We start from the raw sequence: 57,671 nt of genomic DNA, 5'->3' as shown, positions 1-57,671 counted from the left end.
ACCGGCCTGGTGATCGTGGCCCTGTCGACCGCGGCCTGCGCGGCGGCGTCCTCGTTCCCGATGCTGCTCATCGTCCGCGGGCTCGGCGGCATCGGCTCGACGATGTTCACGATCTCGGCGATGGGGCTCATCGTCCGGACCGCCCCCGCCCATCTCCGCGGCCGCGTCTCGGCCCTATACGGCACCGCGTTCCTCGTCGGCAACATCGCCGGACCCGCCCTAGGGACGCTCGCGTCCGGGCTGGGCTTCCGAATCCCGTTCCTGATCTATGCGGGCGCGCTGCTCGCCGCCGCGACGGTCGCCGGGGTGTTCTTGTCGCGCACGTCGCTGGCCGACGTCCGCGCTGACGCCCGCCCCAAGCTCACCTTCGCCGAGGCCGTCCGCTATCCCGCCTATCGCGCGCTGCTCGCGGGCAGCTTCGCCAACGGCTGGACCAACTTCGGCGTCCGGATTTCGCTGGTGCCCCTGTTCGCGGCGCTCGTCCCGACGCTCGGACCGGCCATGGCCGGCCTCGGCCTGTCGGCGTACGCGGTGGGCAACTTCGCGGTCCTGCAGGTCTCGGGACGCCTCGTCGACCGCCGCGGGAGGCGTCCGGTCGCCATCGCCGGACTCGTCATGAGCGGCCTGGTCGGCCTCGTGTTCGGCTTCGCCGAGTCCATCCCGCTCTACCTGGCGCTGTCGGCGCTCGCCGGCGCGGGCGCCTCCCTCATCGCCCCTAGTCAGCAGGCCGCGCTGGCCGATGTGGTCGGGCAGGAACGCTCGGGCGGTCCGGCGTTGGCGGCCTTCCAGATGATGGGGGACCTCGGCGGCTTCGCGGGTCCGATCGTGGCGGGCCTGATCGCCGACCGGTTCGGCTTCGGGGCCGCGTTCGCGGTGAGCGGCGTGCTCACGCTGGCCGCGGTCATCCCGTGGCTGCTGGCCCCCGAGACCCTCGTTCGCTCCTAGCCGCGGCCCACGCCGCGGCGCCGCTCCACGCCATGAAGACGAGCAGTCCGACGTTTCGGACCGCCAACACCTCCGTCGGACGCCCCGCCCCGGCCAGCAGGTCGTCGTAGTGCAGCGGGTAGAGGTACGCCGTGAGCGTCACCAGCACCCCCACCAGGACAAACGACACCACCGCCCGGACGCCGTCGGCGCTGATCCGTCGACGGTCGGTGAGGCTGTGGGCCAGCACCACGACGACCGGCGCCGCGAGCCACAGCAGGTACTGCGGCGACAGCGCCTTTGACGTCACCATGAACGCCGACGTCGCGAACAGCGCGAGGTGCGCGGCGGCGTCCGGCCTGGAGCCCTGCGTCAGCCAGCGGATGCCGAGCCCGACGAACGCCACGAGCGCGAGCCCGGCGGCCAGGTTGGCGTTCGCCAGCGACTGCTGGACGCCGGGGCCGGCGAGCTCGTAGGCGTTCCACGTGGTCCAGACGACCTGCGGGCCGGACCCGTCCAGGCGCGCCAGCATGCCGGTCGTCGCGGCGACGGCCTCGATCTGCAGCCCGCGATCGCGCTGGTAGAACAAGGGCGACAGCAGCCGGTCCCAGCCGGCGGCGGCGATGGACGCCCCCGCCACGACTGCGGCCGAGATCGCCGAGGTGGCCAGGGCCCGGACGCGCGTCCGGCGATCACCCAGGGTCAGCGGCGCCAAGATCGCCGGCCAGGCCTTCACGGCCGCCCCGGCCACGACGAACACGGACGCCTCGGCGTCCCGTCGACGCAGCAGCGACGCGACGGCCAGCGCCCCGAGCACGGCGGGCAGGACGTCGAAGCGCAACAGAGCGAGGCGTCCGGACAGGGTTTCGAGGACGGTCCAGGCGACGACGGCACCCGTCCAGCCGCGGGCCAGCAGGACCGCGACGAAGAGGGCATCAACGGCGACGACTCCGACGAGGAAGGTCCAGCGGTAGGCGTCGTGGTCGACGCCGCCGAGGGCGTAGGGCAGGTAGAGCAGCGCCGCCGCGGGCGTGGGGTACTCGGGCAGCAGGCCCGCCAGCCCCCCGCCGGACGCCGCCTTCTGGCATTGCAGGAAGTAGTAGTAGGCGTCGGAGTACTCGTTCGGACGCCACACCTGCGTCACCAGCGACCAGTACTTGGCGATCGCCCACAGGGCCAGCGCGCCCGCCGCGAGGGCGAGTGGGCGGGCCTGGGTACGCACGCGCCCATCGAACCACACGGCTCTGCTCGGGCGTTCTGATGGGGTGCTCGCTCATCGCGTTCCATCGGTAGGGGTCGCATGCCTCAATGGCCATATCGCGTCCTGCTGCTCGGCCCCCATGGCAGACGAACCTGGTCGCAGGCTCGCCCGTGGGAGAAGAATGGATCCAGGTTCTCAACGAGGAGGAGCCATGCCCGAATCCGTGCACCTCGACGACCTCAAGGCGATGGGCGACGCGTGGCGTCGCTTCGGCTCGACCGCCGACCTCGTCCCCCACCTGCAATCGCTTCCCACCGTCGTCGCCTGCGGGGCGAGCGGACCACTGGTCGTAGCCGACTGTGGACCCCACGGCTGGGTCGTCTTCGACGACGACCGGACGCCGCCGGCGTCGGCCCCCCTGCCGGACGCACCAGGTTCGGCAAGGCCGACGGCGGGTCCGGACCCGGGCGTCCTGGCGAAGATCGAGCAGATCAAGGCGTTGGCGCACGACGAGTCCGTGCCTCCCGAGGAGCGGTTCAAGAGGCTGAAGGCGATGACCCAGGCGTTGGCGGCCCAGGGGGCCGCGCGGCCGGGCGCGGGACGGGGGGCCCTCGGCGCTCCGACCCGGAACGCGACCGGCGGCGGGGGCGGGGGCGGCGGGTCGGCGTCCAAGAAGAGGTGCAGCGTCCCGGACTCGGACGACGGCGTCCTGGTGTCGAGCGGAAACGAGCCGTGGCTGCGCCACCTGCAGGACCGGCTGGAGGCGTCCGGGTATCGGGTGACGACGCTCGTGGGGGCGGGCGTGGAGACGTACCGGACGCTGCCGTCGGGCGGCGTCCTGCTGATCAACGCGCACTCCGCGCCGGCCTGGAGCCTGTTCAACCGCGGACGCGAGTTCGCGATCTGGACGGCCGACCAGGTGAACCTGGACCTGGAGCGGCGGTGGGCGCGGGAGATCGCCGACGGCGACATCATCAAGTACTTCCGCGGTGATCCACTCGACTTCGCGCATTACGCGATCACGGACGCTTTCGTAGCCAAACACTTCCCGGCCATGCCTGCGAACTCGCTGGTGGTCTTGGAGTCGTGCCACGGGGGCGCGGCGGGCGCGGCTCCGCTGCGGAAGGCGCTGCATGCGAAGGGCGCGGACGTGGTTGCCGGGTGGTCGTGGAAGGTGCCTGATCAGCTCGGGGGGGGCACGCAATGGTTCCTGTTCGACCGGCTGACGGGCGGTGGGGACGCCGTCGACGTCGACCTCACCGGATATGGGGGCACGTGGCTGCACGTGCCCTCGGAGCGGGACGCAACAGGGTTCGAGCAGCGGGCCTTCGACTGGCCGCACGTCGAAACGGACATGCTCAGCAAAGGGCTAGGGGTCTTCCACTCCCCCGACCTGTCGTACCTGACCCGGCTGATCTTCGAGCCCGGAGCGGGCAGTCTGGGGCCACTGCGTCCGAGCATCGCGACGATGACGGTCGACGAGTCGACGTCGCTGCTCACGATCACGGGGCTGTTCGGCAAGGGTCCGTACACGGGCGCGCGGCGCGTCACCGTCGACGGCATCGACGTCGGCTGGAGCCGCTGGGACGATGACGAGATCGAGTGCGGCCCGCTGCCGCGGTCGGGCGCGGGCAGTTGCGGCGACGTCGTGGTCCACATCGGACGCCGAACGTCCAATGCGGCGCCCCTCACATCGTGGACCTCGACGTTCACCCTGTCGTGTCGGCAGCCCGGAAAGAAGAGGCCGTTCGCGGTCCTGACCGGGCCGATTACGTTGCGCGGTGACGTCCACGCGTCCAGGGACCTGCCGGGACGGCGTCCGAGCTCACGGACCATGGTCGTCCAACTCGTGCTCGACGACGCGGCGACCGCGTCGTTCACCCTCGGCGGGACGCACCAGGCCGGGCAGTTCTCGTACGCCTGGTCGTTCGAGGGCACCGTGAAACCAGGCGCATCCCCGGACGGGTCGATCGTGGCCTGGCTGAAGGCGGTCGGGGCGGACGTGACGCGTCCGGCGATGTGGCTCGAGGCGTCCGGCTTCGCGGCTCCGCTGGGGTCGCTGGTGCTCAAAGACCTGGCCGCGGGGAAGCGGTACGACCTGCAGGCGGTGATGATGTCGGTGGACATCACCGGCGACGCCGACCTGCTGAAGGGCTCGGTGACGTGGGCGCCTGGCTCGTTTGGGGTGCCCGGCGGCAAGCGGCAGGGGACGATGTCGTGGGGCGTCGAGCCGCCGGTCGACTTCCCCGCGACCTTCGAGTGGACGGACTTCGTCGTCACGCACGCGCCCACGGCGGACACGCCGGCCTGAGGCGAGTTGGGCGGCCTGAGCGGAGAGATGGCCGGACTGGGATAGCGGTTTTGTCGGAGGCGGCTGGCACCATGGGGCGCACGATGGACGCCGACGTGCTGAGCCGCTTCTCCCCCGCGACGCGGGAGTGGTTTGCCACGTCGTTCGAGGCCCCGACGGCGGCGCAGGCCGGGGCGTGGGCGTCCATCTCGACGGGTGCTCACACGCTGGTCGTCGCGCCGACGGGCTCGGGCAAGACGCTGGCGGCGTTCCTGTGGTCGATCGACCGGCTGGCGTCCGAGCCGGTGCCTGAGGACGCGTTGGCGCGCTGCCGCGTCCTGTACGTCTCGCCGCTCAAGGCGCTGGCCGTCGACGTCGAGCGCAACCTGCGCTCGCCGCTGGTCGGGGTCGGGCATGCGGCGGCTCGGCTCGGGCTGACGCGTCCGGACATCGGGGTCGCGGTGCGGTCGGGGGATACACCGGCTGACGAGCGGCGACGCTTCGCGAAGACCCCGTCGGACATCCTGATCACGACGCCGGAGTCGCTGTTCTTAATGCTGACGTCGTCGGTCCGGGAAGCGCTGCGAGGCGTCCAGACGGTGATCGTCGACGAGATCCACGCGGTGGCGGGCACCAAGCGGGGCGCGCACCTGGCGGTGTCGTTGGATCGCTTGGACGCCTTGTTGGCGGCGCCAGCGCAGCGGATCGGGCTGTCGGCGACGGTCCGGCCGGTGGACGAGGTGGCGCGGTTCCTGGCCGGGGGGCGTCCGGTGACGATCGTCGATCCGCCGACCGACAAGCAGTGGGACCTTCAGGTCGTCGTTCCTGTGCCCGACCTCGGCGCGCTGGGCGAGGTCACGGGCGACCTGTCGGGTCCGGCCGCGGGCGATCCGCGACGCACCTCGATCTGGCCGCACGTCGAAGAGAAGATCGTCGACCTCGTCGAAGCCCACCGCTCGACGCTGGTGTTCGCGAACTCGCGCCGGTTGGCCGAGCGGCTGACCGGGCGGCTGAACGAGATCGAGGCCGAGCGGCGCGAGGAGGCTTCGACGGACGGCGGCGGCGGGCAGGGCGTGGCCGGGCGTCAAGACGCCGGCGACGAAGTCGTCCGCGTCACGGGCGGGCACGGCGCCGCCGTCCGTCCACCGGCGCTCATGATGGGCCAGGCAGGGGCCTCTGGTGGCGCACCGCCGGTGCTGGCGCGGGCTCACCACGGCTCGGTGTCGCACGAGCAGCGCAAGGGCATCGAGGAAGACCTCAAGGCCGGACGCCTCCCCGCGGTCGTCGCCACCTCGTCGCTTGAGCTGGGCATCGACATGGGCGCGATCGACCTGGTGGTGCAGGTCGAGGCGCCGCCGAGCGTGGCGTCCGGGCTGCAGCGCGTCGGACGCGCCGGGCACCAGGTGGGAGCCGTGTCGCACGGGGTGTTCTTCCCGAAGTTCCGGGGTGACCTGGTGGCGTCCGCGGTGATCGTCGAGCGCATGCGGGCCGGCGCGATCGAGCAGCTCCGGGTGCCCGCGAACCCCCTCGACGTGCTCGCGCAGCAGCTCGTCGCGATGGTGGCGCTCGACGACTGGTCCGTCGACGAGCTGTTCGACCTGGTGCGCCGGTCGGCGCCGTTCGCGGGGCTGACCAGGGGCGTCCTCGAGTCGGTGCTCGACATGCTGGCCGGCCGCTACCCGTCCGAGGACTTCGCCGAGCTTCGTCCGCGCCTCGTCTGGGACCGCGTCACCGGCACCCTGAGCGGACGCCGCGGCGCGCAGCGCATCGCGGTCACGTCCGGCGGGACGATCCCCGACCGGGGGCTGTTCGGGGTGTTCATCGCGGGTGATGGTCCGGGGAGGCGGGTCGGCGAGCTGGACGAGGAGATGGTCTACGAGTCGCGCGTCGGCGACGTGATCACCCTGGGCACGTCGACCTGGCGGATCGAGAACATCACTGCCGACCAGGTGCTGGTCACGCCGGCTCCCGGCGAGCCCGGACGCCTGCCGTTCTGGAAGGGCGACACGCTTGGGCGTCCGCTGGAGTTGGGTCAGGCCGTCGGCTCGTTCGTCCGCGAGGTGTCGTCCCTGGACGCCGCGGCGGCGTCCGAGCGGCTCCGCGGCGCCGGACTCGACGCGTGGGCGTCCGACAATCTGCTGGCCTACTTGAGCGAGCAGCAGCAGGCGACCGGACGCCTCCCCCACGACACCCAGCTCGTCGTCGAGCGGTTCACCGACGAGCTGGGCGACTGGCGCATCGTCATCCACTCGCCGTTCGGAGCGCCCGTGCATGCGCCCTGGGCGCTCGCGATCGCGGCGCGGATGCGGGAACGCTACGGCGTCGACGTCCAGGCCATGCACGCCGACGACGGCATCGTCTTGCGGCTGCCCGATCTGGGCGGGAGTGATCCGTGGGACGCCGACGGCTGGGGCTCGGGTTGGGGCGATACGGCTGCGGCGGACTTCGCTGCCGCGGACGGCGGCGGCGGCGACAGCGGAGCCAAACGGCACCACGAACAGCCGATGGCCGACCTCCTCGACCTGATCCTGCTCGACCCCGACGAGATCGCGCAGATCGTCACGGACGAGGTGGGCGGATCGGCGCTGTTCGCGTCCCGGTTCCGGGAGTGCGCGGGGCGGGCGCTCCTGCTGCCGAAGAGGCGTCCGGACAAGCGTCAGGCCTTGTGGCAGCAGCGTCAGCGTTCGGCGCAGCTGCTGAGCGTGGCGTCCCAGTACCCGGCGTTCCCGATCGTGTTGGAGGCGGTCCGGGAGTGCCTGCAGGATGTGTTCGACCTGCCCGGACTGGTCGAGCTGATGCGCCGCGTCCGGACGCGCGAGGTGAGCGTGGTCGAGGTCACAACCCCGACTCCGTCGCCGTTCGCGTCGTCGCTGCTGTTCGGGTACGTCGCGCAGTTCATGTACGAGGGCGACGCGCCTCTGGCGGAGAAGCGGGCCGCGGCGCTGTCGCTCGACCCGGACCTGTTGGCCGAGTTGCTCGGCACGTCCGCCGGGCTGAGCCTGCGCGAGTTGCTCGATCCGGCGGCCATCGCGCGCACTCACGACGAGCTTCAGCATCTCGCCGAGAACCGGCGCGCCCGCGACGCCGACGAGGTCACGGACCTGCTGCGGGTGCTGGGTCCGCTGACGACGGAAGAGATCGTTGCCAGGTCCATCGGGGCTTCGACAAGCTCAGCCAACGTCCCGGTCCCTACGCCTGTCGTAGGGGCGCTCGACGAGACGCCGACCACTGACCACCCTGCGGGGGATGCTGCTGAAACGCCGGTCCCTGAGCCTGTCGAAGAGGCCCTCGCCCGGACACCGAACCCGGAATCTGCAACAACCCCGATCCCTGAGCCTGTCGAAGGGTGGCTCGCCGCACTCTCGGCGTCCGGACGGATCTTCCGCGCGCGCGTCGGCGCGCGCGAGGTCTGGGCGGGCATCGAAGACGCCGGGCGCCTGCGCGACGCCCTCGGCGTCCCCCTGCCACGCGGGGTACCGGACGTCTTCGCGGCCCCGACGGTCGACCCGCTGGGCGAACTGCTGACCCGCTACGCCCGGACGCATGTCCCGTTCACGCTGGACGAGGCGGCGTCCTGGCTCGGGCTCGGGCGCGCGATCGTGGCCGACGGACTTCGCCGGCTGATCGCCGAGGGGCGCGTCGTCGAGGGCGAGTTCAGGCCGGACGCCGCGACGCGCGAGTTCTGCGATCCGGGGGTGCTGCGCACGATCCGGCGCCGGTCGGTGGCCGCGCTGCGGGCCGAAGTGGAGCCCGTTCCTCAGGCTGACTACGGGCGATTCCTTCCCGCCTGGCAGGGGGTCGGCGGGCAGCTGCGCGGCGCCGAGGGCGTCCTGCGGGCGATCGAGCAGCTGGCCGGAGTGGTGCTGCCGGCGTCCGCGGTGGAGTCGCTGATCCTGCCGGCGCGCGTCCGGGACTATGCGCCGGCCCTGCTCGACGAGCTCTGCGCGGCTGGCGAGGTCGTCTGGCGTGGGCACGGTTCGCTGGCCGGACGCGACGGCTGGGTGTCCCTGTATCCCGCTGAGTTGGCCGACCTGGCGGCGTCCGATGCCCTGCCCGAGGGCGAGTTGCAGGTCGCGCTCCACGCCGCACTCGCCGACGGGGGCGCTTACTTCTTCGGGGCGCTTGCGGCGGCCGCGCCGCCGGCGTCCGAGGCGTCGGTGTCGGAGGCCCTGTGGGAGCTGGTCTGGAAGGGGCTGGTGACCAACGACACGGTCGCTCCGCTGCGGGCGCGGCTGGGTGCCGGCACGACGACGCATCGGACGCCGCGCGCGGCTCCGCGGGGCCGGTACGGGCGCGTCCGGACGTCTGTTCCGCGCCGGTCGGCCCCACCGGACGCGGGCGGTCGCTGGTCGGCCCTTCCCTCGGCTCCCCTTCGACAAGCGCAGGGACCGAGCGGGCCGCTGCCGGCGTCCGGGCTCACGAACACCGAGCGGCTTCTGCTGACCTCCGAGCTCCTGCTAGACCGCTATGGCGTGCTGACAAGGGGTTCCGTCCAGGCAGAAGAGATCGAGGGCGGGTTCGCGGGCGTCTACAGGGTGCTGAGCGCGGCCGAAGATGCCGGACGCGTCCGGCGCGGCTACTTCGTCGAGGGGCTAGGCGCTGCGCAGTTCGCGACGGTCGGCGCGATCGATCGGCTGCGCGGCGCCAAGCCGCAGGCGCCGTTGGTGCTGGCCGCGGCGGATCCGGCCAACCCGTACGGCGCCGCCCTGGCGTGGTCGGCGACGGTGGCGGACTCGCCCCACAAGCCTGCGCGCAAGGCCGGGGCGATGGTCGTGTTGGCCGACGGCGAGCCAGTGGTCTACCTCGAGCGCGGCGGCCACACGGCGCTGACCTGGACGGACGACCCCGCAGTACTGGCGTCCGCGGCCCGCGAGCTGGCGCTGCTGATCCAGACCGGACGGCTGGCGTCCATCACGGTGGAGAAGATCGACGGCAAGGCGGCGTTGGGCGGCGACCAGCCGCTAGTCCCGGCTCTGCTGGACGCCGGTTTCCGGCTGACGCCGAAAGGCATCCGGCTGCGACGCTAGGCGCATCATCGTGGGATTTGGGCTGGTTGAACGCGTCGAGTGAAGGGGGAGTAATGGAGGTGAGACGAGCCGATCGACGGCGCTCAGCGCAGGTCTAGGGCCGAGGAAGAGTTCGGTTCAGACGCTGATGCCGTGCTCGACCTGCTCGAGCTGACCGAGCTCGCGTGGCACGACTGCTTCTGGGACACATCACCACCCCAGGACGTCATCGACGACCCCTTCCTGGTCGCCGACGGTCAACTGCCGGAGCTGATTCGAGCCGCTCGTCTCGCGGTAACGGACTACCGCGATCTCCGGATCGCGGCGGATCTGATTCGCGCGTCTCGCTGACCCGCAGTCCTAGATTTGCCTCATGACCGAGTCGTGGCAGAACCGGGCGCTCGCTGACTCCTTCGGCGCGGAGGCGTCCACGTATGAGCGCGGGCGGCCGGAGTATCCCGACGAAGCCATCGCGTGGCTGCTCGGCGACGCCCGGCGGGTCGTCGATGTGGGGGCGGGCACCGGCAAGCTGACCCGCGTCATCGCCCGCCTGGGTCGGGAGGTCACCGCGGTCGAGCCGGACGCTGGCATGCGGGCGCAGTTCGCGCCCGCGGTGCCGGGCGTTGAGGTGCTGGACGGTTCAGGTGAGCGAATCCCCTTGCCGGACGCCAGTTGCGAGGCCGTCACCTTCGGGCAGGCCTGGCACTGGGTCGACCCTCTGGCCGGCTCACTGGAAGCCGGACGCGTGCTCGCCGCCGACGGCGTCCTGGGGCTGGTCTGGAACACCAAGGACCAGTCCGTCGGGTGGGTCCGTAAGCTCGCCGAGCTCACCGGCGACGCGGTCGGCGAGATCATGGCCAACTCGCCCGAGCCGCCGCCGTACGGCCCTCCGTTCACCCGCGCCGAGTCGCGCCTGTGGCGCTGGCAGCGGCCCATGACCGGGGACGACATCGTGGCCATGGTCGCCTCGCGCAGCGCAACGATCACAGCATCGGACGCCGACCGCGCAGCTGTCCTGGCGTCGGTCGACGACCTGCTCGCGACCCATCCCGACCTGGCCGGGCGTGACGTGATCGAGGTCCCTTACGTCACGGTCGCCTGGCGCGTTACTCGCTGATCCCGACTCGCCCCGACCAGGGACCCGCTCGGCCGGCCCTGAGAGTGCGCAAAACCGGGTTGTCGCCTGCACAGGGAGCTCGGTCGGCGCACACAAACCCGCAGCACGGCGTCCTCACAACAAACTCACAGGCGCGCTCGCTACTTTTCGGGCGACTCGACCAGGGAGACCGATGAAGCTCAACCAGATCAAGATCGCCATCGACGTGATCATCACGATCACGCTGGGGCTGCTCTACACGACCCACGGCGCCCTCGGACTCGCGTTCCACGAGTGGGCGGGCATCCTGATCCTGGTCGGATTCGTCGTCCACGTCGCGGTCAGCTGGGAGTGGGTCGTCGCCGTCACCAAGCGTCTGTTCGGGGCGACGCGTCCGAGGGCTCGGTTCCCGTACGTGCTCGACATTCTGGTGCTGTTGAGCATGGGCTGGACGATCGTCTCCGGCGTGCTCATCTCCCGGGTCGCGACCCCGCAACTGGCGTCGTCGGCGCCGCTGTGGCGCGCGACCCACGTCCCGATCAGCTACCTGACGTTGATCATCATCGGCGTCCACCTCGGCATGCACTGGGAGTGGCTCATGTCCACGCTGCGTCGGCTCACGAAGCGACCGCGGGCCACCGGCGCGCTGCGCTGGACCCTCGCCGCCATCGCGGCGCTGGTCTTCGCCGGCGGCGGATACGCGACGGTCATCACCGGTGCGCTGCCCAAGGCGGTCGCGTTCCAAGGTGGCGAAGGCGGCATGCGCGCCGGTCACGTCGAGGGGGCGGCCCCGCCCGCCGGCCAGCCCGGCGGAGGCATGGGTCGCGGACCCGGTGGGGGACGCGGCATGGAAGGCGCACGCGGCATGGAAGGCGCACGCGGTGGCGCCTCCGGCTCGGATGCCACGTCGCTGCTGCTGCACACGGGCGTCATCGCCGCCTTCGCCGTGCCGACCTTCTACGCCGACAAACTCGTCACACACGCCCGCCGGAAGAAGCGATCGATGACACCATCCCAACTTCCCGCCTGACCAGGCGGACGCCGTTAGGCGCCGACTCGGGCGTCGGTGTCCGCCGGGATGAGCCACCAGGCGGACGCCGCGGCGGCGAGTCCGCACAGGATGGCGATCACGATCGGGACCTCGACGCCGTGCGGCGCGAGGGCTCCGGTCAGGGCCGAGCCGATGGGCGCGCCGAGCCAGTTCACCGACATCGAGACGGCGAAGGCGCGGCCCATCCATTCAGGGGCGGTCCGGCGCTGACGGATGGTGAACATGGCGATGTCCAGCGGCCCGTTGAGCAGCCCCACCAGCGTCAGACACACCGCGACCCCCACGAGGCCGACGCCGGGCAGGGTGAGCGGCACCAACACCGCCGCCGTCCCCACCAGCGACCACGCGAGCCAGCAGCGCTCGCGTCCGGCCGAGTTGAGGCGTCCGAACAACACCGACGCGACCATGCCGCCCACGCCCTCGGCCGCGAACAGCCACCCGACGGTCGCGGCGTCGCCGCCGAGGCGTCCGAGCGTGATGAACGGCACCGCGATCGCCAGCGTCCCCCACGTCACGTTCGCCAGCATGATCGACACCCCGAGCCCCCGCAGCGTCCGGTTGCGCCAAAAGTAGACGAGCCCGTCCACGGCGTCGCGCCAGAGGCGTCCGGACGTGTCGTGCTCGGACGCCGGGTCCGTGACGCCTCGCACCGTCACCGCGGCCGTCACGAACACCGCTGCGACCAGGGCCAACGCCGCCGGCGCCCCCAGAAACTGGACCGCGAAACCGGCGAGCGGCGGGCCGACGAGCGACGCCAGGACCCATCCGGACGAGTCAGCCGCGTTGGCGCGCTCCCAGAGGGGCTCGGGCACGACGCGGGGGAACAGGCTGCGCAGGCCCGAGTTCGACAGCGGACCCGTCAGCGACGCGACCGCAGCGATCACCACCAGCAGCCAGCCGGGCAGGGCGCGCGAGGCGGCCAGCGCGGCGATGAGCCCGAGAGCCGCGGCGGCCACCAGGTAGTCGAGGGCGACCAGCCGGACGCGTCCGTGGCGGTCGAGCAAAGCCCCGGCGAGCGGGCTGACCACGAGCCCCGGAACGAGCGACGCGAACGCGACCGCGCCAGCTAGCGTCGCGGAGTCGTAGACCTTCAACGCGAGCAGAGTCAGCACCATGCTGCTCATCGCCTGGCCGGTGCGCGCGAGCGTCATCGAGCCGACGAGACCCGGCACCCCGCGGACCCCAAACAGCGCGCGATAGGAGTGCTGCTCGGTCGTCGGCACGGCCGTCAGGTTACTCCGCGTGGCGACCGCCAAATCCAGCCGAGAACTGGGGAAGTTCGGTCAGCGGCAGATCTGCTCGGTGGCCGCCGTCACGTTCGCGAGAGCGGTGGAGAAGTCGCCGAGGAACTGATTCGCGGCGGCGGCATCCAAGCCCACGAGCTTCGCGCTGACGGACTTCGCGGCGTCGAAGAAGGGCTTGGCGTCCGCCGGGATCCTGGCCATGAGGCTGTCCATGAAGGGCTTGTCGGCGTCGGCTTGGGTGACCTTGCCGCTGTTCGCCTTCAACCCGACCGAGGTGAGGTGCATCAGCGACTCGGACGCCGCCTGGCACTCGCGCGACGACTGGCCGTGCGCGGCCACGGCCACGGTGGCCCTGCTCGATGAGGTGGCCGGGGCCGGCGCGCTGGAACTGGTCGTTGACGACGTCGTCGAGGACGCCGCTGTCGTCGTGGTTGACGCCGCAGGCGCCGCAGGCGCGGGGGCTTGAGTAGCCGCGCCCCCGGAGGAACACGCCGACAACAGGACCAGCGCCGAGATCCCGATTCCTACCAGCCGAACCATGCGTCCTCCTTGTGGGTCGGACGCAGCTAACCGATCCGCGCTGACAAGGGTCAACACTCAGTCGGTACTCAATTCGGGCGCGGGCGCGCACAGCCGCGACCGCTGGTCCCGGTCGCGTGAGGGTTGAGGTCGGGTGCCATCATGGGGCAATGCCCGAGGGAGACACCGTCTGGCGCACCGCCCACCGCCTGAACCAGGTCTTCTCCGGGCGCGAGCTGGCACGCTGCGACCTCCGCTGGCCGGGCCTGTCGACTTACGTCTTGTCAGGGACGCCGACGCGCGAGGTGGTGCCGCGCGGCAAGCACCTTCTTCATCGCCTCGAGTCCGGCTGGACGATCCACTCCCACCTCCGCATGGAGGGCTCGTGGCGCATCCAGCCGGCAGCCGAACGTGCGCCCGCGGCGTCCCCCAAACTGCGCGCGGTCCTCGGCACGGGCGCTTACACCGCGCTCGGCTGGAGCCTCGGGATGCTCGACGTCGTGCGCACCGCCGATGAGTCCAGCTTGGTCGGGCACCTCGGGCCCGACATCCTCGGGCCTGACTGGGACGCCGACCGCGCGGCCGCCAACGTCCACGTTGCGGACGCCACGCTGGCGGCCGCGCTGCTGGACCAGACCAACCTCGCGGGCATCGGCACGATGTGGGCGTCCGAGGGGCTGTTCGTCACCGGCCTGGATCCGTTCGCGTCGGCGTCCAGCGTCGCGCCGCCGGCGATCGCGACCCTGCTCAACCGGACGCAGCAGCTCATGCGGGCCAGCTGCGCGTCGGCGGCGGCGTCCTCGACGGGCAGCCAGCGGCTGGGGCAGACGACGTACGTCCACGGGCGCCGCAACCAGCGCTGCCGCCGCTGCGGCACCCTCATCGCGATGCGGTTCACCGGGCCGCCCACCCGCGAGCGGACGATCTACTTCTGCCCCCGCTGCCAGGGCGTCAGATAGAGGCCGGACGCCCAACGCCCGGACGCCTCGTCCCGCCTCCAACAACACCGTTTCCAGGCGGAGGTCCGGTACGGCAGACTGCCGCCATGGCGCGGATCACCGAAGGGACCCCCGGCCAACCGGCCGAAGTCTGGATCCAGGACCGCGGGGCGTCCGACACACGACTCCGCAGCACCCTGATCATCGAGGACCTGAGCGACGTCCTCACCTGCATTTCCGCCCGCTCGGGCGCGAACGGACCGAACAATCCGGTCACCCAGTACATCCTGAGCCAGGCGGCCGAGTACCTCGCCGAGCGGCTCATCGAGGACGCCGCGCCCGGTTCCGGCGGCGGCAGCGTGCCGCGGACCCTCTCCGGCGCGCTCGGTCACCAGCCGTTCATCGAGTCGGTGCTCAACATGAGCCAGCACCAGATGCTGCGCCGGTGGCCGCTCGCCACTGACTGGTACACCGACGTCATCCACTACGTGATGCGTCCGTCGCGGTTCACCAGGGCGATCGACTACGTGCGGAGCCAGTTCGACGACTGGTCCTCGCGTCCGTTGGGCGAGTTCGTGAGGCTGTTCTCGGACGCCGTCTTCCGGTTGGACGGCGACCCCAAGGTGCTGCGGATGGCAGAGGCGCTGCAGGCCCTCTGGCCGGACTACCCGCCGGTGCGCGAGGCGTCCGAGGCGTATCACGAGCAGATCCAGACGATGTGGGCGCCGCTGTATGCGGAGTCGCTGTCCCGCTACGGCCTGAAACTGCGGCCCGAGGTGAAGTTCGAGGAGCTCGGCTGGGCGTTCAATGCACTGCAGACCCGGGAGACGTGGGAGCGGCTCGGCGGCTCGGTCGTCGAGCCGCGGGTGGCGTTCGACGGCGGACGCTGGTCCGTCACGGCGCTCACCTCGCTGATGGTGCTGTCCGGCTCGGTGCTCGACGTTGACGGGTCCCAGTTGAGCCCGGCGCAGCTGGCCGTCCGCAAGCCGGTTGCGCGTTGAGCCTGGGCGATGGTGTGGCGGGACGTGCGATGAGGGGCGCTGACCGGCGGACGCCGTCGCGCGGGAATCCAGGAAGGTGGGTGCGATGAAGGCAGGTTTGGCGATCGGAGCGCGGCACGCGGTCTCGGTGGTCGTGGACGACTCACTGACGGTGCCGGGCGTCTCGTCGGAGTTCCCCGGCTTCGACGACATGCCGCGCGTGTTCGCGACGGCATACCTGGTGGGGTTCGCCGAATGCGCGGCGATGGGGGTCCTGGCCGGCTTCCTGGACGAGGGCGAGGGCTCGGTCGGCGTCGACGTCTGCTTCGATCACACCGCGGCGACCCCGGTCGGGCTCACGGTGACGGCGGTCGCGACCGTGACGGCCGTCGAGGGACGGAAGGTGTTCTTCGACGTCGAGCTGTCCGACGACGCCGGGCCCATCGGCGCTGGCACCCACTGCCGGGCCATCATCGACCGGGCCAAGTTCGACGCCCGGGTGGACGCCAAGCGGCAGCAGTACGAGGCCTTGGACTGACATCCGCGGCTGACTTGTCCACAGCCATCTGATAACCCCGTCCATCGAGTCTGCTCGGTTTTAGGAAGTTTGCTCGGCTTTGCCGTGCGGCAAAGCCGGGATTCTTTGACGAAACCGAGCAAACGCCCCTCCGATGCGCATGGGGAGTTCTCCCCATTCTCTCCGCCCGGGGTCTTGGGGTTGGCTACCTCCGTGGAGAAGCAACTGGTACGGCTCAGCCGCGAACTCCTAGCGATTGGCATCACGAAGGCGCAACTGGCCAAGGACGCGCGGCGGGGAACTCTGCTCCAGTTGCGCCGGGGAGCTTGGACCGAAGAGCGACCCGACGACCACCGCATCGCGCACCTGCAGAAGGCGCGTGCCCTGTGTCAGCAGCGACTCGACGCCGTGTTGAGTCATGAGACGGCCGCCATCGCCTGGGGTCTGCCCGTCGATTCGGACGCCCTGGCGCGCGTCCACATCACCAGCCAAAGCCTCGGCCATGGCCACCATGACCCCGACGTCTATGAGTCGAATACGCCGCTGGCAAGCCACGACATTGGCGTCCATGAGGGCTTGCTCATCACCAACGTTGCGCGGACAGTCATAGACATCGGACGCACCGCGCGCCTGGAGTGGGCGGTTGCGGCCGCCGATTCCGCGCTGCACAACGGGCTGGTGACTCAGTGCGAGCTCGACCGAGCTGTCCGGGAGGCGGCGCGTAGAAAGGGCATAGCCCGCGCGCGGCACGTGGTTCGTTTCGCCAACAGCTTGGCCGAGTCACCGCTGGAATCAATCAGCCGGGTGCAACTCGCTCGCCTGCCAATCCCCGAGCCCGTGGTGCAGTACCCAGTCAAACTCAACGGGATGAAGGTGGCCACCAGCGACTTCGGGTGGGAGCAGGAGGGCATCGTTGGCGAGGCGGATGGTGCGATCAAGTACGGGCCACTCCTTCGAGAGGGTGAGACTCCCGAGCAGGCCGTGATGGCTGAGAAGCGCCGCGAGTGGAAGATCAAGGCGGCAGGGTTCACGGTTCTGCGTTGGGGCATGGCCGAGGCGCTCAGCTACGACAAGCTTTCGGCGATCGTCCTGCCGGAGTTCGAGTGGCGGGATCGCCGACCGCGTCCGAGGACGAATCGCCCCTGAGACGAGTTCGCTCGGTTTCGTCGAAGAATCCCGGATTTGCCGTACGGCGTAACCGGGCAAAGTTCCCGAAACCGAGCAAACTCCCGTAGGCGTCAGCCCACCCGCTACGCGATGCCCTTGCGTTTCAGCAGCGGACCGAGCTCCGGGTCGCGTCCGATGAAAGTCCGCCACGTCGACATGACGTCCACGGACCCGCCGGGCGCGAGCAACGTCCGGCGGAAGTGGTCGCCGTTCGCCCGCGTCCCCCCGCCGTTCGCGTCGAACCAGGCCACCGCGTCGGCATCCATGACCTCGGCCCACACGTAGCTGTAGTACGCGGCCGAGTAGCCGCCGCCCCAGATGTGCGCGAAGTACTGCGTCCGGTACCGGGGCGGGATCAGGTCGTACGCCATTCCCGCCTTCTCCAACGCGGACGCCTCGAACGCCTCCACCTCGGACGCTTGAGTCGGCAGCTCGTCCACCGTCGCCGTGTGCCACGCCTGGTCGAGCATCATCGCCGCCCAGATCTCGTAGTTGTTGAAGCCCTGGTTGAACGTGGACGCCGCCTGCATCTTCGCGGCCCACTCGGCCGGGATGACCGCGTCCGGCTGCCAGGCCCAGTGCTCGTTGACCTGCGAGGGGAACTCGACGAAGTCGCGCGGCGTGTTCGGCCCCGAGTGCGACGGGTACTTCGAGTGCGCGAACAGCCCGTGCAGCGCGTGTCCGAACTCGTGGAACATGGTGATGACGCCGTCCCACGAGATCGTCGTCGTGCCCTTGGGATAGTTGCAATCGTTGGTGACGACCGGCAGCTCACCCAGGAGCGTCGATTGGTTGATGACGTTGCTCATCCACGCCCCGCCCTGCTTCGTCGGACGCGCCCAGAAGTCCATGAGGAACAGCCCGACCGTCGAGCCGTCGGCGTCCTTCACCTCATAGACCTCGGCCTCGGCGGTGTGACCGCGCAGGTCCGGACGCCTCACGAACGTCACCCCATACAGCCGCTCGGCGGCGCCGTAGACGGCGGCCAACACCTTGTCGACGGCCAGATAGGGGGCCAGGGCGTCCAGATCGAGGTCGTACTTCTCGCGCCGCACGATCTCGGCCACGTAGGCCCAGTCCCACGGCGAGAACGTCTCGCCCGGGTAGAGCTCGGCGAACCGGGCGGTCAGGACGTCGGCGTCCTTCTTGGCCTGCGCCAGCGCGGCGGGGCCGAGGCGTCCGAGCATCTCTGCGACGGCCTCGGGCGTCTTCGCGCAGGCGCGCTCGGTGACGATGGCCGTGGTGTTCGGGTAGCCGAGGAGGGTCGCCTTCTGGGCGCGCAGCCGGGCCGCCTCGACGATGATCGCCCGCGCATCCGGACCCCCCTCGCGACCGAGCCCGCGCGTGACGGACGCCTCGTGAATCCGGCGCCGCAGGTCGCGGTTCGACAGCTTCTCCAGCAGCGGATGCTGCGACGTGTTGACCTGGTCGATCTTGTAGGTGCCGTCCTCTTGGCGCAGCGAGCCCAGCTCTTCGTCGTTGAGCCCGTCGAGCTCGGTGACGTCGGTCACCACGATCGCGCCCCCGTTGCGCGCGGCGAGGTTGACCTTGTCGAACGCGGTCTCAAGCTCGGCGAGGCGGGAGTTGATGCCGCGCAGCGTCCGCTGCTCAGCCTCCGGAAGCGCCACGCCGTTGCGGACGAACGCCGCCAACAGATCGGCCAGCAGCCAGGCGTCCTCGGCGTCCAGCTCGACCTCGCCGGCCTTGGCGCGGGCGTCCAGGGACGTCAGCCGGTCGTACAGCGCCGCGTCCATGAAGATGCGGTCGCTGTGGGCAGCCCACTTGGGCGCGTACTCCTCTTCGAGAGCGTCGATCGCGTCGGTGGTGTCGGACGACTTCACCCCGTAGAACACCTCGATCGCCTTGGTCAGCGGGTCGCCGGCGCGCTCCCACGCCTCCAGGACGCCCGCCACCGTAGCCGGGGCCGAATCGGCCGCCACGGCGTCCAGCGCGGCCAACTGCGAGGCCATGCCGTCGTCGAACGCCTCCCGGAAATGCTCGGGGGTGATGGCCGCGTACTCCGGCAGATGGAACGGCCGCTCAGCGAGGCGCGCGAAGGGGTTGGAGGCGTCCAAGGTCATGCCGATCATCCTGCCAGCGGCCACCGACACTTTCCGACGGGCCGCGGGCGGCGTCCGTTCACACGCCCAAGTGAACGCCTACAGCAGCAGCCCGACGGCCTGCAGGGCGACGGTCAACGTGGCGTAGTCGGCCGTCGAGATCGCCTTGGAGTTGCGCAGCGACTTCGCCTGGTTGCTGAACTGCGTCAACGCCTGTTTGGCCTTGTCACCGGCAAGAATCCGGTCGGACGCCGTGGCCCAGCTGTCCGTCAACTGCTGCTTCGCCGCGCGCTCGGCGTCCGTCTCGGGCGACCAGGAGTCCAGCGCGGCGGAGACGGTGTCGACCGCCCCCTGCAGCGCGAGGCGTCCGGGATCAGGCATCGGCGGCATCGGCGGCAGCTGGATCGTCGGCATGGTCGGCAGGACGAGCGTCGGTTTCGACGTCGGCGTGGGTGTTGGCTTCGGCGTCGGGGTGGGCGTCGGGGTCGCCTTCTTCGAGGGGGACGCCGTCGCCGGCGGTTGGGTCGGGACGACCGAGGCCACCTTCTGCAGTCCGAGCCAGGCGGCGCCCACCAGGACCACCGCCAGCATGGCGACCAGCACGCCGATCACTCCGCGCTTGAACCACCGGCTGCCCGGCGGGGTGCGGTTCGTCGTGACGGTGGGTCGTCCGGGGGGCGGGGCCGTGAACTGCGGACGCGCCGACGCGGCCGGAGGCGTCCACTGGTTCGCCCGGACCATCGCGGGCGCCACCGGCGGGAACTGCGACGAGCTCGGCAGGGGTGACGTCACTAGCGGCTGGACGGGCGGGGTCGGGGGGAGCACCGCGGTCGCTCCCGCGGCGGCGTCCTGAGTCAGGAGCACCGCGGTCGCCTCGGGACCGGCGGACGCGACGACCGGCAGCGCTGCCGTCGCGGCCGCACTCGCCGCGGGCAGCACCACCGCTGCAACCGCTCCCGCCGCAGGCAGGACGGCCGTCGCGTCGGCGTCCGATCTGGTCGGGGACGCCAACCCGCGAAGGCGCGCGGCGGCGTCCGAAGCGGAGGGGCGAGCCTCGACGTCCTTGGCCAACATGGCGTTGACAAGGGAGTCCAGGTCGGAGGGCACCCCCGGCCTAGCCTGACGAAGCGGCACGGGCGCGACGTTCACGTGCTGCTGAGCGACGTCCACCGCGGTCACGCCGACGAACGGCGGCCGGGCGCAGAGCATGGCGTAGACGAGGCAGCCGAGGGAGTAGACATCGGACGCCGGCCCGGCCCGGCGGGCCATGGCCTGCTCGGGCGACATGTAGGCGGCGGTGCCGACGGCCAGGGCGGCGGGCGAATCCGTGCCGTCGCCGGACGACTCGGCGATGCCGAAGTCGAGGACCTTGACGGCCCCCGTCGTGGCCAGGAAGACGTTGCCCGGCTTGATGTCGCGATGGACCACGCCGACGGCGTGACCGGCCTCCAGGGCCTGGCCGACCTCGGCGCCGATGCGCGCGGCGGCGAGGATCGGCAGTGGTCCGCGACGCAGCCGCTCGGCCAGGGACTCGCCGTGGAGAAGCTCCATCACCAGGTAGGCGAGGTGGTCCTCGACGCCGGCATCGAACGTCGTGACCACGTTCGGATGGTTGAGCCGGGCGATCGCGACGACCTCGCTGTTGAACCGCTCAGCCGTGACGGTCTCGCTGGCCTGGGCGAGATCGACGATCTTGACCGCGACCTCCCGGTGCAGCCGCTCGTCCTGGGCATGCCACACGTGCCCCATCGACCCGGAGCCGATGGGGTCGAGGAGCCGGTAGCGCCCCGCGATCAGGGCCCCGCTGTGCATGCATCGAGTGTAGGTGGACGCCTCGGGCGGCCTTGGTCCGCGCTGGGCTCAGGGTGGTCAACCCGGATTTGCGCACTCTCAACGACCCAGTTCGGCGCGGTTCATGCGCACGAGCCCACTGAGAGTGCGCAGAATCGGGTTGCGGCCCACCTTTCAAGCCCTGCTATCGCTGGCTGAGCTTGTCGAAGCCGCACACTCTCGAGGGGCTTCGACGAGCTCAGCCAACGGCTTACCCCCTAGATCACCGGGTCCTCAGATGACAACACGTCCCGGATCGTCGCGAGGCCAGCGGCCAGATCGGCGTCGGAGGGTCCGCCGAAGCCGAATACGAGTCCCCGACGCGAGCCGCGTCCGGCCCAGTAGTCGCTCAGCGCCGAGACCGCCACGCCGCGCTCGGCGAGGGCCTGGATCACGGACGCCTCCGGCCGATCGTGCTCGACGACCGCGTGCAGGCCGCCGTCCATGGGGTAGACGCGCACGTCCGGTAGGTCGCGCAGCGCGCGCACGACCTGGGCGCGTCGGCGGCGGTAGAGGTTGCGCATGCGCTGGGTGTGGCGCCCGAGGGCGCCGGACGCCAGATAGTCGGCCACGGCCCGCTGCGTGACGAGGTTCACCGGCTGGCCGACGTGCGACCGGGCCTGTGTGACGGCGTCCACCAACTGCGGCGGCACGACGAGATAGCCCGTCGCCAGCGCCGGGGTCAGCGTCTTCGCGAACGTGCCCAGCAGGGCCACGCGACCGGCGGCGTCCAGGGCCGTGAGGGCGGGCAACGGTGCCGAGGTGTAGCGCAGCTCGGAGTCGTAGTCGTCCTCGACGACCAGGACGCCCCTCGCCGAGGCCCATGCCAGCAACTGCTGACGCCGGTCGATCGGGAGCGAGCCGCCGAGCGGGTATTGGTGGCTCGGGGTGACGACGATCAGGTCCGGGGGGTCGTGTGGCAACGTCGCTGTGACGAGGCCGTGGGCGTCCACCGGCAGCGGACGCACGTCGACGCCGGCGCCCGTCAGCACCCGCCGCAGGGAGGGAAAGCCCGGGTCCTCGACGCCGACGCTGCGGGCGCGGGTGGCGGTCAGGAGCAATGCCAGCCCCTCGCGTCCGCCGGCCGTGATCGCGACCTCGTCGGGCGGGCGCACCACGGCACGCATCCGGCGCAGGTGGTCGGCGATGGCGGCGCGCAGGGGCGGCCAACCCAGCGCGGGCAGGCCGACGTCCACGGGGGCGTCCGCGGCGCGGCGCCACGCCGCCCGCCACGCCGGACCCACCACCCCGGACTGCATCGGCTGCCCCGGACGCAAGTCGATCAGCGGCGGCCGGGCCACCGGCATCTCGACCCCCGGCGGGGCTGGCGAGGAAGGCTCCGGATGCACCTCGTGCAGCCGCGGATTCACCGTCGTCGACCGTCCCGCCGCGCCGTCGAACCACCCCTCCGCGAGCAGCTGGTCGTACGCCGTCACGACGCTGCCCCTCGAGATGCCCAGATGGGACGCCAGCGCGCGAGTGCTCGGCAGGACGTCCCCGGGTCGCAGGACGCCTTGCGCGAGTAGCGTCCGGAGCTGGGAAACCAGCTGGTCGGGGAGCGGCGCGTCGGCGTCCCGCTGGACAGCCAGCGGCAGGGTGACCTCGCGTTGCGTCCGCATGACCTCCCTCGGCTCCTCTCCCTCGCTTTCGACCGGACTCGGCACCGTTCCAAACTGGACCAACACCAACCGTCCATTTCCGGACCTGCAACCGGACCAGTATCACGCCAAACTAGACCCTCGTGACCACTTCGAACACCACCGGCACCCGACTCGTCAAGCGCGGACTCGCGGACATGCTGAAGGGCGGCGTCATCATGGACGTCGTCACCCCTGACCAGGCCAAGATCGCCGAGGACGCCGGCGCCGTCGCCGTCATGGCGCTCGAGCGCGTGCCGGCCGACATCCGCTCCCAAGGCGGCGTGGCGCGGATGAGCGACCCCGATCTGATCGCGGGCATCATCGACGCCGTCTCGATCCCGGTGATGGCGAAGGCCCGCATCGGGCACTTCGTCGAGGCCCAGGTGCTGGAGTACCTGAAGGTCGACTACATCGACGAGTCCGAGGTGCTTTCGCCTGCTGACTTCGTCAATCACATCGACAAGCACGCCTTCACGGTGCCTTTCGTGTGCGGCGCGACCAACCTGGGCGAGGCGCTACGGCGCATCACCGAGGGCGCGGCGATGATCCGCTCCAAGGGCGAGGCCGGCACCGGCGACGTGTCCGAGGCGACGAAGCACATCCGGACGATCCGCCGCGAGATCGCCAACCTCCAGGCCACGTTCCTCTCCGATCCCGAGGAGCTGTACGTCGCCGCCAAGAACCTGCAGGCGCCCTACGAACTCGTTCGCGAGGTCGCCGAGACCGGCGAGCTGCCCGTCGTGCTGTTCGTCGCGGGCGGCGTCGCCACCCCGGCCGACGCCGCGATGATGATGCAGCTCGGCGCTGACGGCGTCTTCGTGGGCTCGGGCATCTTCAAGTCGGGCAATCCTGCCGCCCGCGCCGCCGCGATCGTCAAGGCGACGGCCCAGTTCAACGACCCGGCCGTCATCGCCGAGGTCTCGCGTGGACTCGGCGAGGCCATGGTCGGCATCAACGTCGCCGACGTCCCCGCCCCGCACCGGCTCGCCGAGCGCGGTTGGTGATGCACCAGTTGGACGCCGACGGCACGGCTACGGCCGCGCCCGGGCTGGCGCTAGGAACGACCTCGGAGGGGACCGGCCACACCGCCCCGCCGCGACTGGGTGCTCAGACTCCCGGTTCTCCGGAACAGCCAGCACCCAGTCGAGCGTCCGGAGGCCACACCCGCTCGGCCGCTAACCCGGCCCCGCCACGACTGGGTGCTCAGACTCCCGGTTCTCCGGGACACCCAGCACCCAGTCGAGCGTCGGGAGGCCGACGCCCACGGCTGGGGGGAGGGCTGCCCAGCTCCCAAGGTGGCGGCGATCGTGCGGCGGCCATCGACGGCGAGATCGTCGCGCCCGGACCCGACGAGCGGCCCCAGTCGCGCACGGCCAAGGGCAAGATCTGGGATCCGGCCTCCTTGGGCATTGAGCACCGGACCACTGCGGGAACGGGTCGCGAACACCCGGGTTTAGCGCGCAGTGCATCGCACGAAACCGCGTCGACGGGATTCGTGGCGGAGTTGTTGTTGTCAGGGAACAGCAAGTCCGCCACCAAGGCTCGCACCGTCGGCGTCCTGGCGTTGCAGGGCGGCGTCCGGGAGCACGCCGAGCTGCTGTTCGGCCTGGGCGCCCGCGTGACCTACGTCCGGACGGCGAAAGACCTCGTCGGACCCGACGGCCCCCGCGTCGACGCGCTGGTCCTGCCGGGCGGTGAGTCGTCCACGATCGACCGGCTGCTCCGCATCTTCGACCTCTTCGAGCCCCTGCGCGCCACGATCGCGTCCGGCGTCCCCACGCTGGGCACCTGCGCCGGACTCGTCCTGCTCGCCAAGACCGTCCTCGACCCCGCCCCCGGCCAGCAATCGCTCGGACTGCTCGACATCGACGTCCGTCGCAACGCGTTCGGCTCGCAGGTCGACTCGGCCGAGGTCGACCTCGACACCGCGGACGGCCCCGCCACGGTCGCCTTCATCCGCGCCCCACGGGTCGACCGCGTCGGCCCCAGCGTCCAGGTCATCGCGCGCCGTGGGGAGGCGACGGTCGGCGTCCGACAGGGAAACATCACCGGCATCGCGTTCCATCCGGAACTGACCGGAACGACGCTCTTCCACCGAAACCTTCTCGGCATCGCGTGAAGTAGAGTCGCGTCCGTGGTCGAGCCGGTCGAGAAGCAGCTGAAGGGCGGCAACACCACGCCCGTGGCGCGGCTGGGGGAGCAGGTGCTGCGCGAGTCGGGCCCGTGGACGGCGACCGTCCAGAAACTCCTCACGCACCTGCGCGACCAGGGCATCGACTGGTGCCCTGAGCCGCAGGGCTGGCACGCCGATGGACGCGAGTCGCTCACCTACCTCAAGGGCAAGGTGCCCACCTACCCGCTTCCGGACTGGGTCTACGACGAGGCCGTCCTGACCACCGCCGCCACCTGGCTACGGCAGTTGCACGACGCGACCGTCGGCTTCGACGCCCCAGCGCATGTCTGGCGCGCGGCCCGCCACCAGCCCGCCGAGGTGGTCTGCCACAACGACTTCGCGCCCTACAACTTCGTCTTCCGCGACCGTCAGCTGGTCGGCGTCATCGACTGGGACTTCGCCTCCCCCGGCCCCCGCCTCTGGGACCTCGCCTACCTCGCCTACCGGCTCGTGCCCCTGATGGGTCCCGACAACCCGGACGCGCCGACCGCGTCCTACAACCTCATGGGACGCCTCCGCCTCCTGCGCGACACTTATGGCTCGGACGCCTCCACGCAAGACATCCTGCGGATGGTCGTCACCCGCCTCGACGACCTCGCCGACTTCACCCGCGGCCAGTCCAAGAGCACCGGCAACACCGAGTTGCTCGACCACGTCCGCGGCTACGAGACGGACGCCGCCTTCCTGCGCACCCTCGTCAGCTGAGTTCTCCCGTTCGGACGCCGTCGCGCGACCCTGATCCGCTCGACCCAAAGCGCCGCTCCCGACACGGTCCTCGTCACCCTCAACCTCTTCTGGACGCCGAATCGACCCTCCGGGCTCGCTGAGAGTGACCAAAACCGGGTTGGCGCCTAGCCTCAGCCCATGGATGTTGTCATCGACGACCAGGGCCGCCCGGAACCCCCCACCTCAGCCGGCGAACTGGACACCCTCCTGGGCTTCCTGGACTTCCAGCGCGCCACGCTCGAGTGGCGCACGCGCGGGCTGGGCGACGACCAGCTCCGCACCCCGCATCCGCCGAGCACGATCACCCTCGCGGGACTGCTCCACCACCTCACCTACGTCGAGGACTACTGGTTCGCCACCGTCGTCGCCGAGCAGCCCTCCCCCGAGCCCTGGGCGTCCGTCGACTGGACGAGCGATCCCGACTGGGAGTGGCACGCCGCCCCCACCAAGTCCGGCGACGAGTTGCGCGCCTTCTGGGCTTCGCGCGTGGCGGCGTCCAATCGTCTCGTCGGACGCCTGATCACAGCGGACGCCGACGCTCTCGACCGCACGCACCCCGCCTGGGGCGGACGCGGCGCGGTGTCGCTGCGCTGGGTGCTGGTCCACATGATCGAGGAGTACGCGCGACACAACGGCCACGCTGACCTGCTGCGCGAGGCGATCGACGGCGAAACCGGAGAGTAGGCCAGCACTGGCGCTGATTGAGCTTTGTCGAGGCGGCCTCCTCAAGGGCTTCAACAGGCTCAGCCACCGGATGTCGCACGGACGCAGAAGCGGCTTCGACAAGCTCAGCCAGCGAGCGCCAATGATCGGCGATCACCAACTCCCGAAACCACCCAGCCGCAGCAACCGACCGAGATCGCGACAGGTCCGCTCGCATGTTCCGCGGCCAGCCGCCAACACCTCACCCACCGGCGCCGCCGGATCCACGATCGGGACTACCGCGTCGAACCGCGCGCCAGTGATCAGCGTCCCCTAACGCCCGAAGCCACCCAGCCGCAACAACCGGCCCACCTCGCGACAGGTCCGCTCCACGTTCACCGGACCAGCCGCCAACACCTCGTCCAGCGGCGCCAACCGATCCACGATCGGGATCACCGCGCCGAACACATCCGCCAGCGTGTCGGCGCCATCCCCGAGGCAGCCGGCCACCGCTATCACCGGCACCCCCGCCGCCCGCGCGATCTGCGCGACCCCGAACGGGGTCTTGCCGCGCCGCGTCTGCCCGTCTACCCGCCCCTCACCGGTGACGACCAGGTCGGCTCCGGCGACGGCGTCCACCAGTCGGGCCTCGTCGATGACGATCTGGACGCCGCGGCGCAACTCCGCGTCGGTGAAGGCCAACAGCCCGGCGCCGAGGCCGCCGGCGGCGCCGGACCCGGGGACGCCAGCGACGTCCCGCCCGAGATCCCGGCGCACCACGATGGCAAAGTGGGCGAGGGCCGCGTCCAGCTCGGCGACCACCCCCGGTGATGCCCCCTTCTGCGGACCATAGACCGCGGACGCCCCCGCCGGACCGCACAGCGGATTGTCCACGTCACAAGCCACGTTGATGGCCAGCCCGGCCAGTCGGGGGTCCGCGCCGGACGCATCGATCCGGTGCAATCGGGCGAGAGCCGCGCCTCCGGAAGGAAGCTCGCGGCCCTCGGCGTCCAACAGTTTGAAGCCGAGCGCTTGCGCGAAACCGGCGCCGGCGTCGTTGGTAGCGCTGCCGCCGATCGCGAGGATGAGCGACCGGACGCCGCGCTCCAGGGCCGCGAGGACCAGCTCGCCCGTGCCACGCGTGGTCGTGACGCGCGGGTCGCGCTCGAACGGCGGCACCAGCCCGAGGCCGCTCGCGGACGCCATCTCGACGACCGCCACACCATCGGGAAGCAGTCCCAGTTCAGCCTCCACCGGACGCCCCAGCGGGCCGGTGACGGTGACCCGCTCGATGCGTCCGGCGCGGGCGTCCACGAGCGAACGCAGCGTGCCCTCGCCGCCGTCCGCCATCGGGACGCGCACGAACCGGGCTGCTGGGAAGGCCGCCCGGAATCCGGCCTCCATCGCCGCGCAGACCTCGGCGGCCGTCATCGACTCCTTGAACGAGTCGGGAGCCAGGACGATCCGCGGCGACGTCTGCACGGGTGCTCCTCAGGGGTAGGCTGCGACAAAGACCAGCGACGGCTGGTTCGATTCAGATTAGGCCAACGCACCCAGGCCGAGGCAGCGTCCAGCTCGTGTGCTGCCCGCGCGGAGGACGCGTGCTCAAGGCATCATTGAGTCGACTGCCCTGACAGGAGTGACCGTGACCCAGCTGCCCCGACGCGCCGTGTCGGCGTCGCCGGCGTCGCCCGAGTCGCCGCAGTCCCCCGAGTCGCCCGGCACGCAGATCCTTCCGGCGCGCGCCCTCCTGGCGCCGCCTCCGAACGTCATCGATCGGACGCCGTCGCGCGCGTTCGTCGAGCGGCAGGTTCCCCCTGCGACCGGGCCGGTGGGGTTCGCCGACCTGGCGTCCGGCGTCCAGGCCTCACCGCGTCGGGCGGCTTCGGAGGCGTCCGGAGGTGAAGGACGGCACGTCCCGCGCCGGGCTGACCCGAGTGACTACGTCGTCGAGGATTCGGCGCTGCTGACCACGCCGATCCCGGAGCCCCCGGTGCTGCCGCGCAGCGCGTCGTCGGCGGACGGGGTGGTCCGCTCGGGGATCTCCCCCGACCAGCAGGGCCGGGACGCCAAACGCTGGCTGCCCCGCCCGCTCCGCCACGAGCGGCGTCCCTGATCGCTAGGGAAAACGCGTCCGTTAGCCCAGACTGGACGCCGTGGCAGCGAAGGCGTCCCAGATCGAAGTAGGCGGACGGACGCTGCGCGTCACCAACCTCGACAAGGTGATGTACCCGGCGACCGGCACGACCAAGGGCGACGTGATCGCTTACTACCAGGCGGTCGCGCCGTGGATGGTGCCGCACGTGGCCGGCCGGCCGGCGACCCGCAAGCGGTGGGTACACGGGGTCGAAGGCCCGGCCTTTTTCACCAAGAACGCCGACTCGGGGACGCTGGAGTGGATCCGCACCGTGGGGATCGAGCACAGCCGCGAGACGCTGCGCTACCCGATCATCGACGACGCCGCGACGCTGGTGTTCATGGCGCAGTTGGCAGCCTTGGAGATCCACGTGCCCCAGTGGCGGTTCGGACGGGAGGCGTCCGGCGTTGGGCTGGCCGACGTTGGGGACGGAGCGGACCTGCTCACGGCGCAGCACCCGGACCGGCTCGTGCTCGATCTCGACCCCGGCGAGGGGGCGGGGCTGGAGGAGTGCGTCACGTTGGCGCTCATCGTGAAGGAGATCCTGGACGGGGTCGGGCTGGTGTCGGTGCCGGTGACCTCCGGGTCGAAGGGCATCCACCTGTACGCCGGACTCGACGGGCACCTGACGTCCGGCGAGGCGTCCGAGTTCGCTCGACAGCTGGCGGTGGCGCTGGAGGGCTCGCATCCGGACCTGGTCGTCTCGGACATGAAGAAGGAGCTGCGCGGCGGCAAGGTGCTGCTGGATTGGTCGCAGAACAACGGTTCCAAGACCACGGTGTCGCCGTACTCACTGCGCGGACGGACCCTGCCCCACGTCGCGGCTCCGAGGACGTGGGACGAGATTGGTCCGGGGCTGAAGCAGCTCAGCTATCTGGAGGTTCTGGACCGGCTGCACACGATCGGTGATCCGCTGGCGGTGCTCCTGCCGGGCCACGGAGATCTCATCAACAGGTCGATCCCTGAGCCTGTCGAAGGGACGTTCCCTGAGCCTGTCGAAGGGACGTTCCCTGAGCCTGTCGAAGGGCTGGGTCCGAAGGCTTCGACAAGCTCAGCCAACGGTTCCAGCGGCACACCCGCCGGGGCGATCCCGGAGCCAGCCGTAAGGTCGGCGTCCGATCGGCTGAGCACGTACCGCTCCATGCGGGACGCGGCCAAGACGCCGGAGCCCGTCCCAACGGCGGCGCCGACGCCGCGGGACGCTCAGACTTTCGTGATCCAGGACCACCACGCCCGCCGCCACCACCACGACATCCGGCTGGAGCGCGACGGCGTCCTCGTGTCGTGGGCGGTGCCGAAGCTGACGCCGCTGGTGCCCAAGGTCAACCACCTCGCCGTGCAGACCGAGGACCACCCGCTCGAGTACGCCACGTTCTCCGGGACGATCCCGAAGGGCGAGTACGGCGGCGGCGAGATGTCGATCTGGGACTCCGGCACGTACGAGCTCGAGAAGTGGCGCGACGGACGCGAGATCATCGTCACGCTGCACGGACGCCACGACGGCGGGCTTGGTGGCGTGCCGCGGACCTACGTGCTCATCCACACCGCCCACGGCGACGAGAAGAACTGGCTGATCCACCTCAGAGCGGACGCCGACCCTGCGATCCCGGGCGCGAATCCGGAACAGCGTGGTTCTCGATCCTCAAATTCGCCCCACATCGACCCGACATCGGCATCGACAACCACGCCGTACCCGTCTCCGGCTCCATCAACCGACCCGCTGCCCACCTTCGACCCGATGCTCGCCACGGCGGCGTCCGAGAGTGAGGTCCGCGGCGAGGACTGGCATTTCGAGGTCAAGTGGGATGGCTACCGCGGCATCGCGACGGTCGCCGGCGGCGTCCACACCATCAAGACCCGCAAGGGTCAGGACTACACCGCCACCTACCCCGAGCTTGCCGAGTTGGTCGAGGTGGTCGGCGACCACGCGGCGGTGATCGACGGCGAGATCGTCGCACTCGGACCCGATGGGCGCTCCCACTTCGAGCTGCTGCAGAACCACGGACGCACCGACGCCGCCGCCCACTACATGGCGTTCGACCTGCTCTGGCTGGACGGCGAGTCTCTGATCGACAGCCCCTACACCGAGCGACGCGCCGCCCTCGAGGCGCTGCTGGGCAACGGCGGACGCTTCGTCCACGTCCCGTCCACGTTCGGCACCGACCGCGAGCTGGCTTTTACGGCGTCCAAAGAGGGCGGCCTGGAGGGACTGATCGCCAAGCGCGCGTCCAGCACGTACGCGCCCGGACGCCGCAGCCGCAGTTGGCTGAAGCTCAAGAACGTCCGCCACCAGGAGGCCATCGTCGTCGGCTGGAGCCCGGGCGAGCGCGGACGGGCGGGGACGGTCGGGTCGCTGCTCCTGGCCGTCAACGAGGGCGGACGCCTCGCCTACATCGGACGCGCCGGCAGCGGCTTCACCGACCGCGGGCTCGCGGAGGCCCTGGCCAAGCTGCGTCCGCTGCACCGGGACACGCCGCCGCTCGACGGCGTCCCGCGCCTGGACGCGCGCGATGCCCACTGGGTCGAGCCGACCCTGGTCGGCGAGGTGTCGTTCACGGAGTTCACCTCGGCGGGCACCCTGCGGCACCCGGTGTGGCGAGGCTGGCGTCCGGACAAGGACCCTGCCGACGTCGTCCGCGAGGTCCCGTGACGATGTGCCCGCCGTCCGTACCCCGGCCCGGACGCTTGGGGCCTGGTCTGCCTGAGCACGCAGCGTAGGTGCGTCACGGGCCCGGAGTTGGCTAGGGCTCAGCCCACGGCGTCCCGGGCGGCGACGAAGGCGTCCACGCAGGCCCGGACGTCGGCGTCCGAATGGGCTGCCGACAGCTGCACCCGGATGCGCGCCTTGCCGCGCGGCACGACCGGGAAGCTGAACGCGATCACGTAGACGCCGGCCCCCAGCATGTGGTTCGCGATCGAGGTGGCCAGCCGGGCGCCGTCCTCGCCGGGGAACATGATCGGCGTGATCGGATGCGGCCCGATCGTGCTCGGCGGGTTCACCTCGAAGCCGGCCTCGGTCATCAGCCGTCGGAAGAGCGCCGTGTTGTCGAAGAGCCGCGCGCGGGCGTCCGAGCTTGTCGCGGCCAGGTCGAGCGCCTTGAGCGAGCCGGCGACGACCATCGGCGCGACCGAGTTGCTGAACAGGTACGGACGCGACCGCTGCCGCAGTAGGTCCACGATCTCTTGGTGCGCGGCGACGTACCCGCCGGACGCCCCACCCAGCGCCTTGCCGAGCGTGCCCGTGACGATGTCGACGCGATCCCGGACGCCGAACAGCTCCGGCGTCCCGGCGCCGGTTGCGCCGACGAACCCGACCGCGTGCGAATCGTCGACGAACACCAGCGCGTCGTAGGCGTCCGCCAGGTTGCAGATCTCGACCAGCGGCGCGTAGGTGCCGTCCATCGAGAAGACGCCGTCCGTCACGATGACCCGACGCCGCGCGGACGCCGCCGCCTTCAGCTGCGCCTCGAGGTCGGCCATGTCGGCGTTGCGGTAGCGGAACCGCTGGGCCTTGCTCAGCCGGACCCCGTCGATGATGGACGCGTGGTTCAGCTCGTCGCTGATGATCGCGTCCTCTTCGCCGAACAGCACCTCGAAGACGCCGCCGTTGGCGTCGAAGCAGGACGAATAGAGGATCGTGTCGTCCGTCCCGAGGTAGTGCGAGATCGCCGATTCGAGCGCCTTGTGCTGGGTCTGCGTGCCGCAGATGAACCGCACGGACGCCATCCCGAAGCCCCAGTGGTCGAGCGAGTCGCGGGCGGCGGCGACGACGTCCGGGTGATCCGCGAGGCCCAGGTAGTTGTTGGCGCAGAAGTTGAGGGACGCGCCCGCGGTGGTCGCGATGCGCGCGTCCTGGGGGGTGGTCAACTCGCGTTCGCGCTTGTAGAGCCCAGCGTCATCGATCTCGGCCAACGTGGCGGCCAACTGCTCGCGGACGGTTCCGTACATGAGGGTCCTTCCCATTGATGGCGGAATAGGTCTCGCCTGGCGATACCTATTCCGCCAGAAATCAGCTCCAGTCGAGGATGACCTTGCCGCACTTGCCGGCGCGGGCGGTGGCGAAGGCTTCTTCCCAGTCCTCGGCGGCGAACTTGTGGGTGATGACCGACTTCACGCGCTCGCGGAACACGTCCGAGCTGTGCAGCATCGAGTTCATCAGGTACCAGGTCTCGAACATCTCGCGTCCGTAGATGCCCTTGATGGTGATCATGTGGGTGATGACGCGGCCCCAGTCGATGGCGTAGGGGCCGTGGGGCAGCCCGAGCATGGCGACGCGTCCGCCGTGGTTCATGTTCTCGAGCATCTCGGCGACCGCCTGCGGCGCACCCGACATCTCCAGGCCGACGTCGAAGCCCTCGACCATGCGCAGCGACTTCTGGACGTCCTTGAGCCGCGTCGTCGACGAGTTGACGCACAGGTCGGCGCCGGCCGCCTTGGCCAGCTCAAGCCGGTAGTCGCTCAGATCGGTGACGACCACGTGCTTGGCGCCCGCATGCTGCGCGATGGCGGCGGCGATGCAGCCGATGGGGCCGGCGCCCGTGATCAGCACGTCCTCGCCGATCATCGGCCACTGCAGCGCGGTGTGCGTGGCGTTACCGAGCGGATCGAAGATCGCGCCCAGGTCGGGATCGATGTCGTCCGGATGCTTCCAGACGTTCTCGACCGGCATCACGACGTAGTCGGCGAAGCACCCGTCGCGGTTCACGCCCAGCCCGATGGTCCGGATGCACTGGTGCTTGCGTCCGGCGCGGCAGTTGCGGCAGTAGCCGCACACGATGTGGCCCTCGCCCGAGACGTGGTCGCCGACCTTCAGCTCCTCCACCGACGGCCCGACCTCGACGATCTCGCCGTAGAACTCGTGCCCGATGGTCTGCGGCAGGTGCATCTGGGACGCCGCCCACTCGTCCCACTCCTGCAAGTGCAGGTCGGTGCCGCACAGTCCGGCACGCAGGACACGGATCTTTACGTCCCATTCCCCGCACGTCGGCTCGGGACGGTCGATGAGTTCGAGGCCTGGTCCGGCCTTCAATTTCGCTAGCGCTCGCACCGTTCCATCCTGCCCGACCACAGCGGACGGATGCCGCCCATCACCGAAAACTCGTCTCGCATCCGGCACATGGACGCCGAATTCTCGCGTCCGCTCGCCGTCCCGCGGCGGATCCTGTCGCCGCCATCGGACGCCGTCGCGCGCCCCTTCCTGCCGGGCACACGCCCACCCGGACCGAAGAACGAGCCAGCCTCCGGCCCCACCCACGCCCGACTGGGTGCTCCAACTCCCGGTTTTCCGCAACAGGGAGCACCCAGTACGGCCCGTGGACGCCACACTGAGCAGCATGGACGCCCTGATCCGCGAGCCCCGCCGTTTCAATCCGCTGCTGCGCCTGGGCGTCTGGGCGTCCGAGCGCGTCACCGGACGCCGCATGCAGCCCGCCCGCCTCCTCGCCTGGTACCCCAAGGCCGCGATCGGCGCCGGCGTCCTGGAGACGCTCGTGGCCCACGACGAGCCGTCGGCGCGCATCCTGAAGCTGGTCCGGGTCACCGCCTCGCTCACCACGAACTGCCCCTTCTGCGTCGACATGAACAGCTTCGAGCCGGACGCCGCTGGCGTCACCGACGGCGAGCTCAGCTCCCTGCAGCGCTGGGTCGGCGACCTGGACGCCGAGCTGGCGGCGTCCCTCGACGAACGCGAGCGGACCGCCATCGCCTACGCCCGCGCCATCTCGTCGACCCCGCTCGACTTCCCGCCGTCGCTGAAAGCCGACGTGACCAGGCTCTTCACCGAGCGCGAGATCGTGATCCTCGCCACGACAGCGGCGCAGGTGAACTTCTGGGCCCGGACCATCCAGGCGCTCGGCATCCAACCCGCCGGCTTCTGCACGATCCCGACCGCCTAATCTGGCGCCCGTGCACGACGCGTCCGACCTCGCCGCGCTCCTGTCCGGACGCCGCTGGCTCGCCCTGACCGGCGCCGGCATGAGCACCGACTCGGGCATCCCGGACTACCGCGGCAACGGCTCGCGTCCGTACAACCCCATCCTCTTCAACGAGTTCCTCAAGCGACCCGAGGAGCGTCGCCGCTACTGGGCCCGCTCGATGCAGGGCTGGCGCAGCTTCGGCGTCGCGCAGCCCAACGCCGGTCACCTCGCGCTCGCCACCCTGGGCGCTGCGGTCATCACCCAGAACGTCGACGGACTCCACCAGGCCGCGGGCAGTTCCGACGTCCTCGATCTGCACGGACGCATCGACTCCGTCGCCTGCCTCGAGTGCGGACGCCTCAGCCACCGCGCCGCGCTGCAGCGCCGCCTCGAAGCGGCCAACCCGGGCGTCGACGGCACCATCCCCGCCGGCACCGCCGAGGTCCGCCCCGACGGTGACGCCGCGGTCGACGACTGGCACGACTTCGTCGTCGTCGCCTGCGAGGACTGCGGCGGCGTCCTCAAGCCCGACGTCGTCATGTTCGGCGAGTCCGTGCCGCCGCCGAGGGTGGCGGACGCCTACGCGCGCGTCGACGCCGCCGAGGCGCTGGTGGTCCTGGGCAGCTCGCTGACCGTCATGTCCGGGCTGCGGTTCGTCCGGCACGCCGCCCGCCACGGGACGCCGATCGCGATCGTCAACCGCGGCGCGACCAGGGCGGACGACCTCGCCGACGTCCGGCTGCACGCGGGGACGTCCGAGACGCTCACCGCCCTCGCAGACGCCTCATAAAACCACGCCGGGCCCCGCACTCGAAGGTGCGGGGCCCGGCGACGGCGTCCGATGATCTGACGCCGATCGGCCTACTTGACGGCGATCGGCACGGTGACGAGCGTGCCGGTCTGGTCGGCGACCAGCGTGATCGTGTGCCACGGGGTCTTCATGCCGGACTTGAAGTCGCGGCCGAGCAGCCGCACCGTCACCGACGACTGACCGACGCGCACCGGCACCGGCGACGCGTTCACCGTCGCCGCCGCGATCGGCGACGTGGCGAAGGACGACACCTTCTTGCCGTCGGCGTACACCGTGAACGTGGTGTCGACGGGCGTCCCGAGGCTGGTCATGACCAGGCCCTGCACATCGAGGACCGTCGGGGTGTCGATCGGGATGCGGGTCGGCTGCCCGATCACGGCCACGGCCTGCTTCGCGTAGCTGGGCGTGACCGGACGATGCGTCCCGAGCCAGTTGATGAAGGAGTCGCTGTCGATGAGACCGGAGTCCTTGCTGTTGGTGCCGTCCCGGAAGGCCGTGAAGTTGTCGCCACCGGCCGTCAGGAACGAGTTGGTCGCGACCCGATAGGTCTTGGTCAGGCTCAGGGCCTGGCCGTCGATGGTGACCGAGGTGATGCGGTCGCCCACGGCCTTGTTCGGGTCGTAGGTGTAGGTCACGTTCTTTGACAGGCCCAGCTGCAGGTACGGACGCGACGAGCCGGCCGGCTGCCACTGCTGCTCGAGGACGGCCTTGAACTGCGCGCCCGTCAGGTCGATCGACTGCAGGACGTTGGCGAACGGGTTGATCATGGCCGCCTCGGCGAAGGTGACCTGTCCGTCGACGGTCTCGTCGCCGGACTTGGCGAACTTGAGGTCCCGCCGGACGCCTCCGGGGTTCTGGACGCCGATGTCGGCGTAGCCGTAGGCGGCCTTGTCGAGAGTCTCCTTCCACACCTCGGCCTGCAGGTTCGACAGCGTGGACTCGGACGCGCGGTCCTCGCTGGGCCCAGTGGGCGTCGAGACGTAGGCGCGCGTGATGTCGGCGGTGATGGTGCCGACCACCTTGGCGCCCACGACCTTCGCGTAGGAGACGGCGTCCGTCACGACCTTGGCGGCGGCGACGTACTGAGGGTCGGCCAGGCAGGCGGCGGTCGGCGCACCCGGGATGACGTTGGTGGCCCTGTACTGGACAAGCTTCTTGTCGGCGCCGAAGCCCAGCTGGACCTGGCCGAGGGCTTGACCTGTGGCTCCGGTCTGCAACACCGGACGCGTCCCGGTGCCGCCGGGGACGGGAGCGTCGTAGGCGTAGCGCTGGTGGGTGTGGCCGTTGAAGATGGCGGCCACTTTGCCGGACGTGTCGTTGACGATGCGCGCGAAGTCGGTGCTGGCGGCGAGCTCGTCGGCCAGCGGCCGGTTGCTCACGGCGCCGTTGTGGTACTCGGCGATGAAGACGTCCGCCTCACCGTTGGCCTCGACGCCGTCAGAGAGGCGGTCGACGACCCGGTTCACGGCCACGACGGGGTCGCCGAAGTCGAGTCCCGACACGCCCGTCGGCGCCACGAGGCTCGGCGTCTCGGCCGTCACCGCTCCGATGATGGCGACCCGCAGGCCGTTCACGGTGAGCTGGGCGTACTCGGGCAGCGCGGGGGTCGTGGTGCCGCGCTGGTAGACGTTGGCGCCGAGGTACTGCCAGGCGGCCCGCGGCATGGCGTGACCGGTCAGGTCGCCGAAGCCCTTGTCGAACTCGTGATTGCCGACAGCGGACGCCTTGAGTTCGAGCGCGTTGAGATAGGCGATGGTCGGCTCGTCGAGGGCGACCATGGACGCGAACGTCGAGCCCCCGATCAGGTCGCCGGCGGCGACGAGCAGCGTCTTGTCCTCGCCGAGAGTGGCCTTGGCGGTCTCGACCGAACAGGCCAGGTTGCGTCCGTTGACGCCGTCCAGCCCGGTGTCGAAGGCGCCGTGGAAGTCGTTGAGGTTGAGGATGTTCACCTGGGTGAGGCTGGGGTCCAGCGTGGTGACCTTGTCGGCCGCCAGGGCCGGGGTGCTCAGACCCGAAAGCAGGAGTATTGCGCTGGTACCCAGCGCAGCGGTCGTCGTACGTCGCCCCATGAGGGCTCCCTCCGTCGCGGTTGACGAGCGCGCGCGACGTGCGCGCCCGTCTTGACGCTAGGGGAGTGACCGAGGGTCGACCTCAGTCGAAAGTACCTAACAGTTCACCGCGCTCGACGGACGCCCCCGTCATGACGCGCTCGGCCAGGCCCGGACGTACGGCACCGGAGCGAGCCCCGCAGCGTCCCCACCTCGCGCGGCCAACGCCTGCACCGGCAGGTAGGGGTTCCGCAGCGCTTCGCGTCCGAACAGGACGGCGTCCGCCGCGCCGGACCCGATGATCTCGGACGCCTGCGCCACCGTCGTGATCAGCCCGACGGCCGCAGTCGGCATGCCGGTCGCCCGCACCTGCCGCGCCAACTCCACCTGGTAGCCCGGCCCGACCGGGATGGACGCCGGCGCCACCCCGCCGGACGACACGTCGATCAGGTCGACGCCGCGCGCCGCCAGCTCGGACGCCAGCGCGCACGACTGCTCCACGTCCCAGCCGCCCTCGACCCAGTCGGTCGCCGAGATGCGGACGAACAGCGGACGCCCGTCCGGCCAGACCGCACGGACGGCGTCCGTCACCTCCAGCGTCAGCCGCAGCCGGTTCTCCAGTGAGCCGCCGTAGGCGTCGGTTCGCGTGTTGGCTAGGGGCGACAGGAACTGGTGCAGCAGGTAGCCGTGCGCCGCGTGCAACTCGATGACGTCGAAGCCGGACGCCGCCGCGCGCGTCGCCGCGTCCGCGAAGTCGCGGACGATGCCGGCGATCTCGTCGCGGGTCAGCTCGTGCGGGACGGCCAGCCCGGGAAAAGCGGACGCCGACGGCCCGAGCGTTTCCCAGCCGCCGTCGGCCACCGGCAGCGCCCCGTCGGGTCCGCCCGGACGCATCGGCCGCGTGGACGCCTTGCGTCCGGCATGGGCCAGTTGGACGCCGATGGCTCCGCCGAGCCGGTGGGCTTGGTCCACGATCCGCGCCCAGGCCGCGGCCTGGGCGTCCGACCACAGACCTGTGTCGGCGGGGCTGATGCGTCCGGCGGGGTGGATCGCGGTGGCCTCGGTGATGATCAGCCCGAACCCGCCGGCGACCCGCGCAGAGTAGTGGGCGAGGTGGAAATCCGTGGGGACGCCATCGCCGGCGTCCACCGAATACATGCACATCGCGGGCACCCAGAGCCGGTTGTTCAGGGTGAGTCCGCGGAGGGTGAGGGGGTCGAAGGGGTCTGTCACAACGGGGATTGTCTCAGACGACGAGCGTCGCGGTGGATTGGTACTTTCGTACCGTCTTCGTTCGAAGTACCGCCAACCTGGGTGAATCCTTCGATTCCGTTGGGATACTCAACGCGTGGCGTCACCCAGCCCCGATCGGCGCAGCCTCCTCGAGCGTTGGCGCTTGAGGCTGCCCGCGCTGCCGCCCGGAATGGTCGAAGTGGTGTGCGCCTCCCTCGTGGCTCTGATGCCGATTTTGACCTACACCCAGCACAAGGAAGATCGGCTCGGTTTCACCCTTGAGCTCTGTCTATGTCTGGCTGCCGCAGTGGTGGGGCGCTGGCCCATGCCGGCGACCCTGGTGGCCGGGCTGATCATGGCGGCCATCCTTGCCCTGCCGATGGATCAGCAGCGCCCTGGGCTTCTCGTCGCGCTGGTCATCGTGGCGTCGTTGGGAGCCAAAGGGCTCGTCTGGCCGCGCACGATGATGGCCGTCTGGTTCGTCGTCCTCATCGTTGTCACGGAGAACACACCCCCGCAGCCGACGTCGAAGGCCGTCACCGGCATCATCGGCTACCTGGTGCTCGTGGTGTTCGCCGTGGCGATCGGCGAGGCCATCAGGCGCATCTCCGCCGAACGCGCCCAGAGTCAGGTGGATCGCACCGTGGCCGTCCAGGCGCAGCGCCGCAGCATCGCCCGCGACCTGCACGACACGGTCGCGTACGCCACCACCTCGATCATCCTGCGGGCCGAGCAGGCCAAGCTGCGCGGGGTGAGCGATAAGGAGACGCTCGCGGACCTCGACTACATCATCAACGCGGGGCGCAACTCGATGCGCGACCTTCGCGGCATGATGGAGACCCTGCGCCGCAACGAGCCCGAAGGCGCGGACTCACCCCGCTCCCCGTGGCAGATCGCCCAACTGACTGACGTGTTGGCTGAACGAACCACCGAGCTGCGTTCTCATGGTTTCCACGTCACCAGCCACATCGACGGCGACCCACTGACGCTGCCGGAGTCGGTGCGTGAAGCGCTGGGCAAGGTCGTGGTCGAAGCGACCTCCAACATGGTCAAGCATGGCGACCCAGGGAGCCCCGTCAGCATCATGGTCGAGGTTGGCGACCAGGACGTGGAAGCCGTCTTCATCAACCGGCCGAGCAATGCCGGCTCCAAAGTCCAGTCTGCCCAGTTGGGCCTTGTCGGGGCGCGTGAAAGAGTTGAGGCTTTGGGGGGCGAAGTGCACGTGGCCAGCGAGAGCCCAGACTGGGTCGTCCGCGTGCTGATCCCCCTGGGAGGCTGACGTGGGAAATGGGGCTGGGAACGGTCCTGTGCGCGTGATCATCGTGGACGACGACGCCATCGTGCGTTCGGCCCTCGGGGCGTACGTGGGCGCGTCGCCGGAGCTGACCGTGGTGGGCGCCTACAGCGACGGGTCCGAGGCGGTGGCGGCAGTCAGCGCGCCGGGGTTCGGCGTGGACGTGGTGCTGATGGACGTCCGCATGCCGGTCATGGACGGCATCACGGCCACCGAGCAGCTGCGGGCCGGGAACCCCAACGTCAAGGTCCTGCTGCTGACGTCGTTCGACGAAGACGACTACATGATGAATGCCCTCAAGGCCGGGGCGTCCGGCTTCCTGCTCAAAGACGCCTCCCCCAAGGCCCTCGTGGACGCCGTCCTGGCCGTCCACAACGGAACGACCGTGATCTCGCCGGAACCGTTGGGGCGACTGGTGCGCGGCAAGTCGGCGGCAACGCACCGGCAAATCCCTCAGCCGCCGCGCAAAGTCGACCTCAGCGGCCGCGAGCTCGACATCCTGCGCGAGCTCTGCCATGCCCACAGCAACGCCGAGATCGCCGAGAAGCTGTATTTGTCGGAGTCGACCGTCAAGACGCACGTCTCCGCGATCATGTCGAAACTGTTGGTGAATTCGCGGCTCAAGGCCGTGGTCCGCGCCTACGAATGGGGCCTCGTGGACCGTGAGTCTTAGCGACAGGGGCACGCGTCCCCCGTGCGAACACGGAGAAAACCTCATAGGATCCGCCAAGATTACGTACCAGGAGACGCCATGAAGAATGCAAAAAAACTATTCGCCGCTAGCGCTGCCGCTCTCGTCTTGACCGCGGGGATCGCCAGCCCGGCCAACGCTGCGCCCAAGTCGGTCGCCCCGGCCCCCTCGTCCGGCGCCACCACCAACGCCAACTCGTTCTGCCTGTGGTTCCCCTGGGCTCCGTTCTGCCGCTGATCCGCTAGGACCCTAAACCGCTGGGGCGACGCCGTAGGGCGTCGCCCCAGCGCCTTTCCACAACCCCCGATCGCTCCGCGCCGCCCGGGTTACTGACTCCCACGCCCCTCTCCCCCGAGCGCTCGCGCCTCGGACGCCCGCCGCGAACCCGAGCCCACTCCAGCGGCGCCGCCGCATCAACCGACGCGCTCATCGTCGGGGGCTTTGCTGGACCAAGCCCGCGGACGGGTCCGGCCGTCGGGTACCCTGGCAGCACTACCTACGCCACCGTAGGTTTTTCGCGCGAGGATCCGGATGCCGAAGGCCAACACCTTGACTCGGCTGGCGTCCGCTCTGACCTACCCGCTGCGCCTGGACGACTTCCTGGCCGTCATCGATCCGCGGCATTCCTCACGCCAGCTGCGCGCGGTGGTCACGAAGGTGACGCCTGCGGCGCCTGGGGTCGCCACCCTGACGCTCCGTCCCGGGCGCGGATGGCTCCCCCACATGGCCGGGCAGTGGATGCGCGTCGGCGTCGACGTCGGAGGCGTCCGGCAGTGGCGTCCGTTCACGATTTCATCGCCGGAGGGCGAGGCGCCGTCGATCACCGTCGGGGCGGCCGGCGACGTTTCGACCAAGCTGGTGAACGACACGCGGCCCGGAGATGTGGTGTTCATCGACCAGCCCGAGGGCGACTTCTTGCTGCCGGCGCCCCTCACCACCCCCCTGCTGCTCGTCGCCGGCGGCACGGGCGCCACCCCGATGTACGCCCTGATCTCCACCCTGCTCGCCCGGCTTCCGGACGCCGATGTCGTCCTGCTCCAGGCCTCCCGCACCCCGCAGGACGCGATCTTCGCCGCCGAGTTCGCGGCCCTGGCGTCCCGTCATGAGGGCCTGAAGGTCATCCACTGGCACAGCCGCGAGTCCGGACGCCTCAAGCTCGCGGCGTCCATCGACACCTTGGTGCCCGACTGGCGCGACCGCGCGGCGTACGTCTGCGGCCCCACCAGCCTCATCGCGGACGCGGAGGCGTTCTGGTCGGACGCCGGCCTGCCGCTGACCGTCGAGCGGTTCACGATTCCGCGGATCGTCGACCCGGACGCCGTCGGCGGCACGGTCACGTTCGCGAGGGCCGGTCAGACCTTGGACGCCCCCGGCGCCAGCTCGCTGTTGGAGGTCGGCGAACGGGCCGGAATCGAGCTGCCCAGCGGCTGCCGGATGGGGATTTGCCGGACGTGTCTGAAGACCCTCAAAGACGGCCAGGTGCGCGATCTCGTGACCGGCTCCCTCACCGGCGAGCCCGGCGAACACATTCGAACCTGCGTGTCCGCTGCTGCGGGCGACGTCACCCTGGACGCGTGAGGAGCGCCCGATGACCCTGGCCATCCTGGAAGCCACACCGCGGACTCGCGCGTCGGCGTCCGCTCATCTGAGCCCCGAGCAGATCGCCGAACTCGGCCGCGAACTCGACGCGATCAAGGCCGAGATCATGGCGTCCCTCGACGAGAACGACGCCCGCTACATCCGCAGCGTGATCACGGCGCAGCGGGTGCTGGAGGCGTCCGGACGGATCTGCCTGCTCTTCGGCGGGCAGCCGGTGGCCTGGGCCGGCGGCGTCGGCATGCTGAGCGTGGCGAAGATCCTGGAGAACATGGAGATCGGCCACAACGTCATCCACGGGCAGTGGGACTGGATGCGCGACCCCGACATCCACTCCACGACCTGGGAGTGGGACGTCGTCGCCCCCGCCGACGGCTGGAAGCACACCCACAACAACCTGCACCACACCTGGACCAACGTCCTCGGGCGCGACGACGACGTCGGCTACGACATTCTCCGGGTCACCGAACGGCAGCCGTGGTCGCCGAAGGCGGTCTTCAACGTGCCGCTGAACATGGTGCTGGCGCCGTTCTTCGAGTGGGGCATCGCGATCTACGGCCTTGAACTGCCGGACGCCCGCGAGGGCAAGAAGTCGAAGCAGGCGCTGCGCAAGGACGTGCTGGCGTTCCTCAAGAAGGCCGCCCGGCAGGTCGGTAAGGACTACGCCGCGACCCCGCTGCTCGCCCAGCTGCTGACCGGCTCCGGCCTAGCCTCGCTCGCTGGAACGGCAGCGGCAAACCTGGTCCGCAATCTCTGGACGCACGCCGTGATCTTCTGCGGCCACTTCCCCGACGGCGTCGAGGCGTTCGACGAGGCGTCCGTCGAGGGCGAGACGCGCGGCGAGTGGTACGTCCGGCAGATCGCCGGCTCGGCCAACATCGACGGCGGTCCGCTGATGCACCTCATGACCGGCAACCTCAGTTACCAGATCGAGCACCACCTGTTCCCCGACATGCCGTCGAACCGCTACGCCGAGGTCGCGCCGCGCGTCCGAGCGCTGTGCCAAAAGTACGGACTGCCGTACGTGAGTGGTCCGATGCTGCGGCAGGTCGGGCAGACGTGGCGGTCCATCGGACGCCTCAGCCTCCCGGACAGCCTCCGCGCGCGTCTGTCGCGGCGCGGTTCGGTTCGGGCGCGTCCGATCATCGTGTCCTGATCCATCGGACGCCGACCCGAGTCGACCGGAGGGTTGGCGTCCGAGGTCAGAACGGTGGGATGGTCTCGATCGCCGGACGCCGCCCCCGGCGTCGGCTTGTTCGCCGGGCCCCGACCGGCCCTGGACCCGCGCGTCTGGCGCCCGCGGTGTCCAGTAACTGAACTATCACGACATCGTCAAATCTCGCCCGGCGTACGGTTTGACTTTGTATGGTGATGGCCCAAAGGGCACCAAGGTTGGGCCCGAGCCAGAGCCAACGGCGGTGTCGGCAGAGTTAGGCGGTTGAAGGCCCATGACCACCCACGAAGTTCAGCAGGTCCATCGGATCGCGGTGCGGTTCTCCGGTGACTCCGGCGACGGCATGCAGCTGACCGGCGACCGCTTCACGTCCGACACGGCGCTGTTCGGCAACGACCTGGCGACGCTGCCGAACTACCCCTCCGAGATCCGCGCGCCGCAGGGCACGCTGGCCGGCGTCAGCAACTTCCAGCTGCAGTTCGGCGACCACAGAATCCACACCCCGGGCGACAAGCCGGACGTGCTGGTCGCCATGAATCCGGCGGCACTGAAGGCCAACTCGAAGGAGGTGCGTCCGGGCGGGCACATCATCGTGGACGCCGACACCTTCAACAAGCGCGCCCTCGACAAGCTCGGCTACGCGGACGACCCGCTGACCGACGGCACGCTGGGCGACTTCTACGTCCACGCGGTGCCCATGACATCGATGACGCTGGCGGCGCTGGAGGAGTTCGACCTGTCCAAGAAGGACAAGGAACGCTCCAAGAACATGTTCGCGCTCGGCCTGGTGAGCTGGCTGTTCAGCCACTCGCTCGACTCGACCAAGGCGTTCCTCACCAGCAAGTTCGCGAAGAAGCCGCACGTGCTGCAGGCCAACGTGGCCGCACTCGAGGCCGGCTGGACCTACGGCGAGAACACCGAGGTGTTCGGCGTCCGCTACGAAGTGGCCCCCGCCACGATGGAGGCCGGCGTCTACCGCAACATCACCGGCAACACCGCGACGGCGTACGGCCTGGTCATGGGCGCGCACCGGGCTGGGCTGCAGCTGGTGCTGGGGTCCTACCCGATCACGCCGGCCACCGACATCCTCCACGCGCTCAGCCAGCTCAAGCGCTACAACGTCATGACCATGCAGATGGAGGACGAGATCGCCGGCATCGGGGCCGCGCTCGGGGCGTCCTTCGCCGGAAAACTCGGCGTGACGACGACGTCAGGTCCGGGCATGTGCCTGAAGAGCGAGTTCATGGGACTGGCCGTGATGACCGAACTGCCGCTCGTCATCGTGGACGTCCAGCGCGGCGGCCCCTCGACCGGCCTGCCGACCAAGACCGAGCAGGCCGACCTGCTGCAGGCGCTGTACGGACGCCACGGCGAGTCGCCGGTGGCCGTCATCGCGGCCCAGTCGCCGGCGGACTGCTTCGCGGCGGCGTACGAGGCCTGCGCGCTGGCCATCAAGTACCGGCACCCGGTGATCCTGCTGACCGACGGCTACCTGGGCAACGGGTCCGAGCCGTGGAAGCTGCCCGACGTGTCGACCATCCCGGCGATCACCCCCGACCTGGCCACCGCGCACAACGCCGTGGACGCCAAGGGCGAGCCGACCTTCCACCCGTACAAGCGCGACCCGCAGACGCTGGCGCGTCCGTGGGCGGTGCCCGGGACGCCCGGCCTCGCGCACCGCATCGGCGGACTCGAGAAGGCGGACGGGTCAGGCGTCATCTCCCAGGATCCGGCCAACCACGACCGCATGACGCGCCTCCGCGTGGAGAAGGTCAACCGGATGGTGGCCGACATCCCCGACCTGGCGGTGACCGACCCGACGGGCGAGGCCGACCTTCTGATCCTCGGCTGGGGCTCGTCGTATGGGCCGATCACGGCCGCCTGCCAGAACCTGTGGGAGAGCGGCGTCCCGGTGGCGCAGGCGCACCTGCGGCACCTGAACCCGCTGCCGAAGAACACGGGCGAGGTGCTGCGCCGGTTCAAGCGGGTCGTCGTGCCCGAGATGAACCTCGGCCAGCTGTCGAAGATCCTGCGGGCCGAGTTCCTCGTCGACATCCAATCCGTGACGTCGGTGCGGGGCCTGCCGTTCGCGGTGCCCGAGATCGAGGACCTGATCAACCAGCACGTGGCCGACCTGGCCGAAACCTTGCAGGAGGCCTGACATGACCACCGACTACAGCGACCTCACCGAACTGGCCGGCACGGCGTTCGTCCCCCGGGTGCACTCCGACCGCGTCCTCACCAAGAAGGAGTTCGTCTCCGACCAGGAGGTGCGCTGGTGCCCGGGGTGCGGCGACTACGCCATCCTCGCCGCCTTCCAGCAGTTCGTTCCCGAGCTGGGCATCGCGCCCGAGAACATGGTCGTCGTCTCGGGCATCGGCTGCTCGTCGCGGTTCCCGTACTACGTCGACAGCTACGGCATGCACGCCATCCACGGGCGCGCCCCCTCGCTGGCCACGGGCATCGCGACGTCGCGTCCGGACCTGTCCGTCTGGATCATGACCGGCGACGGCGACGCCCTCGCGATCGGCGGCAACCACCTGATCCACGCGCTGCGCCGCAACGTGAACCTGAACATCGTGATGTTCAACAACGAGATCTACGGGCTCACCAAGGGCCAGTACTCGCCCACCTCCCCGGCCGGACTCGTCACCAAGTCGACTCCGTTCGGCTCGGTGGATCATCCGTTCAACCCGATCCGGCTCGCGCTCGGCTCGGACGCCACCTTCGTCGCCCGCACGATCGCGTCCGATCGCCAGCACCTGACGGCGACGCTGCGGCAGGCCGCGCTGCACCGCGGGGCGTCCTTCGTCGAGGTGCTGCAGAACTGCGTCATCTTCAACGACGGCGCCTTCGACGGGCTGAAGGACACGACGGACGGCGCTCGCATCCTGCGCATGGAGGCCGGCCAGCCGCTCATCGCGGGCGAGCGGTGCGTGGTCCGGGATCCGCTGCACGGGCTCACCGTGGTGCCCACCTCGGCCGTGGACGAGTCGAAGATCCTCAAACACGACCCCAAGGCCCACAACCCGGGCATCGCGTTCGCGCTGGCGTCCATCGAGGGCGCCGACAACCGCGACTTCCTGCCGATCGGGGTGTTCCGCGAGATCGTGCGTCCGGCGTACGACGACGAGGTGCGCGAGCAGATCCGCACCTACGTGGACGCCGCCGGCGGGCTGCCGACCGATCAGGACATCGCGTCCCTGTTGGCCGGCCGGAACACCTGGACGGTGTCGTAGGTCATCGCTCGAAGCCCGCCGTCCCGTGAGGGCGGCGGGCAACGTCCTGTCGGTTGGGTTGCCGGGGGCGATTCTTGGACGCCGACGCGTCCGAGTCATCACTGTGGGGAAAGCGCCCCCATCAGGGCCTCGACCTCGCAGTGATCGCCCCGGGTCCCGGACGAGAGGCGTCCGGGGGCACTGGGCGTCGGACGCGGCGCAGAACCTCGGCGTCCAGGCCAGCCTTCAGCGTCCGCCGGCTCAAACGGCGTCCAGATGGACGCGACGGCGGCAGGGTCCGCGACCGTAGGCTGCTGGGCATGGACGCCCTCGCCGCCTTTCTCGCCGCCGCCGACGCATCGCCCCTGGTCAGCCTGCATTCGCTGCTGGTGAAGGTCCGGGGTGAAACGAAGGTCGAGGCCTATTGGACGCCGTACGTCGCGTCCGACCGGACGCTGGTCTATTCGGCGTCCAAGACGGTGGCGGCCACGGCCGTGGGGCTGGCTGTTGGGGAGGGGCTGTTCGGACTGGACGACCGCATCGTCGACCTGCTGCCCGAGAGTGTGCCGGACGGTGTCGACGATCGCACGGCCGAGCTGACCGTGCACCACATCTTGTCGATGTCGACCGGCCACGACGCCGACACCCTCGACGCGGTTCGCGCGGCTCCCGACGGCGACGGGGCGCGGGCGCTGCTGTCGATCCCGCCGCAGACGCCCGTCGGGTCGCGACACGTTTACAACAACGGAGCGTCCTGGCTGCTGGGCGAACTCGTACGGCGCCGGACGGGCGGTTCGCTGATGGCGTTCCTGCGTCCCCGACTGTTCGAGCCGCTGGGCATCGCGCCGGCCTGGGAGGTCGATCGCCTCGGCCGCGAATGGGGCTTCAGCGGGTGTCGGCTGACGACGCGGGAGCTGTCGGCGATCGGCGAGCTCTATCTCAACGACGGCGTTCACGATGGACGCCGGGTGCTGCCGGAGGGCTGGGTCGCGGCGGCGTCCACGATGCACATCGATACCCGCTTCGAGGAGAACCCCGACTGGGCGCTCGGCTACGGCTACCAGGTGTGGGGCGGCCGCGAGGGGTACCGACTGGACGGTGCGTACGGGCAGTTCAGCTTCGTCCTGCCCGAGCCGGAGGCGACGATCACCCTGACCAGCGGCGGAATCGAGGGCGGCAAGGCGGTGCTCGAGTTGGTGTTCGAGCACCTCGTCCCGGCACTGGCGGAGCCGTGGGCATCGCCCGGCGAGTTGGCGCTACCGATGCCGACGGACGCCGGCGCGTCCGGACCGTGGAGTGCCGCCGTCGTGCCGCCGCGTCCAGTTCTCGCGCCGGGATCGGTTCAGGGGTGCGTCCCGGAGGTCACCGACGCCCGTGCCTCACGGGACGGGGACCGCTGGACGCTGGCGCTGACCTGGGACGGCGTCCCGCTCAGCCTGGCCGGCGGACCCGGCTGGACGCGCCAACTGGTCGGCCCCGACAACGTGCCGGTCGCGCTGGCGATGGGCACCGAGGGGTCGGACGCCGTCGCGCACCTGGTGTTCACCGACACGCCACACGTGCTGGTCGTCCGCCTCGGCGCTCGGACGGGCGTGGCCTGGCTGACCTCGCCCCTGCACGGACCGGCGCTGCGGGACCTGCGCACCTGGGCGTGACCCTCCGCACCCTCCCGGGACCGCGCATCGGCTTCAACCCGATTTTGGTCACTCCCACGCTCGCCCGGACGTGGATTCCGACGCCCCAGCCTCGCCGAGAGACACCAAAACCGGGTTTTCCCGAGCGCGGGCGTCAACCCGATTTTCGTCACTCTCAAGGACGCGAGATCGCCGAAACGCGCAGCCACCCATCGTGAGAGACACCAAATCCGGGTTGGCGGCCTGATCTGCCAGCCGCTCACATCGTGCGCCGTCCTCCTCGGCGCGACGCGCATCGTCCAGGGAACTCACACCCACGCGGCGAGACCCGCGACGCCTCAGGTCCAAAGCCCCCCGGACGCGAAGACCTCGTCGACGAGCTCGTCGAACCAGCCGGCCTCGTGTGCAAGGTCCAAGACGGTGTAGCGCGAGCGGTAGAACATCGCCAGCGGGAAGGTCGCGCGGACGGCGTCCGGGGTGAGTCCGAGGTCGGCGGGCACCGACGGCGCACCCGCGCCACGCAGCATCGACTGCAACCGCCGGGCGGGCACCAACTGCGCCTGGACCCGTGGACGCAGGCTCGGCCAGCCGTCCACGAAGCGCCGCAACCGCTCGCGGACGCCAGCCGCATCCAGGTACTTCGCCCGCGTCTCCCCCACCGCGTAGTCGCCCAACGACCCCGCGAAGCGACCACGAACGGACGCCTCCAGCTCGTCCCAGGTCGGCCACGCCGCAGCGGCGGCGTCCACATCAAGCGAGGTCAGGTCCCGGGCGAGGAAGCGCTCGTAGAACGCACACATCGCGAGCGTGCCGATGGCGACCTTTTGCCCATGCGACAAGGGCGGATTCCGGTCGACGCCCAGGTGGTCGAGCTCCCACAGGTGGGCGAAGTAGTGCTCGGCGCCGGACGCCGGACGCGTCCCGCGGTAGACCTGCATCGCCAAACCGGACAGCACCAGACCCGACACCAGGCCCGAGTAGGCGTCGGCGTCGCCGGCGGCCAGCGCCTCCGGACGCGACAGCGCCTCGGCCACGCCGCTCTGCACGAGCTTCCACGCGAGCGGATCGATCGGGTCGAGGCCGACGGCGTCCGCGAGGATCCAGTCGGCTCCGGCGGGGATCTTCGCCGACAGGTCGCCGTACCCGGACGCCACCAGCCACCCGGGCGCCGCCGCGGCGACGTCGAGGTCGATCAGACACACGGCCGGCGCCGCGCAAGGACGCGTCTGCTTGACCCCGTCCGCGCTCATGGGCGCCCCGAAGCCGGAGTACCCATCCATGGACGCCGCCGTCCCGACGACCGCGTAGGGGCGTCCGAGGTCGCCCGAGGCCAGCTTGACCAGGTCGTTGATCGTGCCCGAGCCGACGGCCACGCCGGTCGCGTCCGTCTCGGCCAGCCGCGCCTGGATGTCGCGGCTGATCGCGAGGTCGGCGTACACGGGCGGCTCGCCGGGGAAGATCACGGGCTCCACCGTCGGCACGCCCAGCCCCTGAAGCCCCTCAAACACCGACCGGCCGGCGGCGTCCCAGGTGCGCTCGTCGGCGACGACCAGCGCGGGACGGCGTCCGTCGAACAGTTCCTCCGCCAGGATCGCCGGGATCCGCGGCAGCAGCCCCCGCGCCACCTCGACCACCCGCGTGTCGCTCGCCGCCGCGAGCCCCTCGCTGATGAGTTCGTGGGTCATGGCAGTCCCTTCCGTCGGCTGCCCCCAGCCTGTCGCAGATGCGGACGCCGCGGGCACCGGTCCACGTCGTCGGGCCCGCAGCGGGCCACGGACGACAGCGATCGGGATGCCTCCGAGCCCGGCATGGCGTCTGAGTGCTCGATGTGTCGGACATCCGAAACGTTCAGCACTCAGTCATCGGTTGGCCTGGGCCCGCCGTCGGCCACCTGGACGCTCGCGCCCCGTCAGGCGATCAGGCGACGAGCGCCTCGATCGCCGCGACCGCGACCCGGACGCCATCCTCGGACGCCATGGCCTCGGCCACCTCCCGGGCTCGCTCACGCATCGCCGCAGACTCGACCTCAGCCAGGGCCGCGGCGACGGCGTCCGAACGGGGTCGACGGGGATCCAGGGGACGCGAGCCGATGCCGACGGCCCGGAGGCGTCCGGCCCAGAAGGGCTGGTCCAGCGTGAACGGAACCGGGATCGACGGCACCCCGGACGCCGCCGCCGCGTGCGTCGTGCCGGCGCCGCAGTGGTGGATGATCGCGGCGCAGCGCGGGAACAGCCACTCGTGCGGGACGGGTCCGATGCGCAAGACCCCTGATGGCAGCGCGGTTGAGCCCAGCTCGGCCCAGCCGGCCGACACCAGGATGCGGCGTCCGACGAGGCCGTCGAGAAGGGTGCGGAGCAGGCGGTCCATGCCCGAGATGGGCGGCATCGACCCGAAGCCGAGGTAGATCGGGGGCTCGCCGGCGTCCAGAAAGGTCGTCAGATCGGCGTCCGGACGCCAGCCCGAGTCGGGTGGCAGCCGCCACGCCCCGGTGACCGTGAAGCGGTCGGCGGGCCAGTCGTCCGGCGCGGTCAGCAGGGTCGGTGACCAGCCGCACAGCATGCGCTGGCCACGGATGGGATCTCCGATGGGCGGCTGTCCCCTCGCGCGGCGGGCCTTGTTGAGCGGCGGCCCCGCGACCCGCCAAGCCAGGGACTCGACGAACCTCCCCAGCGGACGATTCAGCCACCGCGGCACGCGACGCAGCCCGAGTCCGGCGGGCGGGAAGTCGCGGGTCGGCTCGAACGGTTGCAGGACCCCGAACACCCTGGTCGCGCCCACGGCGAGCGCGGCCGAGCCGGCGTGGAAGCCCGCCACCGGCATCCCGAGCAGGACGTCGGCCCCGGCGGCGGCGTCCTCGATGGTGTCGAGCCAGGCCGCGTCGGGGACCGCATCGGCGTCCGACCCCTGCACCGGCCCCGCACCCGGACCGTCGCGATCGGATCTCGGTGCAGCGTGGTTCCCGATGCCGGGTTGAGGGCGAATTCGCCCCGATTCAGCCATCGACCACCGCCCTGTCCCCGATTTGTCGAGTAGCACACGATTGGTAGTTGCCCAGCGGACGCCCCGGGCGCCGCACTACCGCCCCCGGGACTACCATTTCGATACCACTCGCCGGGAGGAGGACGCATGGACGCGACCATCGCGCCACTGTTCTGCTCCGGCGGCGGATGCACGGCCAAGCTCGGCCCCCGCGCGCTCTCGCGGGTGCTGTCGCAGCTTCCCGCCCCCACCGACCCTGACCTCCTGGTGGGCTTCGCCTCGTCCGACGACGCCGCCGTGCTGCGCCTCACCGACGACCTAGCGGTCGTCAGCACCCTCGACTTCTTCCCGCCCGTCGTGGCCGACCCGTACACGTTCGGCCAGATCGCAGCGGCCAACGCGATGAGTGACGTGTGGGCCATGGGCGGACGCGTCCGCACGGCGCTCAACATCGTGGCCTTCGATGAGGACGGCGACCTCAACCAACTGGGCGCGATCCTGGCGGGGGGCGCCGAGCGGGTCGCCGCGGCCGGCGCCTCGCTCGCGGGCGGGCATTCGATCACCGGCGACGGCGTCCTGTACGGGCTGAGCGTCACGGGCACCGTCGACCCGCGCCACCTGTGGCGCAACGACACCCCGCAGCCGGGCGACGCGCTCGTCCTGACCAAGCCCCTCGGCGTCGGCATCGCCTGCGCCGCGCACCGCCTCGACTCGGCCCCGCCCGGCGCCTTCGAGGCGGCCGTCGCGTCCATGACCGAGCTCAACCTGCGCGCCGCCGAACTCCTCCAGACCCCGCACGCCGTCACTGACGTCACCGGATTCGGACTCGCCGGCCACCTCCTCGAGATGCTCGGCACCGACTTCAGCGCCACTATCGACACCCTCGCGCTGCCCCTGATCCCGCACGTCCGGACGCTGGCCGAAGGCTTCTTCCTCACCGCCGCCGCCCAACGCAACCGCACCCACGCCGAGGCGAACGGGCTCGTCTTCGACCGCGTCCCCTTCGGCGTCCAGGAGGTGCTGTTCGACGCGCAAACGTCCGGTGGCCTGCTGGTCGCGATGCCCCGTCCGGACGCCGACGCGTACGTCGCCGCCCTGGCCGACGACCGCGCCGCCAGCGGGACGCGACTCGCGGCGTCCATCATCGGGACCGTCACCGAGCGGGCCGAGCACACGATCCTGGTCCGATAGAAAGGCACGCCATGCAGACCCTGGACCTCACCGGAAAGTCCTGCCCGATCCCCGTGATCGAGACGAAGAAGGCGCTCGAAGCCTCCGCGCCCGGCACGACGTTCGAGGTCATCGTCGACAACCCGACCTCGGTCGAGAACCTGGCGAAGTTCGCGTCCCAGCGCGGCTATGGCTTCGTGCGCGGCTCGGACGCCCCGGGCGAGTTCCGCGTCCAGCTGACCAGCCCAGACGCCGACGCCGCCGGTTCCGCTGAGGGTGCGCCGGCGGCGTCCGGACGGAAGGTGCGGGTGGTCGCAGTGTCGTCCCGGACCATGGGCGAAGGCGACGAGCGCCTGGGCGCGACGCTGCTGAAGGGGTTCCTGTACGCGCTCACCGAGGCGGACGCGTGGCCCGACTCGGTGCTCTTCTACAACGGCGGCGCTTACCTGACGACCGAGGGCTCGGAGTCGATCGAGGACCTCAAGCGGCTCGAGGACGCCGGCGTCCAGGTGCTCACGTGCGGCACCTGCCTGAACCACTACGGGCTCGGCGACAAGCTGGCGGTCGGCGGGGTGTCGAACATGTACACGATCGTCGAGATCCTCAGCGCGGCAGATCTCATCATCAAGCCATGACGGTTGAGGTGCCGGGACTCGTTGTCGTCCGCGGGGCCGGCGACATCGCGACCGGGGTGATCCAGAAGCTGGTGCACGCCGGGTTCGCCGTGGTCGCGCTCGAGACGGCCGAGCCGATGGCGATTCGGTGGCGGGCGGCGCTGGCGACGGCCGTGCGCGAGGCCCGGTGGGTGGTCGAGGACCTGGAGGGCGTCCGAGTCGCGTCCTGGGCGGAGGCGTCCGGGGTGCTCGCCGAGTCCCACGTGCGACTTTCGTCGGGTCGTCGCCAACAAAGTCACACGTGGAGCGGGTGGCAGGTACCGGTTCTGGTCGACCCCGAGGGTGCGCTGCTGGGGGAGGTCCGGCCGTGGGCGGTCGTGGACGCCGTGCTGGCCAAGCGCAACGTGGGCACCACCATCGAGATGGCACCCGTGGTGGTCGGGCTCGGGCCGGGGTTCACCGCGGGAGTCGACTGCCACTACGTCATCGAGACCATGCGCGGCCACGAGCTCGGACGCGTCATCGGAGACGGTCCCGCGCTGCCCAACACCGGCATCCCGGGTTTGATCGCCGGACGCGCCAAGGAGCGCGTGCTGCATGCGCCGGCGTCTGGGGTGGTTCGGGTGGTCCGCGGCATCGGCGACGTCGTCGAGGCCGACGAGGTGGTGTGTCTGATCGAGGCCGACGATGAGCCTCAAGACGGTGGCGTCGCCGGACCGGGCGATATCCCCTCTTACGGCAGGCAATCCGCCGCGGCCGGGAGACCTCACCGTCCCCCTGAGGTCCGGGCAGCGATCGCTGGGGTGATCCGCGGGATGATCCCGGACGGCGCGCGCGTGCACGCGGGCATGAAGATCGCCGACGTCGATCCACGCGTGGAACTCGCGTCCTCGGTGGACACCATCTCCGACAAGTCCCGTGCCGTCGGCGGTGGGGCGTTGGACGCCGTGCTCCAGGGACTCATGGCGAGCGGCCGCTGGCCAGCAGCCAGGGTTTGACGGTCGCCATGAGCATCCCGACCCCCGTGCCCCCCGCCGAGGGACCAAGCCTGCGAGGCGTCCGATGATCTACCTCGACAACGCGGCCACGTCCTGGCCGAAAGCCCCCGGCGTCGCCGAGGCGATGACCGCGGCCCTGGGCGCCGGCAATCCCGGACGCGGCGCGCACGACCAGGCCCTCGATGCCGGACGTATCCTGTTGCGCGTCCGGACCCGGGCCGCGCGGCTGTTCGGGGCCGCACCCGAGCGGGTGATCCTCACCCACAGCGCCACCCACGGCCTCAACCTCGCGATCGCCGGACTCCTCAACCCCGGCGACCACGCGATCACCACCGACCTCGAACACAACTCGGTGCTGCGTCCGCTGTACGCGGCCCGGGCCCGCGGGGTCGAGCTGACGATCGTCCGATCCGAGCGCGGGGTCATCAGCCCGGACGCCGTCGCCGCGGCCCTGCGTCCGTCGACTCGGCTGGTGGCGATCGGCCACGCCTCGAACGTCCTCGGCACCGTGCAACCGATCGACGCGATCGCTCAACTCTGCGTCCACCAGGGCATTCACCTGATCGTCGACGCCGCCCAGACCGCTGGACTCCTCCCCCTCGACTTCACCCAGACCCCCCTTGCGGCCCTCGCAACCGGCGGCCACAAGTCCCTCCTCGGGCCCGCGGGCACCGGCCTTCTCGTCCTGGGCGACGGCGTCCGACCGCGGCCGTTCGAGGTCGGCGGCACCGGCGAGGACACGTTCAACGAGTCCATGCCGGCCGCCCTCCCCGAGGCCTTGGAGGCCGGCACGCCGAACGTGCCCGGGCTCGCCGGGCTGGCGGCATCCCTCGACGTCGTTCTCTCTGCGGGCGGCACGCACCTGGCCCGTGCCCTCACCCAAGCGCGCCGGCTGCGGGATGGGCTCGTGGCGTCCGGACGCTTCTGGACCCCCGACGTCGACGCCGACGCCTGGGGTGTCCCGGTGGTGTCGGGGCTGATCCTGGACGCCGCCGGCCAGCCCCTCGACGTCGCCGACGTCGCGGACGCCCTCGCCCAGCGCGGCATCGCCGTTCGGGGTGGCTTCCACTGCGCGCCGCTCGTCCATCGCCGCTGCGGCACGGAGGCGTCCGGGATGGTCCGGTTCAGCCCCAGCCACCTGACCTCGCACGCCGACGTCGACACCGCCCTGGCCGCCGTCCGCGAGATCGCGGGCCTGTGATGGTCACGAGCCGCCGCGGGGATTTCTGATGGACGCCGGTGCGATCGTCGTCACCTTCGGCTCGACCCTGGACGCGTTCGCGTTCGAGGACGCCGCACGCGCGGCCGGGCTGCCGGGGCGCTTGATCCCGCTACCGACCGGGATCGCGGCGACGTGCGGGCTGGCGTGGAAGCTGCCGTCCGGCTCAGCGGTGGAGCTGCTGGCCGCCGTAGCGGGCATGCGTCACGAGGGGGTGTATCGGTTTGTCGACAACGCCTACTTTCGGTTGGACGCCTGACGATCCGACGCGGCGTCCGCTGCTGGACCTCTTGCCGGGCGCACGCGTCATCACCGCCGTCGGCGCCGGGGGCAAGACGTCGCTGATAAACGCGCTCGCCGACGAGGCGTCCGCGCGGGGGCGACGCGTCCTGCTCACCACGACCACCCACATGGTCCGCGAACCGGCGCTGATCACCGACGTCGACCTCGCGCTCGCCACGCTCAACCCGGTCTTCGTCACTCTCATGAACACCGTCGAGCCCCCAGCAGCGCCCGACGCCACACTGAGAGAGACCAAAACCGGGTTGGTCACCCCAGGACCGGCGACTCCAACACCCAACCCGGATGTCGTCCCCCTCACGAACACCGTCGAGCCCCAAGCCGCGTCGGAAGCCTCACTGAGAGTCACCAAAACCGGGTTCGTGATCGTCGTCGGACGCGAGGTCGCCGACGACAAGTTCACCGGACCCGAGGCGTCCGACCTCAACCGACTCATCAGGGCCGCCGATCTCACGGTCATCGAGGGCGACGGCAGCCGGCGCCTGCCGTTCAAGGTGCCGGCCGCGCACGAGCCGGTGGTGCCGGAGGCCACCGACGTGCTGCTGATCGTCGTCGGCCTCACCGCCCTCGGACGCCCCCTGGCCGAGGTCTGCTGCCGGCTCGACGAGGCGTCCCGGATCCTGGAAACCGTCGATCTGGGTGCTCAACGTCCCGGAAACCCGGGACGCTCGGCACCCAGTCACGATCCCGGAGCAGAGCTCCTCACCCCCCAACTGGCGGCGTCCCTGATCAAGGCCGGCTATCTCGACAACCCGCGGCTGGCCACCTGGGTGGGCCGCCGCGCGGTCGTCCTCAATCAGGCCGACGACGCCCACCTCGACCACCTCGGACGCGAACTCGCCGCCTACCTCCCCGGTGAGCTGGTGCTGCTGGCATCGAACCGAAACCCCATCTGACAAGGGAGCCAGCATGAACCGCAACGACTACGTCGCCCTGCTCGACCGCATCGCGGCCGCGGGCGAGGATTCCCGGATCCACTACCTGTCCGGCGCCCGCACCGGCGCTCACGACCCCTGGGACCCAACCACGGACGCCCCCGGCCAACCCGTCACCGGCTTGGGCTCGGCGTGCCGCGACGTCGGCGGCGACCTCGTCTTCGTCGAGACCCTCAAGGGGACTCCGCACCTCGTCATCGCCGGCGCCGGTCACGTCGGGGTGGCGGTCGCGCACCTGGGCGTCCTGCTGGGTTTCCGGGTGATCGTCGTCGATGAGCGTCCGGAGTTCGCCGACCCAGCGCGCCTCCCCGGCGTCGCCGAGGTCCTCTGCGGCGACTACGGCACCACGCTCGCCGCGCTGCCGCCCTACGGCAACGCCTGCTACGTCCTGGTCACCCCGGGCCACCGCATGGACCGCGAAGCCGCCGCCGCCTGCCTCGCCCGCCCGTCCGAGTACGTCGGCATGATCGGCTCGCGCGGCAAGTGCGCCACGGTGCGCGCGGCCCTGACGTCGCAGGGCATCTCTCCGGACGCCGTCGCGCGGCTCCGCGCCCCGATCGGACTCGAGCTCGGCGGACGCGAGCCGGCCGAGATCGCCGTCGCGATCGCGGCCGAGATCATCCAGGTGCGGGCGCGGTCGGGTGCGAGGTCGTTCGACCCGAACGTCGCCACCGGAATCCGTGCGTTGGCAGCCGCCGCCGGACGTCCGGCCGTGCTCGCCACGATCGTCGGCCACGGCGGCTCGGTCCCGCGCGGTGCCGGCAGCCGCATGCTGGTGGACGCCTCCGGGCCGGTCGCCGGCTCCGTCGGCGGCGGGCCCATCGAGGCCGAGTCCATCGCGCACGCGCTGGCCCTGCTGGCCGACCCGGACGCCCAGGGCGTCGGCGTCCAGGACTACGAACTCTCCAACGCCCAGGGCGCCGAGCTGGGCATGATCTGCGGCGGACGCGTCCGAGTGCTGTTCGAGCGGCTGTGAGCGGACTCGACCGAGCACCTCGCGCGCGCACCGTCCGCCGGTGGGGTCTCCCGGCCGGATGCGCTGACCAGTCAGGAGCGCACCATGCGGCAGGTCCGGCGACCTCACCGGCCGAATCGTGGTCGGTCGACACCCGCTACCGAGTGCCTTCGACGTGTGATTCGCTGATTTCCCTAGACGGACCCCCGGATACTTTCGCCTAGGTATCCTTTACCTGAGCAGGAGTGTCCGTATCCCTCGCCGGTATCGCTGGGGAATCCGGACCGTCCGACCCCGGGGACGCCGTCCAAGCTGATCAGCAAACGGCGACCGACATCGTGACGCGAGAAGGGCCAGATCAATGACGACAGCCGCCGAGACCCCCACCCAGGTCTTCACCCTGAACATCAACGGCGTCGACCACGACTTCGCCGAGGACCTCGACCTCCTCGTCGTCCTGCGCGAGCGGCTCGGCATCAAGTCGGCCAAGGACGGCTGCAACCAGGGCGCCTGCGGCACGTGCATGGTGCTCGTCGACGGCAAGGTGGTCCGGGCCTGCACGCAGCGCACGAAGCGCCTGGTCGGCAAGAAGATCATCACGATCGAGGGCTTCGAGCAGCGCGAGAAGGAATTGTTCGAGTACTCATTTGCCAAGCACGGCGCCACGCAGTGCGGCTTCTGCATCCCCGGCATGGTCGTCTCGGCGAAGGGCCTCGTGGACGCCAAGCCCGAGCCGACCCGCGACG

Annotated in this window: 48 protein-coding genes (2 of these 48 running past the window's edge); 35 read left to right on the top strand and 13 right to left on the bottom strand. The window is 70.6% G+C overall.

What is annotated here, in order from left to right; translation table 11 throughout:
* Positions 1 to 945 carry the 3' portion of an MFS transporter gene (locus FN821_RS05440; RefSeq protein WP_206662006.1) on the top strand. The gene continues 216 nt to the left of window position 1, outside the view, so the window shows 945 of its 1,161 coding nt (coding positions 217–1,161); the start codon falls outside the window, past its left edge; its stop codon occupies positions 943 to 945.
* Here the strand turns inward: FN821_RS05440 and FN821_RS05435 are convergent.
* Positions 902 to 2,146 (bottom strand): glycosyltransferase family 87 protein, encoded by a 1,245-nt coding sequence (locus FN821_RS05435; protein ID WP_165489254.1) that lies wholly within the window; start codon positions 2,144 to 2,146, stop codon positions 902 to 904. The genes FN821_RS05440 and FN821_RS05435 overlap by 44 nt on opposite strands.
* 190 nt (positions 2,147 to 2,336) lie before the next feature.
* Between FN821_RS05435 and FN821_RS05430 the strand changes: the two genes are divergently transcribed.
* The 5 genes from FN821_RS05430 to FN821_RS05410 all read left to right on the top strand — a co-directional run bounded on the left by FN821_RS05430 (position 2,337) and on the right by FN821_RS05410 (position 11,547).
* Positions 2,337 to 4,436 (top strand): hypothetical protein, encoded by a 2,100-nt coding sequence (locus FN821_RS05430; protein WP_131171523.1) that lies wholly within the window; start codon positions 2,337 to 2,339, stop codon positions 4,434 to 4,436.
* Positions 4,437 to 4,507: 71 nt separating this feature from the next.
* Positions 4,508 to 9,442, top strand: a complete 4,935-nt coding sequence (locus FN821_RS05425) for an Lhr family ATP-dependent helicase (RefSeq protein WP_241660107.1) — start codon at positions 4,508 to 4,510, stop codon at positions 9,440 to 9,442.
* Between the two features lie 132 nt (positions 9,443 to 9,574).
* Complete coding sequence (locus tag FN821_RS05420; RefSeq protein WP_131171522.1) at positions 9,575 to 9,772, top strand: hypothetical protein; 198 nt, start codon at positions 9,575 to 9,577, stop codon at positions 9,770 to 9,772.
* A gap of 22 nt (positions 9,773 to 9,794) precedes the next feature.
* A complete protein-coding gene (locus tag FN821_RS05415; protein WP_131171521.1) occupies positions 9,795 to 10,538 on the top strand; it encodes a class I SAM-dependent methyltransferase in 744 nt (247 codons plus the stop codon).
* A 172-nt stretch (positions 10,539 to 10,710) separates the two neighbouring features.
* Entirely contained in the window at positions 10,711 to 11,547 is an 837-nt protein-coding gene (locus FN821_RS05410) for a DUF4405 domain-containing protein (protein WP_131171520.1), read from the top strand.
* Between the two features lie 14 nt (positions 11,548 to 11,561).
* Here the strand turns inward: FN821_RS05410 and FN821_RS05405 are convergent, their stop codons facing one another.
* Positions 11,562 to 12,791 (bottom strand): MFS transporter, encoded by a 1,230-nt coding sequence (locus FN821_RS05405; RefSeq protein ID WP_131171519.1) that lies wholly within the window; start codon positions 12,789 to 12,791, stop codon positions 11,562 to 11,564.
* Positions 12,792 to 12,851: 60 nt separating this feature from the next.
* The gene (locus tag FN821_RS14205) at positions 12,852 to 13,013 is read right to left on the bottom strand and encodes a hypothetical protein (RefSeq protein WP_165489253.1); all 162 of its coding nucleotides are present in this window, start codon (positions 13,011 to 13,013) and stop codon (positions 12,852 to 12,854) included.
* On the opposite strand from FN821_RS14205, the gene FN821_RS05400 reads away from it, so the two are divergent.
* From FN821_RS05400 to FN821_RS05380, 5 genes are all read left to right on the top strand, one after another.
* Complete coding sequence (locus tag FN821_RS05400; RefSeq protein ID WP_131171518.1) at positions 13,012 to 13,278, top strand: hypothetical protein; 267 nt, start codon at positions 13,012 to 13,014, stop codon at positions 13,276 to 13,278. The two genes, FN821_RS14205 and FN821_RS05400, sit on opposite strands and share 2 nt — an antisense overlap.
* 223 nt (positions 13,279 to 13,501) lie before the next feature.
* A complete protein-coding gene (locus FN821_RS05395; protein WP_131171517.1) occupies positions 13,502 to 14,290 on the top strand; it encodes a DNA-formamidopyrimidine glycosylase family protein in 789 nt (262 codons plus the stop codon).
* A gap of 86 nt (positions 14,291 to 14,376) precedes the next feature.
* A complete protein-coding gene (locus tag FN821_RS05390) occupies positions 14,377 to 15,270 on the top strand; it encodes a hypothetical protein (protein WP_131171516.1) in 894 nt (297 codons plus the stop codon).
* An 85-nt stretch (positions 15,271 to 15,355) separates the two neighbouring features.
* The gene (locus tag FN821_RS05385; protein WP_131171515.1) at positions 15,356 to 15,787 is read left to right on the top strand and encodes a thioesterase family protein; all 432 of its coding nucleotides are present in this window, start codon (positions 15,356 to 15,358) and stop codon (positions 15,785 to 15,787) included.
* A gap of 192 nt (positions 15,788 to 15,979) precedes the next feature.
* Positions 15,980 to 16,912, top strand: a complete 933-nt coding sequence (locus FN821_RS05380) for a hypothetical protein (RefSeq protein WP_142640441.1) — start codon at positions 15,980 to 15,982, stop codon at positions 16,910 to 16,912.
* A 104-nt stretch (positions 16,913 to 17,016) separates the two neighbouring features.
* Here the strand turns inward: FN821_RS05380 and FN821_RS05375 are convergent, their stop codons facing one another.
* From FN821_RS05375 to pdxR, 3 genes are all read right to left on the bottom strand, one after another.
* Entirely contained in the window at positions 17,017 to 19,014 is a 1,998-nt protein-coding gene (locus FN821_RS05375) for a M3 family metallopeptidase (RefSeq protein WP_131171513.1), read from the bottom strand.
* 78 nt (positions 19,015 to 19,092) lie between these two features.
* A complete protein-coding gene (locus tag FN821_RS05370) occupies positions 19,093 to 20,805 on the bottom strand; it encodes a serine/threonine-protein kinase (RefSeq protein ID WP_131171512.1) in 1,713 nt (570 codons plus the stop codon).
* A 236-nt stretch (positions 20,806 to 21,041) separates the two neighbouring features.
* Positions 21,042 to 22,442, bottom strand: coding sequence for a MocR-like pyridoxine biosynthesis transcription factor PdxR (gene pdxR, locus FN821_RS05365; protein WP_131171511.1), 1,401 nt, complete (start codon positions 22,440 to 22,442; stop codon positions 21,042 to 21,044).
* A gap of 122 nt (positions 22,443 to 22,564) precedes the next feature.
* Between pdxR and pdxS the strand changes: the two genes are divergently transcribed.
* The 4 genes from pdxS to FN821_RS05345 all read left to right on the top strand — a co-directional run bounded on the left by pdxS (position 22,565) and on the right by FN821_RS05345 (position 26,046).
* Positions 22,565 to 23,467 carry a pyridoxal 5'-phosphate synthase lyase subunit PdxS gene (pdxS, locus tag FN821_RS05360; protein ID WP_131171510.1) on the top strand — a complete coding sequence of 301 codons (903 nt, stop codon included), beginning with the start codon at positions 22,565 to 22,567 and terminating at the stop codon, positions 23,465 to 23,467.
* Between the two features lie 491 nt (positions 23,468 to 23,958).
* Positions 23,959 to 24,582, top strand: a complete 624-nt coding sequence (pdxT, locus tag FN821_RS14625) for a pyridoxal 5'-phosphate synthase glutaminase subunit PdxT (protein WP_241660106.1) — start codon at positions 23,959 to 23,961, stop codon at positions 24,580 to 24,582.
* A gap of 15 nt (positions 24,583 to 24,597) precedes the next feature.
* On the top strand, positions 24,598 to 25,341 hold the full coding sequence (locus FN821_RS05350) for a phosphotransferase (RefSeq protein WP_131171508.1): 744 nt from the start codon (positions 24,598 to 24,600) through the stop codon (positions 25,339 to 25,341).
* Between the two features lie 159 nt (positions 25,342 to 25,500).
* Positions 25,501 to 26,046: a DinB family protein gene (locus FN821_RS05345; RefSeq protein WP_131171507.1), complete on the top strand. Its 546-nt coding sequence runs from the start codon at positions 25,501 to 25,503 to the stop codon at positions 26,044 to 26,046.
* 291 nt (positions 26,047 to 26,337) lie between these two features.
* On the opposite strand, the gene FN821_RS05340 is transcribed toward FN821_RS05345, so the two are convergent.
* Positions 26,338 to 27,486: a glycerate kinase gene (locus FN821_RS05340; protein ID WP_206662005.1), complete on the bottom strand. Its 1,149-nt coding sequence runs from the start codon at positions 27,484 to 27,486 to the stop codon at positions 26,338 to 26,340.
* 163 nt (positions 27,487 to 27,649) lie between these two features.
* Between FN821_RS05340 and FN821_RS05335 the strand changes: the two genes are divergently transcribed.
* Entirely contained in the window at positions 27,650 to 28,120 is a 471-nt protein-coding gene (locus FN821_RS05335) for a hypothetical protein (RefSeq protein ID WP_131171506.1), read from the top strand.
* Between the two features lie 40 nt (positions 28,121 to 28,160).
* A complete protein-coding gene (locus tag FN821_RS05330) occupies positions 28,161 to 30,791 on the top strand; it encodes an ATP-dependent DNA ligase (protein WP_206662004.1) in 2,631 nt (876 codons plus the stop codon).
* Positions 30,792 to 30,889: 98 nt separating this feature from the next.
* Here the strand turns inward: FN821_RS05330 and FN821_RS05325 are convergent, their stop codons facing one another.
* Both FN821_RS05325 and tdh read right to left on the bottom strand, forming a co-directional pair.
* Positions 30,890 to 32,089: a glycine C-acetyltransferase gene (locus tag FN821_RS05325; protein WP_131171505.1), complete on the bottom strand. Its 1,200-nt coding sequence runs from the start codon at positions 32,087 to 32,089 to the stop codon at positions 30,890 to 30,892.
* Positions 32,090 to 32,150: 61 nt separating this feature from the next.
* Positions 32,151 to 33,188, bottom strand: coding sequence for an L-threonine 3-dehydrogenase (tdh, locus tag FN821_RS05320; RefSeq protein WP_131171504.1), 1,038 nt, complete (start codon positions 33,186 to 33,188; stop codon positions 32,151 to 32,153).
* A 286-nt stretch (positions 33,189 to 33,474) separates the two neighbouring features.
* Between tdh and FN821_RS05315 the strand changes: the two genes are divergently transcribed.
* Positions 33,475 to 34,035 carry a carboxymuconolactone decarboxylase family protein gene (locus FN821_RS05315; RefSeq protein ID WP_131171503.1) on the top strand — a complete coding sequence of 187 codons (561 nt, stop codon included), beginning with the start codon at positions 33,475 to 33,477 and terminating at the stop codon, positions 34,033 to 34,035.
* 10 nt (positions 34,036 to 34,045) lie between these two features.
* Positions 34,046 to 34,846: an NAD-dependent protein deacetylase gene (locus tag FN821_RS05310; RefSeq protein WP_241660105.1), complete on the top strand. Its 801-nt coding sequence runs from the start codon at positions 34,046 to 34,048 to the stop codon at positions 34,844 to 34,846.
* Between the two features lie 71 nt (positions 34,847 to 34,917).
* Here FN821_RS05310 and FN821_RS05305 read toward each other — a convergent pair whose 3' ends face one another.
* Both FN821_RS05305 and FN821_RS05300 read right to left on the bottom strand, forming a co-directional pair.
* The gene (locus tag FN821_RS05305; protein WP_131171501.1) at positions 34,918 to 36,936 is read right to left on the bottom strand and encodes a bifunctional metallophosphatase/5'-nucleotidase; all 2,019 of its coding nucleotides are present in this window, start codon (positions 36,934 to 36,936) and stop codon (positions 34,918 to 34,920) included.
* A 129-nt stretch (positions 36,937 to 37,065) separates the two neighbouring features.
* The gene (locus FN821_RS05300) at positions 37,066 to 38,148 is read right to left on the bottom strand and encodes an NADH:flavin oxidoreductase/NADH oxidase (protein WP_131171500.1); all 1,083 of its coding nucleotides are present in this window, start codon (positions 38,146 to 38,148) and stop codon (positions 37,066 to 37,068) included.
* A 163-nt stretch (positions 38,149 to 38,311) separates the two neighbouring features.
* Here FN821_RS05300 and FN821_RS05295 point away from each other — a divergent pair, with 163 nt between their 5' ends.
* From FN821_RS05295 to FN821_RS05265, 8 genes are all read left to right on the top strand, one after another.
* Complete coding sequence (locus FN821_RS05295; RefSeq protein WP_131171499.1) at positions 38,312 to 39,427, top strand: sensor histidine kinase; 1,116 nt, start codon at positions 38,312 to 38,314, stop codon at positions 39,425 to 39,427.
* 34 nt (positions 39,428 to 39,461) lie between these two features.
* Complete coding sequence (locus FN821_RS05290; RefSeq protein ID WP_221929113.1) at positions 39,462 to 40,115, top strand: response regulator transcription factor; 654 nt, start codon at positions 39,462 to 39,464, stop codon at positions 40,113 to 40,115.
* 78 nt (positions 40,116 to 40,193) lie between these two features.
* Positions 40,194 to 40,370 carry a hypothetical protein gene (locus tag FN821_RS14200; RefSeq protein ID WP_165489251.1) on the top strand — a complete coding sequence of 59 codons (177 nt, stop codon included), beginning with the start codon at positions 40,194 to 40,196 and terminating at the stop codon, positions 40,368 to 40,370.
* Positions 40,371 to 40,664: 294 nt separating this feature from the next.
* A complete protein-coding gene (locus tag FN821_RS05285) occupies positions 40,665 to 41,711 on the top strand; it encodes a ferredoxin reductase (RefSeq protein ID WP_131171497.1) in 1,047 nt (348 codons plus the stop codon).
* A 10-nt stretch (positions 41,712 to 41,721) separates the two neighbouring features.
* Positions 41,722 to 42,885 (top strand): fatty acid desaturase family protein, encoded by a 1,164-nt coding sequence (locus FN821_RS05280; protein ID WP_131171496.1) that lies wholly within the window; start codon positions 41,722 to 41,724, stop codon positions 42,883 to 42,885.
* A gap of 292 nt (positions 42,886 to 43,177) precedes the next feature.
* Entirely contained in the window at positions 43,178 to 45,064 is a 1,887-nt protein-coding gene (locus FN821_RS05275; RefSeq protein ID WP_131171495.1) for a 2-oxoacid:acceptor oxidoreductase subunit alpha, read from the top strand.
* A gap of 1 nt (position 45,065) precedes the next feature.
* Entirely contained in the window at positions 45,066 to 46,142 is a 1,077-nt protein-coding gene (locus FN821_RS05270; RefSeq protein ID WP_131171494.1) for a 2-oxoacid:ferredoxin oxidoreductase subunit beta, read from the top strand.
* A 299-nt stretch (positions 46,143 to 46,441) separates the two neighbouring features.
* Entirely contained in the window at positions 46,442 to 47,776 is a 1,335-nt protein-coding gene (locus tag FN821_RS05265; protein ID WP_131171493.1) for a serine hydrolase domain-containing protein, read from the top strand.
* 317 nt (positions 47,777 to 48,093) lie between these two features.
* On the opposite strand, the gene FN821_RS05260 is transcribed toward FN821_RS05265, so the two are convergent.
* Positions 48,094 to 49,440, bottom strand: a complete 1,347-nt coding sequence (locus FN821_RS05260) for a sn-glycerol-1-phosphate dehydrogenase (protein ID WP_131171492.1) — start codon at positions 49,438 to 49,440, stop codon at positions 48,094 to 48,096.
* 232 nt (positions 49,441 to 49,672) lie between these two features.
* Positions 49,673 to 50,665 (bottom strand): glycosyltransferase, encoded by a 993-nt coding sequence (locus FN821_RS05255; protein WP_131171491.1) that lies wholly within the window; start codon positions 50,663 to 50,665, stop codon positions 49,673 to 49,675.
* A gap of 216 nt (positions 50,666 to 50,881) precedes the next feature.
* Here FN821_RS05255 and selD point away from each other — a divergent pair, with 216 nt between their 5' ends.
* The 8 genes from selD to xdh all read left to right on the top strand — a co-directional run.
* Entirely contained in the window at positions 50,882 to 51,925 is a 1,044-nt protein-coding gene (gene selD, locus FN821_RS05250) for a selenide, water dikinase SelD (RefSeq protein WP_131171490.1), read from the top strand.
* Between the two features lie 11 nt (positions 51,926 to 51,936).
* Positions 51,937 to 52,539, top strand: coding sequence for a sulfurtransferase-like selenium metabolism protein YedF (gene yedF, locus FN821_RS05245; RefSeq protein ID WP_131171489.1), 603 nt, complete (start codon positions 51,937 to 51,939; stop codon positions 52,537 to 52,539).
* Complete coding sequence (locus tag FN821_RS05240) at positions 52,536 to 53,516, top strand: molybdenum hydroxylase (RefSeq protein ID WP_131171488.1); 981 nt, start codon at positions 52,536 to 52,538, stop codon at positions 53,514 to 53,516. The genes yedF and FN821_RS05240 overlap by 4 nt, the downstream gene beginning before the upstream one ends.
* Positions 53,517 to 53,580: 64 nt before the next feature.
* Positions 53,581 to 54,717: an aminotransferase class V-fold PLP-dependent enzyme gene (locus FN821_RS05235; protein ID WP_131171487.1), complete on the top strand. Its 1,137-nt coding sequence runs from the start codon at positions 53,581 to 53,583 to the stop codon at positions 54,715 to 54,717.
* Between the two features lie 28 nt (positions 54,718 to 54,745).
* Complete coding sequence (locus FN821_RS05230) at positions 54,746 to 54,994, top strand: putative Se/S carrier protein (protein WP_131171486.1); 249 nt, start codon at positions 54,746 to 54,748, stop codon at positions 54,992 to 54,994.
* Positions 54,960 to 55,931 (top strand): selenium cofactor biosynthesis protein YqeC, encoded by a 972-nt coding sequence (gene yqeC, locus FN821_RS05225; protein WP_165489250.1) that lies wholly within the window; start codon positions 54,960 to 54,962, stop codon positions 55,929 to 55,931. Before FN821_RS05230 ends, yqeC begins: the two co-directional genes overlap by 35 nt.
* A gap of 13 nt (positions 55,932 to 55,944) precedes the next feature.
* Positions 55,945 to 56,946: an XdhC family protein gene (locus tag FN821_RS05220; protein ID WP_131171484.1), complete on the top strand. Its 1,002-nt coding sequence runs from the start codon at positions 55,945 to 55,947 to the stop codon at positions 56,944 to 56,946.
* 340 nt (positions 56,947 to 57,286) lie between these two features.
* Positions 57,287 to 57,671, top strand: partial view of a selenium-dependent xanthine dehydrogenase gene (gene xdh, locus FN821_RS05215; RefSeq protein ID WP_131171483.1) — the 5' end (the start) only. It continues 2,270 nt past the right edge of the window; only the first 385 of its 2,655 coding nucleotides appear in the window; it begins with the start codon at positions 57,287 to 57,289; the stop codon falls past the right edge of the window.

The organism is Propioniciclava tarda (assembly GCF_900182665.1).
In the GTDB taxonomy this organism is placed as follows: domain Bacteria; phylum Actinomycetota; class Actinomycetes; order Propionibacteriales; family Propionibacteriaceae; genus Propioniciclava; species Propioniciclava tarda.
This window is presented reverse-complemented; position numbering and strand designations above follow the sequence as displayed.

Bases quoted from the DNA above. Each gene is read 5' to 3' on its own strand.
- FN821_RS05345 (WP_131171507.1), top strand. From the start codon at position 25,501: ATGGATGTTGTCATCGACGACCAGGGCCGCCCGGAACCCCCCACCTCA.
- FN821_RS05325 (WP_131171505.1), bottom strand. From the start codon at position 32,089: ATGTACGGAACCGTCCGCGAGCAGTTGGCCGCCACGTTGGCCGAGATC.
- selD (WP_131171490.1), top strand. From the start codon at position 50,882: ATGGACGCGACCATCGCGCCACTGTTCTGCTCCGGCGGCGGATGCACG.
- FN821_RS14205 (WP_165489253.1), bottom strand. From the start codon at position 13,013: ATGGCCAGGATCCCGGCGGACGCCAAGCCCTTCTTCGACGCCGCGAAG.
- FN821_RS05395 (WP_131171517.1), top strand. From the start codon at position 13,502: ATGCCCGAGGGAGACACCGTCTGGCGCACCGCCCACCGCCTGAACCAG.
- FN821_RS05425 (WP_241660107.1), top strand. From the start codon at position 4,508: ATGGGGCGCACGATGGACGCCGACGTGCTGAGCCGCTTCTCCCCCGCG.
- FN821_RS05275 (WP_131171495.1), top strand. From the start codon at position 43,178: ATGACCACCCACGAAGTTCAGCAGGTCCATCGGATCGCGGTGCGGTTC.
- FN821_RS05220 (WP_131171484.1), top strand. From the start codon at position 55,945: ATGAACCGCAACGACTACGTCGCCCTGCTCGACCGCATCGCGGCCGCG.
- FN821_RS05385 (WP_131171515.1), top strand. From the start codon at position 15,356: ATGAAGGCAGGTTTGGCGATCGGAGCGCGGCACGCGGTCTCGGTGGTC.
- FN821_RS05375 (WP_131171513.1), bottom strand. From the start codon at position 19,014: ATGACCTTGGACGCCTCCAACCCCTTCGCGCGCCTCGCTGAGCGGCCG.
- FN821_RS05265 (WP_131171493.1), top strand. From the start codon at position 46,442: ATGGACGCCCTCGCCGCCTTTCTCGCCGCCGCCGACGCATCGCCCCTG.
- FN821_RS05315 (WP_131171503.1), top strand. From the start codon at position 33,475: ATGGACGCCCTGATCCGCGAGCCCCGCCGTTTCAATCCGCTGCTGCGC.
- FN821_RS05270 (WP_131171494.1), top strand. From the start codon at position 45,066: ATGACCACCGACTACAGCGACCTCACCGAACTGGCCGGCACGGCGTTC.
- FN821_RS05370 (WP_131171512.1), bottom strand. From the start codon at position 20,805: ATGCACAGCGGGGCCCTGATCGCGGGGCGCTACCGGCTCCTCGACCCC.
- FN821_RS05390 (WP_131171516.1), top strand. From the start codon at position 14,377: ATGGCGCGGATCACCGAAGGGACCCCCGGCCAACCGGCCGAAGTCTGG.
- FN821_RS05415 (WP_131171521.1), top strand. From the start codon at position 9,795: ATGACCGAGTCGTGGCAGAACCGGGCGCTCGCTGACTCCTTCGGCGCG.
- FN821_RS05285 (WP_131171497.1), top strand. From the start codon at position 40,665: ATGCCGAAGGCCAACACCTTGACTCGGCTGGCGTCCGCTCTGACCTAC.
- FN821_RS05280 (WP_131171496.1), top strand. From the start codon at position 41,722: ATGACCCTGGCCATCCTGGAAGCCACACCGCGGACTCGCGCGTCGGCG.
- FN821_RS05305 (WP_131171501.1), bottom strand. From the start codon at position 36,936: ATGGGGCGACGTACGACGACCGCTGCGCTGGGTACCAGCGCAATACTC.
- FN821_RS05430 (WP_131171523.1), top strand. From the start codon at position 2,337: ATGCCCGAATCCGTGCACCTCGACGACCTCAAGGCGATGGGCGACGCG.
- pdxR (WP_131171511.1), bottom strand. From the start codon at position 22,442: ATGCGGACGCAACGCGAGGTCACCCTGCCGCTGGCTGTCCAGCGGGAC.
- FN821_RS05235 (WP_131171487.1), top strand. From the start codon at position 53,581: ATGATCTACCTCGACAACGCGGCCACGTCCTGGCCGAAAGCCCCCGGC.
- FN821_RS14200 (WP_165489251.1), top strand. From the start codon at position 40,194: ATGAAGAATGCAAAAAAACTATTCGCCGCTAGCGCTGCCGCTCTCGTC.
- yedF (WP_131171489.1), top strand. From the start codon at position 51,937: ATGCAGACCCTGGACCTCACCGGAAAGTCCTGCCCGATCCCCGTGATC.
- FN821_RS05400 (WP_131171518.1), top strand. From the start codon at position 13,012: ATGAGGCTGTCCATGAAGGGCTTGTCGGCGTCGGCTTGGGTGACCTTG.
- FN821_RS05230 (WP_131171486.1), top strand. From the start codon at position 54,746: ATGGACGCCGGTGCGATCGTCGTCACCTTCGGCTCGACCCTGGACGCG.
- FN821_RS05240 (WP_131171488.1), top strand. From the start codon at position 52,536: ATGACGGTTGAGGTGCCGGGACTCGTTGTCGTCCGCGGGGCCGGCGAC.
- FN821_RS05260 (WP_131171492.1), bottom strand. From the start codon at position 49,440: ATGACCCACGAACTCATCAGCGAGGGGCTCGCGGCGGCGAGCGACACG.
- FN821_RS05410 (WP_131171520.1), top strand. From the start codon at position 10,711: ATGAAGCTCAACCAGATCAAGATCGCCATCGACGTGATCATCACGATC.